Origin of the sequence: Methylobacterium sp. XJLW, from assembly GCF_003254375.1 — a bacterium.
GTDB lineage: Bacteria > Pseudomonadota > Alphaproteobacteria > Rhizobiales > Beijerinckiaceae > Methylobacterium > Methylobacterium fujisawaense.
Genome location: NZ_CP016429.1, coordinates 2,050,001 through 2,106,760, shown reverse-complemented (window position 1 = coordinate 2,106,760; position 56,760 = coordinate 2,050,001). Strand labels below are relative to the sequence as shown.

The 56,760-nt window shown below is 71.0% G+C and carries 46 protein-coding genes, 2 tRNA genes and 2 rRNA genes (2 of these 50 only partly in view); 30 read left to right on the top strand and 20 right to left on the bottom strand.

All coding sequences use genetic code 11. The features are described 5' to 3' along the window. Together A3862_RS09720 and A3862_RS09715 are read right to left on the bottom strand one after the other, a co-directional pair. On the bottom strand, window positions 1-108 hold the beginning of the coding sequence (locus A3862_RS09720) for an ActR/PrrA/RegA family redox response regulator transcription factor (RefSeq protein ID WP_043350065.1). Its footprint begins 492 nt before the window's first position; only the first 108 of its 600 coding nucleotides appear in the window; its start codon is at window positions 106-108; its stop codon lies beyond the left edge, outside the window. Window positions 109-154: 46 nt separating this feature from the next. Beyond that, the gene (locus tag A3862_RS09715) at window positions 155-1,540 is read right to left on the bottom strand and encodes an ActS/PrrB/RegB family redox-sensitive histidine kinase (RefSeq protein ID WP_043350081.1); all 1,386 of its coding nucleotides are present in this window, start codon (window positions 1,538-1,540) and stop codon (window positions 155-157) included. Window positions 1,541-1,797: 257 nt separating this feature from the next. Here A3862_RS09715 and A3862_RS09710 point away from each other — a divergent pair, with 257 nt between their 5' ends. From A3862_RS09710 to A3862_RS09655, 11 genes are all read left to right on the top strand, one after another. After that, window positions 1,798-3,075 carry a polyhydroxyalkanoate depolymerase gene (locus tag A3862_RS09710; RefSeq protein ID WP_043384766.1) on the top strand — a complete coding sequence of 426 codons (1,278 nt, stop codon included), beginning with the start codon at window positions 1,798-1,800 and terminating at the stop codon, window positions 3,073-3,075. Between the two features lie 436 nt (window positions 3,076-3,511). After that, a complete protein-coding gene (locus A3862_RS09705; protein ID WP_043759640.1) occupies window positions 3,512-5,098 on the top strand; it encodes an ABC transporter substrate-binding protein in 1,587 nt (528 codons plus the stop codon). A 263-nt stretch (window positions 5,099-5,361) separates the two neighbouring features. Next, window positions 5,362-6,303: an ABC transporter permease gene (locus A3862_RS09695; RefSeq protein WP_043350057.1), complete on the top strand. Its 942-nt coding sequence runs from the start codon at window positions 5,362-5,364 to the stop codon at window positions 6,301-6,303. Then, window positions 6,300-7,274 (top strand): ABC transporter permease, encoded by a 975-nt coding sequence (locus A3862_RS09690; protein ID WP_442919053.1) that lies wholly within the window; start codon window positions 6,300-6,302, stop codon window positions 7,272-7,274. The genes A3862_RS09695 and A3862_RS09690 overlap by 4 nt, the downstream gene beginning before the upstream one ends. Continuing rightward, a complete protein-coding gene (locus tag A3862_RS09685; RefSeq protein ID WP_043350053.1) occupies window positions 7,274-8,287 on the top strand; it encodes an ABC transporter ATP-binding protein in 1,014 nt (337 codons plus the stop codon). The genes A3862_RS09690 and A3862_RS09685 overlap by 1 nt, the downstream gene beginning before the upstream one ends. Then, entirely contained in the window at window positions 8,284-9,300 is a 1,017-nt protein-coding gene (locus A3862_RS09680; protein WP_043759645.1) for an ABC transporter ATP-binding protein, read from the top strand. Before A3862_RS09685 ends, A3862_RS09680 begins: the two co-directional genes overlap by 4 nt. 133 nt (window positions 9,301-9,433) lie before the next feature. Further along, window positions 9,434-10,573 (top strand): amidohydrolase/deacetylase family metallohydrolase, encoded by a 1,140-nt coding sequence (locus tag A3862_RS09675; protein WP_111474328.1) that lies wholly within the window; start codon window positions 9,434-9,436, stop codon window positions 10,571-10,573. A gap of 157 nt (window positions 10,574-10,730) precedes the next feature. Then, window positions 10,731-11,501, top strand: coding sequence for an ABC transporter ATP-binding protein (locus tag A3862_RS09670; protein ID WP_043350049.1), 771 nt, complete (start codon window positions 10,731-10,733; stop codon window positions 11,499-11,501). Beyond that, a complete protein-coding gene (locus A3862_RS09665) occupies window positions 11,494-12,417 on the top strand; it encodes an ABC transporter permease (RefSeq protein ID WP_051976149.1) in 924 nt (307 codons plus the stop codon). The genes A3862_RS09670 and A3862_RS09665 overlap by 8 nt, the downstream gene beginning before the upstream one ends. Window positions 12,418-12,589: 172 nt before the next feature. Next, window positions 12,590-13,678 carry a YeiH family protein gene (locus tag A3862_RS09660; protein WP_043384759.1) on the top strand — a complete coding sequence of 363 codons (1,089 nt, stop codon included), beginning with the start codon at window positions 12,590-12,592 and terminating at the stop codon, window positions 13,676-13,678. Between the two features lie 251 nt (window positions 13,679-13,929). After that, on the top strand, window positions 13,930-14,379 hold the full coding sequence (locus A3862_RS09655) for a MucR family transcriptional regulator (RefSeq protein ID WP_043384757.1): 450 nt from the start codon (window positions 13,930-13,932) through the stop codon (window positions 14,377-14,379). On the opposite strand, the gene A3862_RS09650 is transcribed toward A3862_RS09655, so the two are convergent. From A3862_RS09650 to A3862_RS09625, 6 genes are all read right to left on the bottom strand, one after another. Beyond that, the gene (locus tag A3862_RS09650) at window positions 14,352-14,702 is read right to left on the bottom strand and encodes a hypothetical protein (RefSeq protein WP_043351624.1); all 351 of its coding nucleotides are present in this window, start codon (window positions 14,700-14,702) and stop codon (window positions 14,352-14,354) included. The two genes, A3862_RS09655 and A3862_RS09650, sit on opposite strands and share 28 nt — an antisense overlap. 189 nt (window positions 14,703-14,891) lie before the next feature. Continuing rightward, window positions 14,892-16,496 carry an ABC transporter ATP-binding protein gene (locus A3862_RS09645; protein WP_111473551.1) on the bottom strand — a complete coding sequence of 535 codons (1,605 nt, stop codon included), beginning with the start codon at window positions 16,494-16,496 and terminating at the stop codon, window positions 14,892-14,894. A 3-nt stretch (window positions 16,497-16,499) separates the two neighbouring features. Beyond that, entirely contained in the window at window positions 16,500-17,921 is a 1,422-nt protein-coding gene (locus tag A3862_RS09640) for a M20 family metallopeptidase (RefSeq protein WP_111473550.1), read from the bottom strand. Window positions 17,922-17,981: 60 nt separating this feature from the next. Next, the gene (locus tag A3862_RS09635; RefSeq protein WP_111473549.1) at window positions 17,982-18,917 is read right to left on the bottom strand and encodes an ABC transporter permease; all 936 of its coding nucleotides are present in this window, start codon (window positions 18,915-18,917) and stop codon (window positions 17,982-17,984) included. A 14-nt stretch (window positions 18,918-18,931) separates the two neighbouring features. Beyond that, the gene (locus A3862_RS09630) at window positions 18,932-19,849 is read right to left on the bottom strand and encodes an ABC transporter permease (RefSeq protein WP_111473548.1); all 918 of its coding nucleotides are present in this window, start codon (window positions 19,847-19,849) and stop codon (window positions 18,932-18,934) included. Window positions 19,850-20,041: 192 nt separating this feature from the next. After that, window positions 20,042-21,574: an ABC transporter substrate-binding protein gene (locus A3862_RS09625; protein WP_075381045.1), complete on the bottom strand. Its 1,533-nt coding sequence runs from the start codon at window positions 21,572-21,574 to the stop codon at window positions 20,042-20,044. Between the two features lie 170 nt (window positions 21,575-21,744). Here A3862_RS09625 and A3862_RS09620 point away from each other — a divergent pair, with 170 nt between their 5' ends. After that, window positions 21,745-22,647 carry a LysR family transcriptional regulator gene (locus A3862_RS09620; protein WP_043351634.1) on the top strand — a complete coding sequence of 301 codons (903 nt, stop codon included), beginning with the start codon at window positions 21,745-21,747 and terminating at the stop codon, window positions 22,645-22,647. Window positions 22,648-22,665: 18 nt separating this feature from the next. Here the strand turns inward: A3862_RS09620 and A3862_RS09615 are convergent, their stop codons facing one another. Beyond that, window positions 22,666-23,433: a CDP-diacylglycerol diphosphatase gene (locus A3862_RS09615; protein WP_111473547.1), complete on the bottom strand. Its 768-nt coding sequence runs from the start codon at window positions 23,431-23,433 to the stop codon at window positions 22,666-22,668. A 166-nt stretch (window positions 23,434-23,599) separates the two neighbouring features. Here A3862_RS09615 and A3862_RS09610 point away from each other — a divergent pair, with 166 nt between their 5' ends. Beyond that, a complete protein-coding gene (locus A3862_RS09610; protein WP_111474327.1) occupies window positions 23,600-24,655 on the top strand; it encodes a DUF2891 domain-containing protein in 1,056 nt (351 codons plus the stop codon). 141 nt (window positions 24,656-24,796) lie between these two features. Here A3862_RS09610 and A3862_RS09605 read toward each other — a convergent pair whose 3' ends face one another. Together A3862_RS09605 and A3862_RS09600 are read right to left on the bottom strand one after the other, a co-directional pair. Then, the gene (locus tag A3862_RS09605) at window positions 24,797-25,102 is read right to left on the bottom strand and encodes a hypothetical protein (RefSeq protein ID WP_043351637.1); all 306 of its coding nucleotides are present in this window, start codon (window positions 25,100-25,102) and stop codon (window positions 24,797-24,799) included. A gap of 101 nt (window positions 25,103-25,203) precedes the next feature. Next, entirely contained in the window at window positions 25,204-28,056 is a 2,853-nt protein-coding gene (locus A3862_RS09600; protein WP_111473546.1) for a PAS domain-containing protein, read from the bottom strand. A gap of 330 nt (window positions 28,057-28,386) precedes the next feature. Here A3862_RS09600 and A3862_RS09595 point away from each other — a divergent pair, with 330 nt between their 5' ends. Further along, window positions 28,387-31,680 (top strand): DEAD/DEAH box helicase, encoded by a 3,294-nt coding sequence (locus A3862_RS09595; RefSeq protein ID WP_205782337.1) that lies wholly within the window; start codon window positions 28,387-28,389, stop codon window positions 31,678-31,680. Window positions 31,681-31,767: 87 nt separating this feature from the next. After that, window positions 31,768-32,202 carry a GlcG/HbpS family heme-binding protein gene (locus tag A3862_RS09590; protein ID WP_111473545.1) on the top strand — a complete coding sequence of 145 codons (435 nt, stop codon included), beginning with the start codon at window positions 31,768-31,770 and terminating at the stop codon, window positions 32,200-32,202. Window positions 32,203-32,215: 13 nt separating this feature from the next. Here the strand turns inward: A3862_RS09590 and A3862_RS09585 are convergent, their stop codons facing one another. Next, complete coding sequence (locus A3862_RS09585; RefSeq protein WP_111473544.1) at window positions 32,216-32,770, bottom strand: PAS domain-containing protein; 555 nt, start codon at window positions 32,768-32,770, stop codon at window positions 32,216-32,218. A 433-nt stretch (window positions 32,771-33,203) separates the two neighbouring features. Here A3862_RS09585 and A3862_RS09580 point away from each other — a divergent pair, with 433 nt between their 5' ends. The 3 genes from A3862_RS09580 (at window position 33,204) to A3862_RS09570 (ending at window position 35,390) form a co-directional block, all read left to right on the top strand. Further along, on the top strand, window positions 33,204-34,490 hold the full coding sequence (locus A3862_RS09580; protein WP_043387079.1) for a Zn-dependent hydrolase: 1,287 nt from the start codon (window positions 33,204-33,206) through the stop codon (window positions 34,488-34,490). A gap of 47 nt (window positions 34,491-34,537) precedes the next feature. After that, window positions 34,538-34,837, top strand: a complete 300-nt coding sequence (locus tag A3862_RS09575; RefSeq protein WP_043348759.1) for a hypothetical protein — start codon at window positions 34,538-34,540, stop codon at window positions 34,835-34,837. A gap of 97 nt (window positions 34,838-34,934) precedes the next feature. Further along, on the top strand, window positions 34,935-35,390 hold the full coding sequence (locus A3862_RS09570) for an SRPBCC domain-containing protein (protein WP_043348757.1): 456 nt from the start codon (window positions 34,935-34,937) through the stop codon (window positions 35,388-35,390). A 9-nt stretch (window positions 35,391-35,399) separates the two neighbouring features. Here the strand turns inward: A3862_RS09570 and A3862_RS09565 are convergent, their stop codons facing one another. Then, the gene (locus A3862_RS09565) at window positions 35,400-35,651 is read right to left on the bottom strand and encodes a hypothetical protein (RefSeq protein WP_043348754.1); all 252 of its coding nucleotides are present in this window, start codon (window positions 35,649-35,651) and stop codon (window positions 35,400-35,402) included. Window positions 35,652-35,807: 156 nt separating this feature from the next. Between A3862_RS09565 and A3862_RS09560 the strand changes: the two genes are divergently transcribed. The 3 genes from A3862_RS09560 to A3862_RS09550 all read left to right on the top strand — a co-directional run bounded on the left by A3862_RS09560 (window position 35,808) and on the right by A3862_RS09550 (window position 37,924). Next, window positions 35,808-36,584 carry a spermidine synthase gene (locus A3862_RS09560; protein ID WP_043348750.1) on the top strand — a complete coding sequence of 259 codons (777 nt, stop codon included), beginning with the start codon at window positions 35,808-35,810 and terminating at the stop codon, window positions 36,582-36,584. Window positions 36,585-36,855: 271 nt separating this feature from the next. Further along, the gene (locus tag A3862_RS09555; protein ID WP_043348747.1) at window positions 36,856-37,062 is read left to right on the top strand and encodes a hypothetical protein; all 207 of its coding nucleotides are present in this window, start codon (window positions 36,856-36,858) and stop codon (window positions 37,060-37,062) included. Window positions 37,063-37,384: 322 nt separating this feature from the next. After that, window positions 37,385-37,924, top strand: coding sequence for a hypothetical protein (locus tag A3862_RS09550; protein ID WP_236961915.1), 540 nt, complete (start codon window positions 37,385-37,387; stop codon window positions 37,922-37,924). A gap of 268 nt (window positions 37,925-38,192) precedes the next feature. Here A3862_RS09550 and A3862_RS09545 read toward each other — a convergent pair whose 3' ends face one another. Next, the gene (locus A3862_RS09545) at window positions 38,193-39,149 is read right to left on the bottom strand and encodes a LysR family transcriptional regulator (RefSeq protein ID WP_053611297.1); all 957 of its coding nucleotides are present in this window, start codon (window positions 39,147-39,149) and stop codon (window positions 38,193-38,195) included. Window positions 39,150-39,250: 101 nt separating this feature from the next. Here A3862_RS09545 and A3862_RS09540 point away from each other — a divergent pair, with 101 nt between their 5' ends. From A3862_RS09540 to A3862_RS09530, 3 genes are read left to right on the top strand one after another with little or no spacing between them, the layout of a single operon-like run. Further along, on the top strand, window positions 39,251-39,871 hold the full coding sequence (locus A3862_RS09540; protein WP_111473542.1) for a YceI family protein: 621 nt from the start codon (window positions 39,251-39,253) through the stop codon (window positions 39,869-39,871). A 16-nt stretch (window positions 39,872-39,887) separates the two neighbouring features. Then, the gene (locus A3862_RS09535; protein ID WP_043387087.1) at window positions 39,888-40,493 is read left to right on the top strand and encodes a cytochrome b; all 606 of its coding nucleotides are present in this window, start codon (window positions 39,888-39,890) and stop codon (window positions 40,491-40,493) included. After that, window positions 40,490-41,086, top strand: a complete 597-nt coding sequence (locus A3862_RS09530; protein ID WP_111473541.1) for a YceI family protein — start codon at window positions 40,490-40,492, stop codon at window positions 41,084-41,086. Before A3862_RS09535 ends, A3862_RS09530 begins: the two co-directional genes overlap by 4 nt. Window positions 41,087-41,253: 167 nt before the next feature. Here A3862_RS09530 and A3862_RS09525 read toward each other — a convergent pair whose 3' ends face one another. The 3 genes from A3862_RS09525 to A3862_RS09515 form a co-directional block, all read right to left on the bottom strand. Continuing rightward, window positions 41,254-41,832, bottom strand: coding sequence for a GNAT family N-acetyltransferase (locus A3862_RS09525; protein WP_043348725.1), 579 nt, complete (start codon window positions 41,830-41,832; stop codon window positions 41,254-41,256). Further along, the gene (locus A3862_RS09520; protein ID WP_043348722.1) at window positions 41,832-44,177 is read right to left on the bottom strand and encodes an Orn/Lys/Arg decarboxylase N-terminal domain-containing protein; all 2,346 of its coding nucleotides are present in this window, start codon (window positions 44,175-44,177) and stop codon (window positions 41,832-41,834) included. Before A3862_RS09520 ends, A3862_RS09525 begins: the two co-directional genes overlap by 1 nt. 218 nt (window positions 44,178-44,395) lie before the next feature. Further along, window positions 44,396-45,376: a hydroxyacid dehydrogenase gene (locus A3862_RS09515; protein WP_043759665.1), complete on the bottom strand. Its 981-nt coding sequence runs from the start codon at window positions 45,374-45,376 to the stop codon at window positions 44,396-44,398. A 512-nt stretch (window positions 45,377-45,888) separates the two neighbouring features. On the opposite strand from A3862_RS09515, the gene A3862_RS09510 reads away from it, so the two are divergent. Both A3862_RS09510 and A3862_RS09505 read left to right on the top strand, forming a co-directional pair. Beyond that, on the top strand, window positions 45,889-48,018 hold the full coding sequence (locus A3862_RS09510; RefSeq protein ID WP_043761536.1) for a TonB-dependent receptor: 2,130 nt from the start codon (window positions 45,889-45,891) through the stop codon (window positions 48,016-48,018). Window positions 48,019-48,171: 153 nt separating this feature from the next. Next, window positions 48,172-48,927, top strand: a complete 756-nt coding sequence (locus A3862_RS09505; protein ID WP_043759667.1) for a hypothetical protein — start codon at window positions 48,172-48,174, stop codon at window positions 48,925-48,927. 9 nt (window positions 48,928-48,936) lie between these two features. Here A3862_RS09505 and metB read toward each other — a convergent pair whose 3' ends face one another. The 3 genes from metB to A3862_RS09485 all read right to left on the bottom strand — a co-directional run bounded on the left by metB (window position 48,937) and on the right by A3862_RS09485 (window position 53,323). After that, window positions 48,937-50,097 (bottom strand): cystathionine gamma-synthase, encoded by a 1,161-nt coding sequence (gene metB / locus A3862_RS09500; RefSeq protein ID WP_043761539.1) that lies wholly within the window; start codon window positions 50,095-50,097, stop codon window positions 48,937-48,939. A 484-nt stretch (window positions 50,098-50,581) separates the two neighbouring features. Then, window positions 50,582-51,562 carry a BLUF domain-containing protein gene (locus tag A3862_RS09490; protein WP_043759669.1) on the bottom strand — a complete coding sequence of 327 codons (981 nt, stop codon included), beginning with the start codon at window positions 51,560-51,562 and terminating at the stop codon, window positions 50,582-50,584. Between the two features lie 27 nt (window positions 51,563-51,589). Further along, entirely contained in the window at window positions 51,590-53,323 is a 1,734-nt protein-coding gene (locus A3862_RS09485) for a putative bifunctional diguanylate cyclase/phosphodiesterase (protein ID WP_111473540.1), read from the bottom strand. Window positions 53,324-54,391: 1,068 nt separating this feature from the next. Here A3862_RS09485 and A3862_RS09480 point away from each other — a divergent pair. The 4 genes from A3862_RS09480 to A3862_RS09465 form a co-directional block, all read left to right on the top strand. Continuing rightward, window positions 54,392-55,872: ribosomal RNA gene (locus tag A3862_RS09480) — 16S ribosomal RNA — on the top strand. A 199-nt stretch (window positions 55,873-56,071) separates the two neighbouring features. Beyond that, window positions 56,072-56,148 (top strand) — tRNA-Ile (locus A3862_RS09475). A gap of 34 nt (window positions 56,149-56,182) precedes the next feature. Further along, a tRNA-Ala gene (locus A3862_RS09470) sits at window positions 56,183-56,258 on the top strand. Between the two features lie 326 nt (window positions 56,259-56,584). After that, window positions 56,585-56,760 (top strand): 23S ribosomal RNA (locus A3862_RS09465) (it continues 2,625 nt past the right edge of the window). Together the 16S and 23S rRNA genes with 2 tRNA genes alongside form the textbook arrangement of a ribosomal RNA operon.

The window sequence follows — 56,760 nt, the reverse complement described above, 5'->3', positions numbered from 1 at the left end:
GTCGTCGTCAACGATCAACAGGCTGCGGTCGGAGAAGGCGGCCAGCGGATCGGCATCGTCGATCACGGCGGGGTTGGTCGCCGCCACAGTCCCGGGCTGCGTGAGCATCCGACACTCCTTTTGGGTTTTCGTCGTCGGGTTCTTGGTCTGTGCCTCATATAGGTACGGCATCGCGCGGTGGCAGGGGGGCGCGGATACTGAGTTCCGGAGAATGTCGCGGCGCCGCCCCCCGCTCGAAGATGTGGCGGGCCCAGGAGACCCGCACGATCGCCCCATGGGCGTCCGGCGCGGCGACGTTCATCAGGGCGAGCTGCGCCCCCGAGCGCTCGATCAGGGTCTTGGCGATGAACAGGCCCAGGCCGAGCCCGGCCCCCACGGTCTCGCCGGATTGCGGCCGGTCGTGGCTGCGGGTCGTGACGTAGGGCTCGCCGGCCCGCAGCAGCACCTCGCTGGAGAAGCCCGGCCCGTCGTCGCGGATCTCGATCCAGACCCGGTCGGGCGTCCAGCGCCCCTCGACGGAGACGCGGGCCTCGGCGAAGTCCACGGCGTTGTCGAGGATGTTGGCGAGGCCGAACATGACGCCCGGGTTGCGGCGGCAGGCCGGCTCCGGGCCGTCGCCGGCGCTGGTGACGTCGAGGGCGGCGCCCAGCGCCCGCTGGGGCGCCACCAGCTCCTCCACGAGGTGGCTGAACGTGACCGTCTCCAGGAAGCCGACCCCGTCCCCGTCGAGGGAGGTCAGCTTGCCGAGGATGCCGCGGCAGCGGTCGACCTGCTCGCGCAGCAGGTTGAGATCCTCCGCGACCGCCGGCGAGGCGGTGGGGCCGAGCTGGCGGATCAGCTCCTTGGTCACCACCATGATGGTGCCCAGCGGCGTGCCCAATTCATGGGCAGCGGCGGCCGCCAGCCCGTCGAGCTGCGACAGGTGCTGCTCGCGGGCGAGCACGAGTTCGGTGGCGGCGAGCGCCTGGGCGAGGAGCCGCGTCTCCTCCGCCACCCGCCACGCGTAGACGCCCGTGAAGGCGGTGCCGAGCAGGATCGCCGTCCAGACGCCGGAGACGTACAGGAACGGCAGCTCGATCCGCCCGTCGGCGAACCAGGGCAGGGGCCGGTGCACCAGGGCGAGCAGGGTCGCGAGCCCCACCGCCAGAAGCCCCAGCGCCAGCGTCCGCTCGGGCGGGAGGGCGGTCGCGGAGATCAGCACGGGGGCGAGGAACAGCAGCGAGAACGGATTCTGGAGCCCGCCGGTGAGGAACAGCAAAGCCGCGAGCTGCACGATGTCGAAGGCGAGCAGCAGCGCGGCCGAATCGTCGCTGAGACGGTAGCTCGCGGGGAATCGGATCCGCAGGGCGAGGTTCAGCCAGGACGAGGTGGCGATCACCAGGAAGCACCAGCCGAAGGGGAGCGGCAGGCCGAGGCCGAACTGCGCCCCGACCACCGCCGCGCTCTGGCCCGTGACGGCGAGCCAGCGGAGGCGGACGAAGGTGTCGAGCCGCAGGTGTCGGGCGTCGCGGCCGAGGCCGCTGAGATCGGTATCGGGCATGCTGTGTTTCGATGCGTCGCCGGACGGACCCGACCGGCCCGGCTTCTCGCGGATCCCCACCGCATGACGCGGTGGCGGGGATCCCGGCAAGCCGACCCGGACAAGTCGTCGCTGGTGAACGTGGTCACAGGCAAGTCGCCGCGGCTCCGGGATGTTCCACCGGCGTTCAGGGTGGAGCATTATCCTACCGATTCGGGTTGCAGGGGACGGGCCGTGCGGCGCAATGCCGGCGGCCGGACCGAGACCGCGAGGTGACGATGCTGCTGGCCTATTCGATGTACGAGGGCGCCCGCGCCCTGATGGCGCCCGCCCGCGTTGCCGCCGATCTGACGCGCTACGGGCTGCAGCTGCCGGGCAACCCCCTGGCCTACGGCCCCTATGCACGCGCGGTGAGCGCTGGCTGCGAGATGTTCGAGCGCGTCACCCGCCAGTACGGCAAGCCCGCCTTCGGCTTCACCGAGACGGTCGTCGACGGCGCGCCGGTCCCGGTCACCGAGCGGGTGGTCTGGGAGCGGCCGTTCTGCCGCCTGATCGCCTTCGACCGCGCCTTCCCGACGCCCCCCGCCGAGGCGCAGCCCAAGCTGCTGATCGTCGCGCCGATGTCGGGCCACTACGCCACGCTCCTGCGCGGCACCGTCGAGGCGATGCTGCCGAACCACCGGGTGTTCGTCACCGACTGGACCGATGCCCGGATGGTGCCGCTGTTCGCGGGCCAGTTCGACCTCGACGATTACATCGACTACCTGCAGGAGATGTTCGCCGTCCTCGGGCCGGACCTGCACGTCATGGCGGTGTGCCAGCCGGCGGTGCCGGTCTTCGCCGCGGTGGCGCTGATGGAGGCGGCCGACGAGCCGGCGGTGCCGACCTCCATGACCCTGATGGGTGGCCCGATCGACACCCGCCGCTCGCCCACCGCGGTGAACTGCCTCGCGCAGGAGCGCGGCCAGGCGTGGTTCGAGCAGAACACGATCAGCCTCGTGCCGCCGATCTACCCGGGGGCGTGGCGCCGGGTCTATCCGGGCTTCCTGCAGCTGTCGGGCTTCATGGCGATGAACCTCGACCGGCACGTCACCGCCCATTCGGACATGTTCGACCACCTGGTGAAGGGCGACGGCGATTCGGCCGAGAAGCACCGCGAATTCTACGACGAGTACCTCGCCGTGATGGACCTGACGGCCGAGTACTACCTCCAGACCGTGCAGACCGTGTTCGTCGACCACGCCCTGCCCACGGGTCGGATGCGCCACCGGGACACGCTGGTCGATCTCGGAGCCATCCGCCGCTGCGCGATCCTCGCGGTCGAGGGCGAGAACGACGACATCTCCGGCGTCGGCCAGACCAAGGCGGCCCTAGACCTCACGCCGAACCTGCCCGACGCCCGCAAGGCCTACCATCTCCAGGCCGGCGTCGGCCATTACGGCGTGTTCAACGGCTCCCGCTACCGGGCGGTGATCGCCCCCCGTATCGCCGCCTTCATCCGCGCCATGCAGGCGGTGCCCGGCACGCGGGGCAGCCACCTGCGGCAGGTGGGCTGAGGCGTTACGTCCAGCCTCCGCCCGCCGCGCCCGGGACAGGCGCGACGGGCCCCGTCCCCTGCGGGCGACGATGCTCACACGGCTCCGACCGCTGCGCGCCGCGCAGTGAGGCCGCACCGGCTCCGGCGAAGTCTCGCCCTGCGCCCGCGCGCGAAAAAATCCCCCGCCGATCCTGAATACATAACGCAGTGATGGCCGGACTGGCGCGGGGCTTGCGAGATGCGCCCCGTGACCTGGATCCGCGCAAGCACCGCCCGCGCACGCACCGCCTGCGCCCAGCCCGACTCCGTCCCCAGACCGGTGGTCGCGCGGGCGCTTGCCAGAGCTCCATTGTCACGCCGGGCCATTGCGCCCCTGCTTAAGAATTGTTCAAACTCGCCCGCAAGGTGTGGGCCGGCGCTTCGGGCCTGAGACCCGCACCGCCAGGGAGAAGACGATGGACCGCAGGACGTTCCTGAAGGGCTCGGCCGCGCTCGGGCTGGCGGCACCGCAGATCGCGCGGCCGGCCCTGGCGCAGGGCGCGAAGGTGCTGCGCTTCGTGCCGCAGGCGAACCTCGCCAATTTCGACCCGATCTGGGGGACCCAGTACGTGGTGCGCAACGCCGGCACCCTCGTCTGGGACATGCTCTACGGCGTCGACGCGCAGCTGAAGCCGCAGCGCCAGATGGTCGAGTCCGAGGAGGTCTCGGGCGACAAGCTGACCTGGACCTTCCGGCTGCGCCCCGGCCTCAAGTGGCACGACGGCGAGCCGGTGCTGGCCAAGGACGTGGTGGCGAGCCTCACCCGCTGGATGGCCCGGGACCCGATCGGCCTGATGATCCGGGGAATCCAGGACGACCTCGCGGCGACCGACGACAAGACCTTCCAGTGGCGCCTGAAGAAGCCCTTCCCGAAGCTGCTCTACGCGCTCGGCAAGACCAACGCGCCGATGGCCCTGATGATGCCGGAGCGGATCGCCAAGACCGACCCGTTCACGCAGATCTCCGAATATGTCGGCTCGGGCCCGATGAAGTTCGTCCGCAACGAGTGGGTGCCGGGCGCCCGGGCGGTGTTCGAGACCTTCACCGACTACAAGCCCCGCGACGAGCCGAATTCCTGGCTCGCGGGCGGCAAGCGCATGCTGGTCGACCGGGTCGAGTGGGTGATCATGCCGGACGCCGCCACCGCCTCGGCGGCCCTGCAGAACGGCGAGGTCGACTGGTGGGAGAACCCGATCTCCGACCTCGTCCCGCTGCTGCGCAAGAACAGCAACCTCAACGTCGATATCGCCGACCCGCTGGGCAATGTCGGCTCGTTCCGGATGAACCACCTGCACCCGCCCTTCGACAATCCGAAGATCCGGCAGGCGGTCATGACCGCGATGAGCCAGGAGGATTACATGCGGGCGATCGTCGGCGACGACGACAGCCTGTGGAAGAAGCTGCCGGGTTTCTTCACGCCGGGGACGCCCCTCTACAGCGAGGCGGGCGGCGGCAACGTCGGCAAGGGCGACATCAAGCTCGGCCAGAAGCTGCTCAAGGAAGCCGGCTACAAGGGCGAGCCGGTGGTCTGCATCGTGGCGCAGGATCAGGGAATCACCAAGGCGCAGGGCGACATCACCGCCGACCTCTTGAAGCAGATGGGCTTCAACGTCGACTTCGTCGCCACCGACTGGGGCACCACCGGCACCCGCCGGGCCTCCAAGGCGCCGCCGTCCCAGGGCGGCTGGAACATGTTCCACACGTGGCACGCGGGCGCCGACTGCATCAACCCGGCGGGCTACCCGGCGGTGCGGGCGAGCGGCGACAAGGCGTGGTTCGGCTGGCCGAACATCCCGCCGGTGGAGACCGCCATCGCCGAATGGTTCGACGCCGCCGACCCGGCCGCCGAGAAGGCCGCCATCGACAAGGTCAACGCCGCCGCCTGCGAGGGCGTGGTCTACGTCCCGACCGGGTTCTTCCTCGGCTACCAGGCGTGGCGGAAGAACGTCTCGGGCATCGTGAAGGGGCCGATCCCGTTCACCTGGGGCGTGTCGAAGGCGTGATGGGGCGGGTGGTGATCATGCCGGCGAACGCGACGCGTTCTCCCTCCCCCCTCTGCGGGGGAGGGTGGCCCTCGCGTCAGCGAGGGTCGGGAGAGGGGAGCGACGATGCAGGATCGGGCTTCGCCCTTCATGCAGGCCGCGCCCCTTCCGGAAGCCGGGTTCCCCTCTCCCGACCCCCTTCGGCGGCCACCCTCCCCCGCAGAGGGGAGAGGGGGTGCGGCGGCGCCCGCCGCGCCCTTCGTCCCACGGCCTAGCGAGGACCCATGCTCGGCTATATCGGCAGGCGCATCCTCGCCACCATCCCGGTCATGGCGGTGGTCGGGCTGTTCGTCTTCAGCCTCCTCTACTTCGCCCCCGGCGATCCGGCGGCGATCATCGCGGGCGACCAGGCGACGCCCGACGACGTCGCCCGGATCCGCGCCACGCTGGGCCTCGACCGGCCGTTCCTGGTGCGGTTCTGGGAATGGTCCTGGCAGATCCTCCACGGGGATCTCGGCACCTCGATCTTCACCAACCTGCCGGTCACCACCATGATCGGCCAGCGCGTGCAGCCCACCGTCTCGCTGATGCTGGTCACCCTGGTCTTCGCCATCGTGGTGGCGGTGCCGCTCGGCGTCGTCGCCGCCTGGAAGGCCGGCAGCCTGATCGACCGCCTCGTGATGGGCCTCGCCGTGACGGGCTTCTCGGTCCCGGTCTTCGTGGTCGGCTATGTGCTCGCCTACGTCTTCGCCCTCGAACTCGGCTGGCTGCCCGTCCAGGGCTACACGCCGATCGAGCAGGGCCTGTGGCCCTGGCTGTCCAACCTGATCCTGCCGGCGGTGACGCTCGGCCTCGTCTACATCGCGCTGATCGCCCGGGTGACCCGGGCGACCATGCTCGACGTGCTCCAGCAGGATTACGTCCGCACCGCCCGGGCGAAGGGGCTGGGGCAGGGGCCGGTCCTGTTCGTCCACGCCCTCAAGAACGCCGCGGTGCCGATCGTCACCGTGATCGGCATCGGCATCGCCCTGCTGATCGGCGGCGCGGTGGTGACCGAGACGGTCTTCGCGATTCCCGGCCTCGGGCGCCTCACCGTCGATGCGATCCTGCGGCGCGACTACCCGGTCATCCAGGGCGTCGTCCTGCTGTTCAGCTTCGTCTACGTGCTGGTGAACCTCGCCATCGACCTCTTCTACACCGTGCTCGACCCGAGGATCCGCTATTGACCGCGACCGTCGCGCCCTTCCCCAGCAGCGCCCCGCAGGCGGGGACCCCGTCCGAGGCGACCGCCCCCAAGGCGCCCCCGCCGCCGGGCCTCGACATCGCGGCGCCGCTGCCCGACGTGTTCCCGGCCCGCAAGCGCCGGGGCCCGGTCTGGACCTATATCCGCCGCAACCCGACCATCGTGGTCGGGGGCGTGCTGCTCCTCGTCGTCTTCCTGATGGCTTTGCTGGCGCCGTATCTCGGCACCGTCGACCCGACCGCCCTGGCGCCCGCCAAGCGCACCCGGGCTCCGTCCGCGCAATACTGGTTCGGCACCGACATGCTCGGCCGCGACGTCTACTCGCGGGTGGTCTACGGCGCCCGGGTCTCGCTGCTGGTCGGCTTCTCGGTGGCGTTCCTCGCCTCGATCGCCGGCCTCGCGGTCGGACTCGTCTCCGGCATGGTGCGCTGGCTCGACGGGATCGTCATGCGGGTCGTCGACGGCATGATGTCGATCCCGCCGATCCTGCTCGCGGTCGCGCTGATGGCGCTGACCCGCGGCTCGGTCCAGAACGTGATCATCGCGATCACCATCGCGGAGATCCCGCGGGTCGCCCGCCTCGTGCGCGGCGTGGTCCTGTCCCTGCGCGAGCAGCCCTATGTCGAGGCGGCGGTGACCACGGGCACCCGGATGCCGGCGATCATCTGGCGCCACATCCTGCCCAACACGCTGGCGCCTATGACCGTGCAGGCGACCTACATCTGCGCCTCCGCGATGATCACCGAGGCGATCCTGTCGTTCATCGGCGCGGGCGTGCCGCCCTCGACGCCGTCCTGGGGCAACATCATGGCCGAGGGCCGGGCCCTCTGGCAGGTGAAGTTCTACATCATCCTGTTCCCGGCGATCTTCCTCTCGATGACGGTGCTGGCCGTGAACCTCGTCGGCGACGGCCTGCGCGACGCCCTCGATCCCCGCATGGCGAAAGACGTCTGATGAGGACCGGCAGCATGAGCGGCGCACCCCTCCTGTCGATCGAGAACCTGCAGGTCCATTTCCGCACCCCCGACGGGGTGAACCGGGCGGTGGACGGGGTCTCGTTCGCGATCCAGTCGGGGGAGACCCTGGCGATCGTCGGCGAATCCGGCTGCGGGAAGTCGGTGACGTCCATGTCGATCCTGCGGCTCCTGCCCGAGCCGCCGGCCCGCATTGCCGGCGCCATCAAGTTCGAGGGGACCAACCTCCTCGACCTGCCCAACAGCGCCATGCGCAAGATCCGCGGCAACGACATCAGCGTGATCTTCCAGGAGCCGATGACCTCGCTGAACCCGGTCCTGACGGTCGGCCGCCAGATCGGCGAGACCCTGCGCCTGCACCAGGGGCTCGGCCGACGCGAGGCCGAGGAGCGGGCAATCGAGATGCTGACGCTGGTCGGCATCCCCGAGCCGCGGCGCCGGGTGCGGGAATACCCGCACCAGCTCTCCGGCGGCATGCGCCAGCGGGTGATGATCGCCATCGCGCTCGCCTGCTCGCCCAAGCTCCTGATCGCCGACGAGCCGACCACGGCGCTCGACGTGACCATCCAGGCCCAGATCCTCGACCTGATGCGCGACCTGAAGGCCCGGGTCGGGGCCGCGATCATGCTGATCACGCACGATCTCGGGGTGGTGGCCGAGGTCGCCGACCGGGTGGTGGTGATGTATGCCGGCCGCAAGGTCGAGGAGGCGCCGGTCCGCGACCTGTTCCGGGCGCCCCGCCATCCCTACACGCGGGGCCTGATGGGGGCGGTGCCGAAGCTCGGCGCCGTCGAGCACGGGGCCGACGCGCGGCTCGCCGAGATCCCCGGCATGGTGCCGAGCCTGAAGGGCCGGATCGAGGGCTGCGTCTTCGCCGGGCGCTGTCCGGACGTGACCGACCTGTGCCGCGCCTACGCGCCGGCCCTGGAGCCGAAGGCGCCGGGCCACCTCGCCGCCTGCCACTACGCGCCGAAGGACGCCCTCGCGGCATGAGCGCCCCGCCCGCACCCCCCGCCCGCACCCTGCTGGAGGTCAACGACCTCAAGAAGCACTTTTCCCTCGGCGGCGGCCTGTTCGGCCGGTCGACCCGCGTGCTGAAGGCCGTGGACGGCCTGTCCTTCACGGTCGCCCGGGGCGAGACCCTGTCGCTCGTCGGCGAATCCGGCTGCGGCAAGTCCACCGTCGCCAAGGCGCTGATGCGCCTCTACGCGCCCACCGCCGGACAGGTGGTGCTCGACGGGCGGCGCATCGACGACCTCTCGGCCGGAGCGCTCCGGCCCCTGCGGCGCCACATCCAGATGGTGTTCCAGGACCCGTTCTCGTCCCTCAACCCGCGGATGCGGGTGCGGGCGATCCTGGCCGAGCCGATCCGCAATTTCGGCCTCGCCCGCAATGCCGCCGACCTCGAGGCGAAGCTCGCCAGCCTGATGGAGCGGGTCGGCCTGCCCCGCGAGGCGCTGGGCCGGTTCCCACACGAGTTCTCGGGGGGCCAGCGCCAGCGCATCGGCATCGCCCGGGCGCTCGCCGCCGAGCCGGACCTGATCATCTGCGACGAGGCGGTCTCGGCGCTCGACGTCTCCGTGAAGGCGCAGATCGTCAACCTGCTGCGGGATCTTCAGCGCGAGCTCGACCTCGCCATGCTGTTCATCAGCCACGACCTCGCCATCGTCGAGCACATGACCCACCGGGTGGCGGTGATGTATCTCGGCAAGATCGTCGAGATCGGGCCCCGCCGCGATCTGTTCTTGGCCCCGAAGCACCCCTACACGCAGGCCCTGCTCTCGGCGGTGCCGATCCCCGAGCCCGGGGCCGGGCGCACCCGCATCGTGCTCAAGGGCGACGTGCCGAGCCCGATCAACCCGCCCTCCGGCTGCCGCTTCCACACCCGCTGCCCGCACGCCTTCGACCGCTGCCGGACCGAGGTGCCCGGCCTCGACGCAGTGGGCACCGGCCATTTCGCCGCCTGCCACCTCAACGACGCGGCCGCGCCGGCCCGGGCGGCCTGACGGAGCCGTCTTTGCGAGCGCAGCGAAGCAACCCGGTGCGGCGCGCGATCCCCGAGCGTGGCGGATCCCTGGGTCGCTTCGCTGCGCGCGCGATGACGGATCGGATCCCTGCAGACGGCTTTTGGAGACAACCGTGCAGCACGACCTCATCCTGAAGGGCGCGCGGGTCATCGACCCGTCGCAGAACCACGACGGGATCTGCGACGTCGCCTTCGCGGACGGACGGGTCTCGGGCTTCGGCCGCGACCTGCCGGCCGGCCCGGGCACGCAGGTCCGCGACATGGAAGGCGCCATCGTCACGCCGGGCCTGATCGACCTGCACACCCATGTCTATTGGGGCGGCACGTCGCTGGGCATCGACGCCGACGAATTCTGCCGCACCTCCGGGGTGACCACCTCGGTGGATACCGGCAGCGCGGGACCCGGCAACTTCGCGGGCTTCCGCAGCCACGTGATCGAGCGGTCGCAGGCGCGGATCCTCGCCTACCTGCACGTCTCCTTCGCGGGCATCTTCGGGTTCTCGAAGACCATCATGGTCGGCGAGAGCGAGGATCCGCGGCTGATGGCGCCCCGGGAGGCCGTGGAGGTCGCCGAGGCCAACCGGGACGTGATCGTCGGCATCAAGGTCCGGGTCGGGCGCCACGCCTCCGGCGACCAGGGTACCGCGCCGCTGGACATTGCCCTGCAGGTCGCCGAGGAGACCGGCCTTCCGCTGATGGCCCATATCGACGAGCCGCCGCCGAGCTACGAGGCCGTGCTCGCCATGCTCCGCCCCGGCGACGTGCTGACCCACGCGTTCCGGCCCTTCCCGAACTCGCCCGTGACCGCGCAGGGCGCTGTGAAGCCGGCGCTGCGCGAGGCCCGGGCGCGGGGGGTGCTGTTCGACATCGGCCACGGCAAGGGCTCCTTCGCCTTCCGGACGGCGCGGGCCATGCTGGCGGGGGGCTTCCTGCCGGACACGATCTCGTCGGACGTGCACCAGCTCTGCATCGAGGGGCCGGCCTTCGACCAAGTCACCACCATGTCGAAGATGCTCTGCCTCGGCATGAGCCTCACCGACGTCATCGCCGCCTCCACGGTGAACGCCGCCGTGGCGCTGAAGCGCATGGAATACGGGACCTTGAAGGTCGGGGCGCTGGGCGACGCCACCGTGCTGGCGGTGCGGGACGGGGCCTTCGACTACGTCGACACGCGGGGGGAGACCATGACCGGCGCCCAGCGGATCACCGCCGAGGGCGTGGTGCTGAAGGGCCGGTGGTGGCATCCGGCCTGACCGCGCCGGGGCCGGACCTGCAGGTCCTCGGTCCGATCGCATACAGAATATCGACCTTTACAGCCTCTTCGGCGGCCCGATACACTTTCCCGTGAGGGGCGGGCCATCGCCGGCCCTCTGCGACACGCGGTCGAAGCTGCGGCGCCAGGGAGGATGGATGGACACGGGTCAGCCTCTGCTGGAGGTCGACGGCGTCACACTCCGCTACAAGACGCCCGAGCACCTCGTCACCGCCACCTACCGGGTGAGCTTCCGGGTCTGGCCCGGGGACCGGTTCGTCCTGCTCGGGCCCTCCGGCTGCGGGAAGTCGACCCTGCTCAAGGCGGTGGGCGGCTACATGGCCCCCACCGAGGGCGAGATCCGCCTGAAGGGCCGCCCGGTCACCGAGCCCGGCCCCGACCGGATGATGGTGTTCCAGGAATTCGACCAGCTCCTGCCCTGGAAGACCGTGCGGCAGAACGTGGTCTTCGCGCTGGAAGCCTCGGGCCGGCTCAAGGGCCGGGAGGCCCTGGACCGGGCCAACCTCTACATCGACAAGGTCAACCTCACGAAGTTCGCCGACAGCTATCCCCACACCCTGTCGGGCGGGATGAAGCAGCGCGTCGCCATCGCCCGCGGCATGGCCATGGAGCCCGACATCCTGCTGATGGACGAGCCCTTCGCGGCGCTCGACGCGCTCACCCGGCGGCGCATGCAGGACGAGCTGCTGATGCTGTGGGAGGGCACGCGCTTCACCGTGCTGTTCGTCACCCACTCGATCCCCGAGGCGATCAAGGTCGGCTCCCGCATCCTGCTGCTCTCGCCCCATCCCGGCGAGGTGAAGGCCGAACTCAACAGCGCCGAATCCCCGGAGGCGGCGCTGCAGCTGGAGAGCCGAATCCAGCACATGCTGTTCTCGGAAGAGATCGAGGAGGCCGAGAATGTCTAGCGCGCAAGCCCTGACCGGCGCCCCGCTGACCGGCGTCGCGCCGCGCCTGACGCCCGTGGAATCCGGCCGCCCTGAGATCGTGCGCGAGACCGGCCACGCCCATGGCGCCACGGTGGTGGAGAAGCCCCTGTCGCTCGCCGAGCGGCTCTACAACCAAGCCTGGCTGCGCAAGATCGTGATCCTCGTCCTCCTGGCCGGGATCTGGGAGGCCTACGGGCGCTACCTCGACAACGACCTGCTGTTCCCGACCTTCTCGGCCACCGTGGAGGCCTTCTTTCGGGGTATCGCGGACGGCACGCTGCCGGCCCGCGCCTGGTCGTCGCTCAAGGTGCTGCTCATGGGTTACGCCGCCGGCATCGCCCTGGCGACCGTGCTCACGGGCCTCGCCATCGCGTCGCGGATCGGGACCGATCTGCTCGAGACCCTGACGTCGATGTTCAACCCGCTGCCGGCCATCGCACTGCTGCCCCTGGCGCTGATCTGGTTCGGCCTGGGCAACGGCAGCCTGATCTTCGTGCTGGTCCACTCGGTGACCTGGGCGATCGCGCTGAACACCCATTCCGGCTTCCTGTCGGTGAGCCGGACGCTGAAGATGGTCGGGCGCAATTACGGGCTGTCGGGACCGCGGCTGATCGGCAAGATCCTGATCCCGGCGGCCTTTCCCGCGATCCTCACCGGGCTGAAGGTCGGCTGGGCCTTCGCGTGGCGCACCCTGATCGCCGCCGAGCTGGTCTTCGGCGTGTCGTCCGGGGCGGGCGGGCTCGGCTGGTTCATCTTCGAGAACAAGAACATGCTCGACATCCCGAACGTGTTCGCCGGTCTGCTCACCGTCATCCTGATCGGCCTCGTGGTCGAGAACCTGATCTTCCAGACGATCGAGCGGCGCACCGTCCAGCGCTGGGGCATGCAGGCCTGAGGCGCCGCGGCGCCCGACGACCGGGAGCGTCCCGGCGCGCGGTCGGGTCCACCGTGTCCTTAGATGCGTCTTCTCGAACGATGCCTGAATAGAGAAGTAACTTCTCTTTTGCGTGGGTGCGACGAACGTTTTCTTCCTATAAGCTCCGTCGACGACCGCGGAGTCCGATCCTGTGAGCCTCGAATCCTCTTCCCAGGCAGCCCCGACGCCGGCGCTTCCCGAGCGGGGCGGCCGGTCGGATACGGCCGCCTCGGTCCTGCCCGGCATCGGCCTGTGCGCGGCGATCACCGCGGTGGCGATGGCCGCGCAGGCGCTGGAGGAGCGGGTCGCCGGCCATCCCTATATCGAGGCCCTGGTCCTGGCGATCCTGGTCGGCATCGCGGTGCGCACCGCCTGGACGCCCCCGGCCCGGTTCCGAACCGGCATCGCCTTCTCGGCCAAGCAGCTCCTCGAAGTCGCCGTCGTGCTGCTCGGCGCCTCCCTGAGCCTCGGGGCGATCCTCGCCTCCGGCCCGGCGCTGCTGGCCGGCATCGTCGGGACCGTGGTCCTCGGCATCGCCGCCAGCGTGGCGATCTGCCGGGTGCTGGGCCTGCCGGCCCGGATGGCGATCCTCGTCGCCTGCGGCAACGCCATCTGCGGCAACTCGGCCATCGCCGCGGTGGCGCCGGTGATCGGAGCGGAGCCGAAGGACATCGCCGCCGCCATCGCCTTCACGGCGGTGCTCGGGGTGCTGATGGTGCTCGGCCTGCCGCTGTTCGTGCCGCTCGCCGGCATGACCGACAACCAGTACGGCGTGCTGGCGGGGCTCACCGTCTACGCGGTGCCGCAGGTGCTGGCCGCGACCGTGCCGGTGAGCCTGCTGTCGACCCAGGTCGGAACCCTGGTGAAGCTCGTCCGCGTGCTGATGCTCGGCCCGGTCGTGGTGGCGTTCTCGCTGATCGCGCCCCGGCTGCCGCAGGCGGCGGGGGCGCCGGGCGCGCCGGCCCGTCCCGGCCTCACCAAGCTCGTGCCCTGGTTCATTGTCGGCTTCCTGGCCCTGGCCACCCTGCGCTCCCTGGGCCTCGTCCCGGATGCCGCGGTGAAGCCGCTGACCCAGCTCGCCGGCGTGCTCACGGTCCTGTCCATGGCCGCCCTGGGGCTCGGGGTCGACGTGCGGGTTCTCGCCCGGGTCGGCGGCCGGGTCACCCTCGCCGTCATCGCCTCCCTCGCCGTCCTGATCGTCCTCAGCCTCACGCTGATCCGCGTCCTCGGGATCGGCTGACGCCGCGCCGTCCTGCGCTCCGGCCGGATGTGGCGCGGTATTTCCCGGCCTGTGCGCGTCCGGCGCCTGTAACCGGGGCAGGATCGGCATCTTTGTGCAGGTGACGGATCCTTTTCGCGGGCGATCGCGCCCGTTCGGATCGAAAAGCCCTTTCGGTGATCGACTGTCTTTCAAGACCGTCTTGACACATCCGCGATTTTTGCTTTGGAACCACGTCCATCGTCGTCGAAAGCTTCGGATGGACTCGCGCAGTGCCTGAACAGAATCCCGAGAGCCGCCTCCGGTTGGTCACGTTGGTCGGCGAGATCGTCGCCGCCTACGTCTCGAACAATTCCGTTCCGCCGACGGCGCTGCCGGAGCTGATGGCGAGCGTGCATGGAGCGCTGGCGGCCCTCGACGGGCAACCGGCTGCCCCGGCGGAACCGGCCGTGGAGCGGCCGACGCCGGCACAGATCCGGAAGTCGGTCCAGGAGGACGGCATCGTCAGCTTCATCGACGGCCGGACCTACAAGACCCTGAAGCGCCATCTCACCGCCCACGGCCTCACGCCGGAGCGGTATCGCGAGCGCTACGGCCTGCCGGAGGATTACCCGATGACCGCGCCCGGCTACGCCGCGCAGCGCTCCGCGCTCGCCAAGGCGATCGGCCTCGGCGTGCCCGGCGGGCGCAGCGATCAGCGCAGGACCGGCACCGGCGGCTGATCGGCGGCGCGGCGGGAGCCCGGTGGCGGCGCGCTCTCGGCCTTGCGGCTCTGGAACGGAAGCACCTGCGCGGGGCCCGGGACGGACCTGCCGAGCGCGGCGCGGTCCGGACGCCCGAACGTGTCGGCCCAGCTCAGCTTGATCACGTGGCAATCCGGAGCCGCGGACGTGGTCTCCTCCGCGGGGGGCGGTGCCTTGCGGTTGCCGGCGCTGATCCAGCGCACGATCCGGTGCTCGCGCCCGCGGCGCAGCGCCGGCGGTCCATCCGGCGCGCTGCGCCGGCGGATCGCTTGCCTGTCGTCGGTCCTGTCTGAGATCGACACGCTGAATCACCCCGTCCGCAGTCGGGGCGGGAGCGAGGACGGATAGCGGGTGCAGCCGTGGATCCGTCGGGGTGCTCCACCCGCGACAACGGCGCTATCCTACTGAACTTGCAGGGGCCGGACAGGGCGGTCCCGTCCAAAAAACTTGTCTCTGCGTCCCAGATTGGCCCGGTCCCGGCCCCGGCGGGCTCAGGAGGCGTGCGCGCCCGGCACCGCCGCGAGGAGGCTGCGGGTGTAGGCGTGCTCCGGCGCGGCGAACAGCTCCGCGGTGCCCCGCATCTCCACGATGGCGCCGCGGTGCATCACGGCGATCCGGTCGCAGATCGTGGCGGCCACCCGCAGGTCGTGGGTGATGAACAGCATCGCCAGGGACAGGCGCTGCTTCAGATCCTCCAGCAGGTCCAGCACCTGCCGCTGGACGGAGACGTCGAGCGCCGAGACCGCCTCGTCGGCCACCAGCACGTCCGGCTCCATGGCGAGCGCCCGGGCGATGCCGATGCGCTGGCGCTGCCCGCCCGAGAAGGCGTTCGGGTAGCGGGCGGCGGCCTTCGGATCGAGGCCGACGAGGTCGAGGAGGTTTCGGGCCCGCTCCCGGGCCTCGGCGGCCGGGACCCCATGGGCGATCGGCCCCGCCGTGATGATCTGCTCCACGGTGCGCCGCGGGTTCAGCGACGCGAACGGGTCCTGGAAGATCATCTGGATGCGGCTGCGCTTGTCGCGCAAGGCCGTCTTGCCGAGGGCCGTGTAGTCGAGGTCCCCCAGCCGGACCGTGCCGCCGTCGGGCTCGATCAGCCGGATCGCGAGCCGCGCCGTGGTCGACTTGCCCGACCCGGATTCGCCCACGATCCCAAGGGTCTCGCCGCGGCGAACGTCGAACGAGACCTCCTTCACGGCGGCCACGACCCGTGGCTTGCCGAACAGGCCGGAGCGCCCGGAATAGGTCTTGGACAGCCCGGTCACCGAGAGGGCGACCGGGGCCGCCGCGAGGGGCGCGCGCGGCGGCGGCGTGAGGCTCGGGACGGCGGCGAGCAACGCCTTGGTGTAGGGTGCCTGCGGATTGCGCAGCACCGCCTCGGCCGTGCCGGATTCCACGAGCCGGCCGCGCTGGAGCACTGCCACGTGGTCGGCGATCTCCGCGACCACGCCGAAATCGTGGGTGATGAACAGGACGCTCATCCCGCGCTTCCGCTGCAGGTCGCGGATCAGCCGGAGGATCTGGGCCTGGGTGGTGACGTCGAGGGCCGTGGTCGGCTCGTCGGCGACCAGCACCGAGGGCTCCAGCGCCAGCGCCATGGCGATCATCGCCCGCTGCCGCTGGCCGCCGGAGAGCTGGTGCGGGTAGGCCCGCACCGCCTCTTCCGGGTTCGGCAGGCCGACCTCGGTGGCGAGCGCCACCGCCCGGGCCCAGCGCTCGCCGCGGGTGAGCAGGTTGTGCGCCTCGAACATCTCGGCGATCTGGTCGCCGACCCGCATCACCGGGTTCAGCGCCGTCATCGGCTCCTGGAACACCATGGCGATGCGCCGGCCGCGCAAACCGCGCCACGCGGGCTCATCGAGGGTCAGGAGATCCCGGCCCTCGAACAGGATCGTGCCGGCCGTCGGCTTCAGCGCCCGGGGCAGGAGGCCGGTCAGCGCGTAGGCGCTCATCGACTTGCCCGAGCCCGATTCCCCGACCACGCACAGGATCTTCCCGGCCTCGAGGTCGAGGTTCAGACCCTCGACCGCGTGCGGGCGGTCGGCGCCCTTGGGGAGCGCGATCGTCAGATCGCGGATGCGGACGACCGGCGCGCTCATGGTTCAGGCCCTCGCTTTGCGGCGACGGAGGATGTCGGGTCCGGCCTCACCGAGATCCCAGAACAGGCCGGCCATGATCGCCAGGCCCTCGCGGGTGCCGGAGGCGAGCATGTGCTCGTCGGGCCCGTGCTGGCGGCAGGCCGGGTAGGAATGCGGCACCCAGAGGGTCGGCAGGCCCAAAATCTCCGAGAAGGCGTCGTTCGGCAACGAGCCGCCGAGATTGGGCAGCAGCGCCGGTTTTTTGCCCGAACTCGCCTCGATCGACTGGAGCGCCCACTCGACCCAGGGGTCCTCGACCGGGAGCCGCGTCGCCTGGAACACCTCCGCGGCGCGGGCCGGCCGGACCTCGATCATCGGGAAGCCGTGCGCGTCGAGATGGGCGCGGACGTTCCGGATCAGGTTCTGCCAGTCGGTGCCGACCACGAAGCGCAGCTGCAGGGTCGCCTTGGCGTGGGGCGGGACGGCGTTGAGCGGGCCGTCCGGATCGCCGGTCTTGAAGGCCAGCACCTCCAGGGTGTTCCAGGCGAAGACCCGCTCGGCCGGACTCAGGCCCGGTTCGCCCCAGTCGGCATCGATCGTGGGCGCGGTCGGGTCCTCGCCGACGCGGATGTCGGCGAGCGCCGCGCGCACGCCCTCGGGGATCGGCGGCGGCCGCAGGGCGTCCACCAGGATGCTGCCCCGCGCGTCGACCATCGAGGCGATCGCCGAGGCCAGCACCGTGCCGGGGTTGCGCAGCAGGCCGCCCCAGTTGCCGGAATGGTGCGGGCCCTCGCGCAGGTTGAGGCTCAGCTCGAAATTGTAGGCGCCGCGGGAGCCCAGGAAGAGGGTCGGGCGCTCGCCGTTGAGGCGCGGCCCGTCCGAGGCGATCAGCACGTCCGAGCGGAGGGAATCGGCCTGTTCCCGGCAGAACGGCCGCAGGCCCGGGGAGCCGGATTCCTCGCCCATCTCGATCAGGAGCTTCACGTTGAAGCCGAGATGGCCCTCGCGGGCCGCGATCACCTGCTCCAGGGCGGCGAGGTTGAGGACGTGCTGGCCCTTGTTGTCGGCGGTGCCGCGCCCGTACCAGCGGTCACCCTCGACCACGATCTCCCAGGGGCCGAGGCCCGCGCGCCACTGCTCGGGATAGCCCCGCACCGTGTCGCCGTGGCCGTAGATCAGCACGGTCGGCAGGTCCGCGCCCTCGCGCCGCTCGGCGATCAGGAACGGGCCGTGCACCCCGTCCGGGTTCGGGAAGATCTTCGGCGTCTCGAAGCCGAGCCGGGCGACGAGCGGCACGATAAAGGCGTCGAGATAGGCGCGGAGCGCCGCCTCCTGGCCGGGGGCCTGGCTCTCGGTGGGCATCGCCACCGCCTCCCGCAGGAGGGCGAGGAACGCGCCCGAATCGAAAGCCTCCGTGGCGCGCGCGATGGCGGCGTCTCGCGTCATGGTGTGTTTCCCGTGAAACATTTTGGTAACCTGTCGACGGGCCCTGGCCCGGCGAAGCCGTCAGTTGCGCGCCTCGGGGGCGGTGATGTCGCGCAGGCCGTCGCCCAGGAGGTTGATCGCCAGCACGAGGAGGAGGAGCGCCACGCCCGGGATGGTGATCACCCAGGGCTGGAAGAACATGTACTGCTTGCCCTCGGCGATCATCAGGCCCCAGGAGGGCAGGGGCGGCTGGACGCCGAGGCCGAGGAACGACAGGGCGGCCTCCAGCAGGATCGCGTGGGCCATCTCCAGGGTCGCCACGACGATCAGGGCGTTCATGATGTTGGGCAGGATCTCCTGGCGGAGGATCCGCAGGTCGGTCAGACCCGCGGCGCGGGCGGCCGAGACGAAATCCTGGTTGCGGATCTGCTGGGTCGCGGCCCGCGTCACGACGGCGAAGCGGTCCCAGAGCAGGAAGCCCAGTACCAGCACCACCACCTTCAGGGAGCCGCCGACCAGGGCCGCCATGGCGAGCGCCACCAGCACTACCGGCATGGCGAGCCGCGTGGTCACCACGTAGCTGACCACGGAGTCGACCCAGCCGCCGAAATAGCCGGCGCACAGGCCGAGCACCGTGCCGATCAGCCCCGAGATCAGCGCCGCCGAGATCCCGATCAGGAGGGAGATCTGGCCGCCGTAGAGCAGGCGGCTCAGGTAGTCGCGGCCGAGCTTGTCGGTGCCGAGCACGTTCTCCCAGGAGCCCTTGGCCTGCCAGACCGGCGGGATCAGGCGGCGGGAAACGTCCTGCGCGTAGGGGTCGTGCGGCGCGATGAGCGGGGCGGCGAGCGCCGCCAGCACGATCAGCCCGAGGATTCCGGCCCCGATCAGGAAGCCGGTGTGGCGCAGGCCCCGCCGCAGGATCAGGCGGGTAGGGGAGGGCACCGCCGCCAGCGCGACCGGCGCGTCCGGGGGCAAAGCGGGGGCGGCGAGCGCCGCCGTGTCGGGGGGGAGGCTCATGGCGATCTCCGTCCTCAGGCCTGGCGCAGGCGCGGATCGAGGAAGGCGTTCAGGAGGTCGGCGGCCAGCGTCAGGCCGATGTAGATCATGGCCAGCACCAGCACGATCGCCTGGACGACCGGGAAGTCGTTGCGGGCGATCGACTCCCAGGCGAGCTGCCCGAGCCCCTGGAGCGAGAACACCGCCTCGATCACGATCGAACCGCCGAGCATGAAGCCGAACTGCACCGCCGACAGGGCGATCACCGGGATCACGGCGTTGCGCAGCGCGTGCCGCACCAGGATTTTTCTGGGCGGCAATCCCTTGGCACGTGCGGTGCGGACGTAGTCGGAGGCCAGCACCTCCAGCATGCCGTTGCGGGTGAGGCGCATCACGGCGGGCATCGCGTAGTAGCCGAGCGCGATTGCCGGCAGGACGAAGTTCTTCCACGTGGCGTTGCCCGAGACCGGCAGCCAGCGGAGGTTGACGGAGAAGATCAGGATCAGCGTCAGGCCGAACCAGAAGCTCGGCATCGCCTGGCCGAGCACCGAGACGGCGAGCGCCGTCCGGTCGATCCAGGTATCCCGCTTCACGGCGGCGACGACGCCCAGCGGGATCGCCACGAACAGGGCCACGGCGAGCGCGATGATGCCGAGATAGAGGGTGATCGGCAGGCGGGCGGCCAGCAGGTCGATCACGCTCTCGCGGAAATAGAAGGAGTTGCCGAAGTCGAGGTGCAAAGCCCGCCAGCCCCAGGTGAGGAACTGGGTCAGCAGCGGCTGGTCCAGTCCGTAATCCTGGCGGATCTGGGCGATCTGCGGCCCGGTGGCCTCCGGGCCGGCGATGGCGGTCGCGAGGTCGCCCGAGAGGTGGAGGAGCAGGAAGCTCGCCACCGAGACCGTGAAGGCCACCGCCAGGGCGACCAGCACGCGCCGGAACGTGAAGGCCAGCATGGGCTCAGGCTCCCTTTCGGCGATGCGGACCGGATCGGCTCCCGCCGTCGGAACCGGGGCGGATCGCGGGTTCCCTCTCCCGTGCGGGAGAGGGACAGGGTGAGGGGTGCGACCTCTCCGGGAAGACCTGATCCCTCACCCCAACCCTCTCCCGCACGGGAGAGGGAGCCGGTCGCGCCACGACCACCATCCTCACTTCCACGACGCCGCGTAGAAGCGCGGCACCTCGTCGGGCTGGGCGGTGAAGTTCAGGTCCGACGTGAAGGCGTAGTTGGTCGAGTAGGAGAACATCGGCAGGGCATAGGCCTCTCCGGCGATCCGCTGCAGCGCCTTGGCGTAGGCGGCCTTGCGGGTCTCCGGATCGGTGGAGCCGTCGCCCTTCTGGAGATCGGCGATCACCTGCGGATCCTTGGTCAGATCCTCCTCGCCGCCGCGGAAATACACCCCGTCGAAGGCCGAGACGTCGTTGACCGAGAACGACCCCCAGGTCTGGTAGCCGATCGAGGTCTTGCCGGCCCGCAGCGCATCCCGGAACGCCGCGTAGCGCAGGTAGTTCAGCCGCGCCTTGATGCCGACGGCGCCGAGATAGCCGATCACCGCCTCGGCGTAGTCGCGCTCGCGATAGGCGCCGAGGTCGATCTCGAAGCCGTTCGGGTAGCCGGCGTCCTTGAGCAGCGCCTTGGCCTTGGCGGGGTCGTAGGCGTAGCGCGGCACGCCCTGGTCGGTGCAGCCGAACTGGTCGACGAAGCACAGCGCGTTCATCACCCGCGAGGCGCCGCGCACGAGGTTGTCGACCATCGCCTTGCGGTCGATGGCGTAGGAGATCGCCTGCCGGACGCGCACGTCCTTGAGCGGCGAGTTCTCCTTGGCGCGGCCCAGCGTGTCGAACTGCAGGAAGCCGACCCGCATCGTCTCGGAGTTGAGCACCGTGATGTTGGGCGCGGCGCGCAGCTGCTCGGCCTGGTCGCTCGGCACCCGCCAGATCCAGTCGACGCCGCCGGTCATCAGCTCGGCCATCCGGCTCTCGCCGTCCGGGATGACGCGGAACTGCAGCTTGCCGATCTTCGGCTTACCCAGCGGACTGCCGGCCCAGTACTTGTCGAACCGCTCCATGGAGACGCCGCGGCCGCTGTCGACCTTGGTGATCCGGTACGGACCGCTGCCGATCGGCGCCTTGGCGAAGCCGTCGAGCCCGACCTTCTTGAAGTAATTGGCCGGGAAGATCGGGGTCGGGCCGGCGAGGTATTCCAGCGCCGCCGGGAACGGCGCCTTGAGGTGGATGCGGACATTATGCGGGCCCGTGACCTCCACCGACTTCATCCAGTCGACGTTCTGGCGGGTGACCGTGCGCGCCTCGGGCGTCAGCACGTAGTTGAACGTGAAGGCCACGTCCTCCGGCCCGAGCGGGTCGCCGTTGTGGAAGACCACGCCCTCGCGGATCGTGAGATCCAGGGTCGTGTCGTCCGCCCAGGTCCAGGCGGTCGCCAGCATCGGCTTGTAGGTGCCGTCCTTCTGGTCGCGGTACAGCAGGGTGTCCCAGCAGTTCCGGGCCAGGATCACGCCCTCGCGGGCGCTGTTGTGATACGGGCTGACATTCTCCGGCTCGCTGTCCGAGGCGTAGACCAGGGTGTCGTCGGCCTTCCCGGCCAGTGCCGGATGCGCGGCGATCAGGGTCGCGAACGAGGCGGCGAGGGTCGCGGCCCGGGTGAGAATCCGTAGCGGCATGCGGTCTCCGACGGCGCGGCGGACAGGTCCGGCGGATCGATCCGCGGCTGCCGCGTTTTTCACCCTGCCATGGTGTTGTGCATCTGGGATCGCAACAAGTAGAATTTGGCGAGTGCTGCGTTGCCGTATTGGCAATGTGCATGGCAGCATACAGCGTATCGAGCACGATAATGCAGACGACGGGCCTGCGCTACTTCCTGGCCGTGGCCCGCACCGGCTCGATTGCTGCGGCCTCGGCCCAGCTCAACGTGGCGGCCTCGGCGATCAGCCGGCAGATCGCCAACCTCGAAGCCGAGCTCGACTGCGTGCTGTTCGAGCGGCGCCCGCGCGGCATGGTGCCGAGCCCGGCCGGGGAGCTGCTGGCGCAGCACGCCCATCAGGTGCTGATCCGCTCCGAGCAGGTGGTCACCGAGATCCGGGAGCTGGAAGGGCTCGCCCGCGGGCTGATCCGGGTCGCCTGCTCCGAGGGCTTCTCCCTCGACATCGTGCCGAACGCGATCGCGGCCTTCCACGCGGCCCATCCCGGCATCCGCTTCGAGGTCACGGTCCAGCCCCCGGCCCAGGTCACCCAGACGGTGGCAGTGGGGGATGCCGATCTCGGGATCACCTTCGCGCTGACACCCACCGCGCAGGTCGAGGTGCTCTACGACGGGCAGGTCGATATGCTGGCGCTGGCCGCGCCCGACCATCCCCTCGCGCGGGCGCCCGCCCTGCGCCTCGCCGACCTGCTGGACTATCCCGTCGCCCTGCCGACCCGGGACACGACCCTGCGGCAGGTCTTCGACGCCGCCTGCGCGCACGAGGGCATCGCGGTGGAGCCGGTGCTGACCTCCAACAATCTCTCGGCGCTGCTGCCCTTCGTGCGGCGCTCCCGCGGCATCGCCCTGATGTCGGCGCTGTCGGTGCAGACGCCCCTGCGGCTCAACGAGCTTGTCAGCCTGCCGATCCAGTCCCGGACGAGCCTCGCCCGGGGCGTGAAGATCCAGGCGATGCGCGACCGGCGGCTGCCGAAGGCGGTGCGGGCATTCCTGCGCCAGCTGCTCGACGCGCTGCCGCCGCCGCGATCGCCGTGACCCTCGGCCCGCGACCGCTCAGGCGCCGCTCCGGTCAGCCGCGAGCCGACAGCTGTGGTCCATGACGTCCTCGGCGCTGGCACTCGGCGCCCGGTAGGCCAGCAGGATGTAGCCCGACTCGGGATCGCCCGGGGGCGTGGCGAGCGCCGCGAAGCTCGTCCGGTGCAGGTCCGGCCGGGCGCCCGGCAGGGTGTGCAGGGCCGCGAACGGGTTGAACTGCGCGGCCTCCGCCTCCAGCACGCGCAGGGCGTAGTAGCGGTCGCCGGCCAGTGGCACCGGGAAGCGGCTCCAGGTGTGGCGCACCTGCCGGCCGTGCGCCCGGACCGCCTTGAGCACGCTCGGCTTCAGGCAGTCGAGATGGATGTGCAGCTGGTCCTGGCTGCGGCCCCGGGCCGAGTTGACCGCCAGCCCGACCTCCGCGGGGGACAGCTTCCCTTTCAGCACGTCCGACACGAGCGGCCGCGCCGCCAGGGCCGCCCGCCAGTAGGCGGCGCCCCGCGGCCCGCGCAGGACCGGTGCCTCCAGGCCCGCCACGGTGTCGGTGGGCATGACGACGCTGTGGGTCGGCTCGCCGGGGGCGCGCAGCACCGCCGAGCCCGGACGATCCGCGTCGCCCAGGTCGACCGAGAGGCACGGGAAGGTCCGGTTGGCGAGCCGCTTGGCGAGCACGCAGGTCTTCAGCGCCGCCCACAGGACGTCGCGGCTCGGATCGGGGGCGGCCGCGGCCGGGACCGCGGCCATCGCGGAGAGCGCCACGAGGAGGGCGGCGAACGGCGCGCGGCGCATGAGGGCTCCCCGATCGAGCCGACGCGGCGCGTCGGCTTGGCCGTCCCGGAATAGCCGATCCGGGGGCCTGCCGGCAAAGGATCCGGAGACGCTGACGCCGCACCGGAAAACCCGCTATGCCGGCCGCTCCGCCGCCCCGGAGGCCCGCGATGACGCCATGCCCGCGATGACGACCGCGCTCACCCCCGACATCGCCGCGCGCTTCGCCGCGGTCGCCCTGGGCCACGTCGCCCGCGAATATCCGAACAAGCCCGGGCACGTCCTGGCCGGTCCAGCGGATGCCCGCACCCCCGCGGCCCTGCACCCGGCCTTCCACGGCAGCTACGACTGGCATTCCTGCGTCCACGGCACCTGGCTGCTGGCGCGCGTGCTGCGCCTGTACCCGGACGGCCCCCAGGCCCCGGCGATCCGCGCCCGGCTCGACGCGCAGCTGACCCCCGAGACGGTGGCGGGGGAATGCGCCTACTTCGCCGCCCCGACCGCCCGGGGCTTCGAGCGGCCCTACGGCTGGGGCTGGCTCCTGAAGCTCGCCGACGAACTCTCCGCGCTCCCCGAGCGCCGCTGGTCCGAGGCCCTGGCGCCGCTGGCCGGGATGATCGCGCAGCGGTTCCGGGACTTCCTGCCGGTCGCCGTCTATCCGGTACGGGTCGGGACCCATTTCAACACCGCCTTCGCGCTGCGCCTGGCGGCCGATTACGCGGAGGGCGCGGGGGATGCCGGGCTGACCGCCCTGCTGCGCGACACCGCCGAGCGCTGGTACGGGGCGGACACGGACTGCCCGGCCTGGGGCGAGCCCGGCGGCGACGACTTCCTGTCCTCCGCGCTGATCGAGGCCGAATGCATGCGCCGGCTGCTGCCCCCCACGCGTTTCGCGCCCTGGTTCGACCGGTTCCTGCCCGATCTCCCGGCGTCCCGGCCCGCGACCCTGTTCCGCCCGGCCCGCGTGACCGACCGCTCGGACGGCAAGATCGCCCATCTCGACGGGCTGAACCTCAGCCGCGCATGGTGCTTCCGCGCGCTGGCCGCGGCCCTCGGTGCGGACGATCCCCGCCGGCCGCTCCTGGGCGCGGCCGCGGAGGATCACCTCGCGGCGGGGCTCCCGCACGTCACCGGCGACTACATGGGCGAGCACTGGCTCGCGACCTTCGCGGTTCTGGCCTTGGAGGCGGGGCCGGACGGCGACCCGGGCGGCGGTCCGGATGATCTTCTAAGAGAAACTTGAGAACTCTTCGCCCCGGGCCGGGCTGGGGAAGGGGACCGACAATAAAAAAAGACCGCCCTCAAGAGAACGGTCCGAAAGTCTAGGGAGGAAACGCCCGAGCGGGGCGGCCGGACAATGCGGTCGGCACCGTCTGGCCCGGCATCAACTCGACACAGGTGGTCTTGTTCCTGGATCCGAAACGCCGCGTCGCAACGGCAATGCGCCCGTCACCGGAGCGATTCCGACCGGCCGGCGCAGGTCTCCGGGTCCAAACTCGGCGCGGTAGGTCCGCTCCAGCGTCATCAGGTTCCGCAGGGGCGCTTCGGCGAGGTCGAGGAGCCGCGCATCGCGCCAGCGCAGCTTGCGGCCGAGGTGGCGACGGAACCAGCGCCCGCGCTCCTCCTCGACGAGCAGGATCAGCTTGCCGGTCCAGGTCCGGCGGAACCAGAAGCGTCCGGTCAGCGGCATGGCGGTCTCGCGCCCCGATTGTCGAGGCGAATACAATACATCCAGTCCGGTGTGGCCCAAAATGCTTAGGTTAGAACGCGGACGAATTCGGGCGAAGGCGGTTAAGGATCGCGCGCCCCGTCAGCGCCGCCCGGCTGCGGCGCCGGGGCGGCCGGCTGCCCGCCGCGCTTCGCCGTCTCGTAGAGGACCTGGGCGAGCTGCTCGGCGGAGTAGGGCTTGCGCACGAGGGTGAAGCCGTGGGCGTCGTCCGTGGCCAGGATGTGGCTGTAGCCCGAGGTCAGCACCACCGGCAGGTCGGGACGGTCGGCCTGGAGCTGCCGGGCGAGGGCGAAGCCGCCCATCCCCGGCATAACCACGTCGGAGAAGACCACGTCGAAGCGGTCGGGCGTCCGCCCGAGTTCGCCCAGCGCCTCCTCGGCGGATTTCGCCCAGACCGGGGCATGGCCCAGATCCTCCAGGATCTGGGTGCAGAACCGGCCGACCCCGAGATTGTCCTCCACGACGAGGATGCACAGGCCCCGCCGCGGTTCCGCCGCCCGGCGGCGGTCGCGGTCGGCCTCGGCGACCTCTGCGGGCGCCTCGACCTGGGGCAGGTAGAGCGAGAAGGTCGTGCCGCGCCCGAGCGTGCTCGCCACGTCGATGTCGCCGCCCGACTGCTTGGCGAAGCCGATGACCTGGCTGAGGCCGAGGCCGGTGCCCTTGCCGATCTCCTTGGTGGTGAAGAACGGCTCGAAGATCCGCCCCAGATCGGCGTCCGGGATACCGCCGCCGGTATCGGAAACCCGCACGGCCACGAAAGGCCCCGGCGCGCCGGCATGCCCGCGGATCGGCGGCATCGGGCACTCGCCCTCCAGGCGCAGGGTCAGGCTGCCTTCCCCACGCATGGCGTCGCGGGCGTTGACCGCCATGTTGATCAGCGCGGTCTCGAACTGGCTCTCGTCGGCGCGCACGAAGCGGGGCGTCTCCGGCAGCTCGATGATGACGCGGATGCGCGCGCCGGTAACCGAGTCGAGCATGTCGGCGATGCTGCGCAGGCGCGCGCCGATGTCGAAGACCTGGGGCTTCAGCGCTTGGCGCCGGGCGAAGGCGAGGAGCTGGCCGGTGAGCTTGGCCGCGCGGTCCACGGTGTCGGAGACCGCGTCGACGTAGCGGCGGCGGCGCTCCTCGGCGAGGTCGGGCCGGCGCAGGAATTCCATGGAGGACCGGATGATGGTCAGGAGGTTGTTGAAGTCGTGGGCCACCCCGCCGGTGAGCTGGCCGATGGCCTCCAGCTTCTGCGATTGCCGCAGGGCCTCCTCGGCCTGCCGCTGCTCGGTGATGTCGCGCCCGAAGCCGTAGAACAGCCCGTCCTCCGGCACGACGGTCCAGAGCACCCGGCGCCGGTCGCCGGCGCGGGTCAGACAGGAAAGTTCGACATCCTCGACCCGGCTCTCGTCGCAGAGGGGCCGCAGCGCCGCCTGCGCGGCCGCCCGCTCCGGGGCGGCCACGAAGTCGAGGGCGGCCCGGCCCAGGGTCTCGGCCTCCGACCAGCCGAGCGCCCGGCTCCAGGACGGGTTCGCCGACTGGACCCGCCCGTCCCGGTCCGCGACGAGCTTCAGCACCGGCGACAGCGTCCAGACCCGGTCGCGGTCGCGGGTCTGGGCGGCGACCTGCGCTTCGAGGCGCTCCGCCCGGGACTGGAGCAGCGCCTCGATCCGCTTCCGCTCCGAGACGTCGTGGGCGAAGACGTAGAATCCGTCGACCCCTCCGTCCGCTCCCCGGCGCGGCAGGTAGCGGGTGTCGGCGACGCGGGTCTCGCCGTTCGGGAGCGTCCAGGTCCATTCCCGGCGGATCTCCTGCCCGGCCAGCACCCGCTCGAAGGCGGCCTGCCGCATCGCGAAGGCCTCGGGACCGATGAGCATCCGCACGGTCTGCCCGACGACCTCGGAGGGCCTGCAGCCGGTCCAGGACTCGTAGGCGGCGTTGGCGAACCGATAGGTGAGGGTGCGGTCGATGAAGGCGATCAGGACCGGCATCGCGTCCGCGACCAGCCGGAGTTCCGCCTCCCGGGCGCGGAGTGCGATCTCGCTCCGGCGGCGCTCGGTGATGTCGTTGAACAGGATCGCGACGCGGTTCCGGCCCGGCCCGTCGACCCGGTAGGCGTGCACGTCGTACCAGCGGCCGAGGGCCTTGGCGGCCTGCTCGACGCGGACCGGCTCGCCGGTCAGGGCGACGCGGCCGTAGAGGTCGAACCAGCATTGCTCGTGATCGGGGGCGATGTCCCGCATCCACCGCCCCACCACGTCCGTCAGGCCGGTCTGCCGCTCGAAGGCGGGATTGGCCTCCAGGAAGCGGTAATCGACCGCCCGGCCGTCTTCGAACGTCAGCTCGACCAGGCAGAAGCCGGCATCGATGAAGGTGAACAGCGAGCGGTAGCGCTCCTCGTTCCGGCGCAGGGCGGCCTCGGCATTCCGGGTATCCAGCTGCGTCATCACCGTCCGGGCGAGCGCCTTGAGGATGAAGATCTGCTGGTCGGTCAGGGTGCGCGGGACGCGGTCGAGGACGCAGAGCGTCCCGATGGCCCAGCCGTCCGGCGTCACCAGGGGCACGCCGGCGTAGAAGCGCAGGTGCGGCTCGCCGGCCACGAGCGGATTGGCGGCGCGGTCCGGCAGCGCGGCCAGATCGGGCAGCACGAGGACGCCGTCCTCGCGCATGGCCTCGGTGCAGAAGCCGAAATCGAGCGGCATCGCCCGCGCGGGGTGGCCGAACGCGGCCTTGATCCACTGCCGGTCGGCATCGACGAAATTGATGTGGGCCATCGGCGTGCCGCAGGCCTGGGCGGCCATCTCGGCGATCTCGTCGAACGCGCGCTCCGGCGGCGTGTCGAGGATGGCGTAGGCGCGCAAGGCGGCGAGCCGCTGGGGATGCTCGGGCTCGAAACCCGACGGGCGGGATATTGTCTCGGTCTGCGACACGGGACCGTCATAGCGTAAGCGCCCGCGCCTCCCTAATGAAACTCTGCCTCACGGGCCCGGCGGCGCGACCAGCCCAAGCATTCCGCGACAGTCCATTAGTCGACATTCGCATCGGATCGTCGGCGACAACATGGTTTCACAGGCGCCGGCCAAGTCTTGTCCGGGCCGACGATCCCGTCCGGGCGCCCGCTGCGGTGTCTTCGTGATCTGTGCCGGCGCGGACCGCACCGGAGGCCGCGCGGTCACGGCTGTGGATCGGATCGCCGCGGCCGGGAGCCCGCGGGGGCGGTGCGGCGTTGCCGGCTCAAGAGGGACGGGTTCGGATCAGGCATGGCCAAGCGCAGGACGAAGGCGGGCGCCCATCAGGGCTTGGAGGACGCGCCGCTGATGCCCACCGGCGCCCTGGCGGTGGCGCTCCTGGCCTATGCCGAGGGCCCGGGTCCGGTGGTGCATGTCGCCCGGGATGCCCGCCGCCTCGAGGACCTCGCCGCGACCCTCCGGGCGCTGGATCCCGACGCGCAGGTCGCGATCTATCCCGAATGGGACTGCCTGCCCTTCGACCACGCCTCGCCGTCGCGGGCCATGATGGGCGCCCGGGCCGCGGTGCTGCGCTGGCTGACCGACCGGGAGGCGCTGCCGGATTTCGTGCTGACGACCGCCCCCGCCCTCGTGCAGCGCGTGCCGCCGCCGGAGACCTGGGCCTCGGCCCGCGTGACCCTGCGGGTCGGCGACCCCCTCGACGTCGCCGCCGCGACCGCCGACCTGAAGCGCCTCGGCTACATCCTCGACGAACGGGTCGACGAGCCCGGCGAGATCGCCGTCCGCGGCCGCACCGTCGAGGTGTTCCCCGCCGCCGCGCCGCGGCCCTGCCGGATCGAGCACGCGGAGGGGCGCGTCACGGCGATCCGCTCCTACGACCCGATCTCGCAGCGCTCGGTGGCCGAGGCGGACGAACTCGTCATCGATCCCGCCACCGAGATCATCCTGGAGCCCGGATCCGGCCAGAGCTTCGAGCCCTTCACCGGCCAGGAGCATCGCCTGGACCGCTATTACCCCCGCCTCGTCACCCTCTTGGACTACGTGCCCGGCGCGCGCCTCGCGGTCGAGGACGGCACGCAGGCCCGGGTCGACGCCTTCTTCGAGCAGATGGACGAGGCGCGGGGCCGGCTGACCGCCCGCGACGCGCAGGGGCAGCCCGGCGCCGCCCTCTATCTGACGCCGGAGGCGTGGCGCGCCATCGTGGCGGCGCACGGCCGGCTTGCCGTCACCGAGGCGGCCGGGGAGCCCCGGGCCATGCCGACCTTCGCCGGCGAGCGCCGGCCGGGAACGGCCTTCGCCAAGGTCCTGCGCGAGCGGCTGAAGGCCGGCGACGTCGTCGTGCTCGCCGGTTCGGTCCGGCCGCTCCGGCGCCTCGTGCGCCAGGCGGGCAAGATCGCCGAGCGCCCGATCCGGCTGATCGACGCCTGGGCCGACGTCGCCGAGGCGGCACCCGGCGACGTCCTCGCCCTGGAGGCGCCGCTGGCGGCCGGCTTCCGGGTGCCCGAGCAGGGCGCGACCGTGATCGCCGCCGCCGACCTGTTCGGCCCGGAGGCCGCCGTCACGGGGGGCGCCCGGGCGATCCTGCCCATGGGCGAGGTCGACCTGCGCCCCGGCGACGTGGCCGTCGACCGGGATCACGGCCTGTGCGTGTTCGAGGGGCTGGAGGCGGTGACGACCCGGGGCGAGGAGCCCTCCGAGGCCCTGCGCCTGCGCTTTTCCGGCGACGCGATCCTGATGGTGCCGGTGACCCAGGCCGACCGGATCTGGCGCTACGGTCCGGAGCCCGACGCCGTCACCCTCGACAAGCTCGACGGCGGCACGTGGCCCCGGCGCCGCCTGGAGGCCGAGGCCACCATGGCGCGGACCGCCCGCCTGATGCTGGAGGCCGCCCGCGCCCGCCGGGAGACGGAGGCGTCGGTCCTGTCGCCCCCGGCCCGGGACATGGAGCGGTTCGCCGCGGGCTTCGGCTTCGCGCCGACGCCCGATCAGGCGGCTGCGGTCGATGCGCTGATGGCCGACCTCGCCTCCGGCCGGCCGATGGACCGGCTGGTCTGCGGCGATGTCGGCTTCGGCAAGACCGAGGTGGCGCTCCGGGCGCTCGCGGCCGCGATCTTCTCCGGCCGGCAGGCGGCGCTGATCGCCCCGACCACCGTGCTGGCCCGCCAGCATGCCGAGACCCTGCGCCGCCGCTTCGGGCGGTTCGGCGTGGAGGTGGCGCAGCTCTCGCGCCTCGTGGCGCCGGCCGAGGCCAAGCGCGTCAAGGCGGGGCTCGCCGACGGCACGATCCGGCTCGTGGTCGGCACCCACGCGCTCGCCGGCAGCGGGGTGTCCTTCGCGGATCTCGGCCTGACCGTGATCGACGAGGAGCAGCGCTTCGGCGCGAAGATGAAGGCCGACCTGCGCCGCCTCGCGGATGGCGGCCACGTCCTGACGCTCACCGCGACCCCGATCCCGCGCACGCTCCAGGCGGCGCTCGTCGGCCTCCAGAGCCTCAGCGTGCTGGCCACGCCGCCGGCGTTGCGCCAGCCGGTCCGGACCGTGGTGGCGCCCTTCGACGCCGAGGCGGTCCGCGAGGCGCTCATCCGCGAGCACCGCCGGGGCGGCCAGAGCTTCGTGGTCTGCCCGCGGATCGAGGATATCGGCCCCATGGCCGAGCGGCTGCGCGCCCTCGTGCCGGGCCTCGACATCCTGGTGGCGCACGGGGATCTCAAGCCCTCCGCCATGGACGAGGTCATGGTCCGCTTCGCGGATGGCGACGGCGACGTCCTGCTCGCCACCGCCATCGTGGAGAGCGGTCTCGACGTGCCCCGGGCCAACACCATGCTGGTCTGGGAGGCCGCCCGGTTCGGGCTGGCGCAGCTCCACCAGCTCCGGGGCCGCGTCGGCCGCGGCCAGCGGCGCGGCACCGTCCATCTGCTGAGCGACCCGGCAGCGCCGCCCCCGGCGGCGGCGCTCCAGCGCCTGCGGGCCCTGGAGGCCCTGGACCGCCTCGGCGCCGGCTTCGCGGTCAGCGCCCGGGACCTCGATCTGCGCGGCGCCGGCGACCTCGTCGGCGAGGATCAGGCGGGTCACGCCAAGCTCGTCGGGCTCGGCCTCTACCAGCACCTGCTGCAGCTGGCGCTCACCGCCGCCAAGGGCGAGCGCGCCGAGGATTGGAGCCCCGAGATCGAACTCGGTCTGCCGAGCCGCATTCCCGAGGATTACGTCCCCGAGCCCGAGATCCGCCTCAGCCTCTACACGCGCCTCCTGCGCTTGCAGGATCCCGAGGCGATCGAAGCGTTGGCCGGCGAGGTCGAGGACCGGTTCGGCGCGGCCCCCGCGCCGGTGCTCGCCCTGTTCGACCTCGCGCGGCTGCGCGCATCCTGCTGCGCGCTGGGCGTCGCCCGGCTCCGGGGCGGCCCGCAGGGCGTCGCGGCCGATCTGCGGCCGGACCGGCCGCTACCCGCGATGGCCGCCGAGGCGGACGTCATCCTGCGCGAGGGACGGGTGGTGTGGAAGCGGCCCTGCCCGGATTCCGCCGGGTGCGCGGCGTTGGCGGCCGACCTCCTGGAGCGCATCCGCGCCGCCCGGGAGCGCGCCGGCTGAGCGCGCCGCCGATCTGCGGTCGATCTTGCGCCGGGCGCTTCAAACCGTCACAGCCTGTCGCGCAGACAACGCGAACGGGAGTGTCCCATGCACGTGACGATCGAGCAGGCCGAGACGGCGATCGCGGCCGCGCGGGCGAAGGCCGTCGAGCCCGGCACCCAGATGTGCATCGCCGTGGTGGATTCCGGCGGCAACCTCAAGGCGTTCCACCGCATGGACGATGCCTGGGTCGGGTCCATCGACATCGCCCAGAAGAAGGCCAAGACGTCGGTGTTCTTCGGCATGATGACCGGCCAGATCGGCCAGCTGTCCCAGCCGGGTGGTCCGCTTTACGGGATCGAGCACTCCAACGACGGGCTGATCACCTTCCCGGGCGGGATCCCGATCGTCGACGCCGACGGCGTGATGTCGGGCGCCATCGGGGTCAGCGGCTCGACGGTGGAGAACGACCACACCGTCGCGGAAGCCGGCGCCAAGGCCATCGGCCAGACCGAACTGCCGGCCCATCCCTGGCGCACCTGAGCCTGCGGATTCCTCAGGGCTCGCGCCGCGCCAGCGCACGGCCGATCCCGAGGAGCAGCATCTCCGAGACCGTCTTCAGATAAGGGTCCCCGTGGCGCTCCAGCGCCGCGTGGACCGCGATGCCGTGGTCGGCCGCGACGTTCAGGTCGGCCCCCTGCGCGGCGCCGCTGCCCTCCGCGTCCCGCACCGACGGCGGATGGAGATCCGTCACGTCGATATAGGCGCCGCGCCCCCGCAGCGCGCCGTCCGCGTCGGGCGTCAGGCAGCCGCGGTTGAGGATCCAGCGGGTCTCGCCCGCCCCGGTCAGGATGCGGAACTCCAGCGAAACCGGGCCCCCGGTCCGACGGACATGGTGGATCCGGCCGAACACCCAGTCCCGGTCCGCCGGGTGGATGCGGCCGAGGGCGGCGTCCAGCGGCAGCGGCGTCCCGGCGAGCCGCGGGTCCCCCGCCAGAAGAGACGCCGCGCCCGTGTCGAGCACCGACCGGCCGACCCGGACGTCCGTATCCCAGAGTCCGATCAGTCCGGCGGCCTGCAGGGCAGAGGCTGCCGTAGAAGCCAGCATCATGGAATCCTCTCCGAACTGGCTAGTATCGATGATTGTACGATGATGGACAGATTGATCCGCGCCACATGCGCGCGGCAAGCCGGATGTCCAGTATCGTCCCGGTCGACAGCTTCATACGCGGCGTCGCGGCCGCCGAGTTTCGGGTCGCATTGCGGCCGAGGAAGACATCGATGCGGCGCAGGGCGAATCTCGGCGTTCCTCGACAGGTCTCGGTCGTCCCATCACGGCACAAAGACCGGATCCACATCGCTGCGGCAGAGAAAGTTCGATCACAAATGATGGGTAGACCGCGCGATCGGAGAGAATTCCGCACTCCGCCCCGGGCTCCGGGACGGCCGCTGCCCGGCCGCCGGAACGCGCGTCGCCCGACCCTGGTGCGGGTTGCCGGTGCGCCGTAACCTGCACCGTCCGGTCGGCATTCGGCAGAGGCACCATGGAGCGCACGGTGGACCGCATCAACCTCCCGCTCTCGCAGGTCCGGCTCTGGGACAGCCTGATGGACCTCGCCCGGATCGGCGCGCTCCCCAACGGCGGCAACGACCGGCAGGCCCTGACTGACCGCGACGCCGAGGGCCGCGCCCTGTTCCAACGCTGGGGCGAGGCGGCGGGGCTGACGCTCACCGTGGACCGGGTCGGCACCATGATCTTCCACCGCCCCGGGCGCGATCCGAGCCGCAAGCCCGTGGCCATCGGCAGCCATCTCGACACCCAGCCCACCGGGGGCAAGTTCGACGGACCCCTCGGCGTGCTGGCCGGGCTCGAGATCATGCGCGCCCTGCACGAGGCCGGGATCGAGACCGAGGCGCCGCTCCTGCTGATCAACTGGTGCAACGAGGAGGGCGCGCGCTTCGCCCCGCCGATGAGCGGCAGCGGCGTCGCCATGGGCATCGTCCCGGAGGCCGACATCCTGGCGACCCGGGACCTCGCGGGCCACGTCTTCGGCGACGCGCTGCGGCGCATCGGCTGGCAGGGCACGGCGGATCCGGCCGCCCTGCGGGAGATCGGCGCCTATTTCGAGCTCCACATCGAGCAGGGCAAGCGCCTGGAGGAGGCCGGCCTCACCATCGGGGTGGTCGACCGGGCGCTCGCCCAGATCTGGTACGAGATCACCGTGCTGGGCGAGGAGGCCCATGCCGGCAGCCCCATGGCGGGCCGGCGGGACGCGATGATGGCCGCGGCGGCGCTGATCGCCTCGCTGGAGGACATCGCCGAGACGGCGGTCGGCGAGGGGGGCGAGCGCGGCCGCGCCACCGTCGGCGTGCTGAAGGCGGAGCCGGCGAGCCGCAACATCACGCCCGGCCGGGTCTGGTTCAGCCTCGACACCCGCCACGGCGACACCGCGCAGCTGGAGGCGATGGGGACGCGGATCCGCGCCCGGGCCGACGCGCTGGCGGCCGGGCGCGGCGTCACGATCCAGGTCTCGGAGTTCTGGCGGGCGCCCCCGACCCCGTTCGATCCGGTTCTGGTGGATCGCGTCCAGGCGGCGGCGGAGGCGCGGGGCCATGCCTGGACGCGGATGCCGACCGCGATCTACCACGACGCCGTCTACTGCGCCCGCGCGGTGCCGGCGGCCCTGGTGTTCTGCCCCTGCCACGGCGGGATCAGCCACAACGAGGCCGAGAGCATCACGCCGGCCTGGGCCGGGGCCGGCCTGGAGGTGCTGGCCGACGCGGTGCTCGCGACGGCGGGTCTCGCCGCCCCCCGGACCGGGCCGGCCTGAGCCCCGCCCGCACCGGCACCCGCGTACGAACGGAGACTGGGTTCCGCATGTCCGACGACAACGTCATCCGCCCCGCCTTCGGCGTCCCCCGCACCCCCGCGCCGGAACCGGAGCCCGATCCCGCCCAGGCGCCCCTGCGCGTCTTCGGCACGGGGGCCGGCCATCGGGTCGGCCTGATCCGGGACCCGTCGGCGGTCGAGGGCGACGTGATCCGGGTCGTGGTCGGTCCGGAGGACGAGCGGGGGGTCGAGACCGTGGCGCTGCTCCCCGCCGACGCGGAGACCGAGGCCGAGCGGATCGGGTTCGCCATCCTGCGGGCGCTGGAAGTGGTCGAGGGCGCGGTCTGAACCGCCGGGTGGGCGGCGCGCGGTCTCGGAGAGCGGGAGCGGCCGGGGCGAACGGGCGCCGGCGGGAGGGCGGCGGGAGGGCGACGGGAGGAAAGGCATGACGGGCGTTCGGATCAGCAGCACGGAGATCGCGATCCCCGCGCGGGCCGGACTCGTCTGGTCCGTGCTGACGGATCTGGATTCCTACCCGGCGTGGAACCCGTATATCCGCAAGGCGGCGGGCCGCCTGCGCGAGGGCGCGCGCTGGCGCCTGGAGCGGACCCTGAACGGCCGCGCCTACCGGACGCGCCAGGTGACGGTGACCGGCTGGGAGCCCGGCCGGCGCCTCGCCTGGCGCGGCGGCCTCACGATGCCGCCCCTGCTCGTCGGCGAGCACGAGGTCCGGATCCTCGAGACCGCCGACGGGGTCCGCCTCGTCCAGGCGGTGGCCGTCGCAGGCCTGCTCGCTCCCGCCCTGGTCCCGTGGCTGCGGACGCGCCTGCAGGCCCGGTTCGCGGCGATGAACGAGGCCCTGCGCGACGAGGTCCTGCGCCGGCTGGCCGAGAGCGCCTGACCGCTCCGGTCAGACGACCGGCTTCGGCTTGACGACGGGCGAGCGCGTCAGGCTCTCGATCGCGCGGCCCGGCCGTCCGGCCTTGCGGGCGATCTCTTCCTCCTGCTCGGCAATGAGCTGCCGGGCCGGCTCGTCGCCGTCCAGGCCGCCGAGGATCTCGGCCGGCACACGCCGGTTCGAGGCCCGTGAACCGTCCGTGAAGACGATATCGAACAGAACGGAGCCCCGCTCCTGGGGTCTCGACTTGATGCGTTTGGCCATAGGTGCTGATACGCCGCCGGAATCGGTCGCGGCAAGGTGCGTCGCCGGGCAGGGGGTTGCGCGACGCGCACTGCCGGGTCCGGGCGCCGCCTTGCTCCTGCCGCGATCCCTCCGCCGCCCGTACGGGACGGGCGCCGGCAAGCCGAGGACGTGTGCGTGATACCCTGGGTTCATCTCGATACCGGATCCGTGCCCGGGGGCGGCACCGACCTGCGCCTGATGCGGCGCGGCGACGAATTCGCCATCATGGCCGACACGATCGAGCTCATGAACAACCGGCGCAGCGGTTCCGAGGTGGCGCTCGCCGCGATGACCTGCGCGCGGCTCCAGGACCGGCCCCGGGCCCGGATCCTGATCGGCGGCCTCGGCATGGGCTTCACCCTGCGGGCGGCGCTCGAAGGCCTCGGGCCGGAGGCGCAGGTGGTGGTGGCCGAACTGGTGCCCGCCGTGGTCGCCTGGGCCCGGGGGCCGCTCGCCCACGTCTTCGCCGGCTGCCTGGACGATCCGCGGGTCGACCTGCAGGAGGCCGACGTCAACCGCCTGATCCAGGCCGGCCCGGCGCGCTACGACGCGATCCTGCTCGACGTCGACAACGGCCCGGAGGGGCTGATGCGCAAGGCGAACGACCGGCTCTACGACAATTGGGGCCTGAAGCGCGCCCGCTGGGCCCTGCGGCCGGGCGGCATCCTGGGCGTCTGGTCGGGCGCGCCGGACCGGAAGTTCAAGAGCCGCCTGCAGCGCTCCGGCTTCGCGGTCGACGAGCAGCGCGTCCACGCGAGCGGCCGGGGCAGCGGCCCGAAGCACGTGGTCTGGCTCGGGACCCGGACCGAGGGGCAGGCCGAGACTCGGGACGAGGGCCGGGGCGAGGGCCGACCGGCGGGCGGCGCCGGACCGCGCGGACCGGCCCAGGGCCGGCGGCGGCCGGCGCGCTAGGGCCGTTCCCGCACGGGGTGCAGCCTGGTTTTGTGATTCCCGACCGCGGGGTGACGGGACCGACGATGCGGCCTCTGCGGCGTTCCGATCCACCCCTCTCCGCCTGAGGGGCTCGCGCTCCGGCCCCTCAGGAGGACGGGGGCGGGTCGGACGGCCGGCCCTGGTCCGGAGCGCGCCATAGCAACGCGGGGAGAACGGCTCTCGCGACCGGGGCTGACGCCCAGGGTCGCACCCCCTGTCCCGATGCGGGACGCTTCCGCACATTCCCAGCATGGGTGCGACGGGCGGGCATCTCTACACGGTCGAGGTCAGGCCGAGCCGGCATGATCCCGGCCGCTTCACCTGGGCGATCCGCGACCGCGGCAAGCTGGTCCGGGGGTCGTTCCGCCCGTACACCTCCGAGCACGCGGCACGCGCCGTCGCGGAGGCGGAGATCGAGCGGCTCATCGGCCAGGATGGTCGGTCCGGGGGGGCCTAGATCCCGTTCGCGTCCACCCATCACCGCCAGATCCGCGTGCAGGGCGCCCTGCACGTCGCGCGGTCCGTCCGCGATCCCGCGCGGTGACATGCTTCAGGCGCATGGCTGAGCGGCCCGACAGGGGAGCATATGCATATCTCCCCGGCGTCCGATCCGTTGCATGCCGCACTGCGGTATCCTATCTTTGCATTGCGGGATGGCGATGGCGTCGCGATCCCGCTGCCCTTCTTGGGCGTTTCCTCCCTAGACTTCGGGCCGCTCCTTCGGGAGTGGCCTTTTTTGTTTGCGCCGACGCACGGTTCGATGGCGCGGAACCGGGAGCTTGGCGGTACGTTTTTCCGCCATGGAACACTACCGCTCCACCCTCGGTACCACTGCCGTTGCCGTATTCGGGCTGGTGGCGGCCGCGCATATTCTGCATCCGGGCAATTACGAGGTGCAGACACGCCCTGCACGTCCGGTCGTGACGGCTGCGGCACCGGTCGCGCCGGCCGCCTGGGTGAATCCCCCGGCCCACGCGTCGGCACCGGAGACCACCGGGGCGCTGGCAGCTGGCCCGACGCCGCGGATCGCCGCCGCGGTTCCCTCCACGGCGATGCCGACCGCGCCGCTTCCGGCCGAGATGGCACGTCCGGCCGAACCGCTGCGGAAGGCCGTGGCGACGCATCGGCCGAAGGGGGCGGAGCGCGGGTCGCGCCGGGCTGCCCGGCTTCGCCACGCCGCACTCGAGCGTACCGCGCAATCCGATCGGCCCGCCGTCGTCGCCGCGGCCCCCCAGACGGCCCCGGTGGCCGCCCCGTCCCCGAAGATCGATCCGATCGGCGACATCATCCGCGGTCTCGGCCTCGGTCGCGACGGCTGAGCCGCGCTCCGAAGCCCGGACTCCGACGCGGCGGAAGGGTGCGTCGCGCACGGGATGGCGAGATCCGCCGGCTGGTCCGGGGGTAGGTGCGCATCGCCGGTGCGCAGAGCGATGCTGTCGCCACGGCGCAGATATAAGTCGGTCGTGATGGACCGGCCCGCCGACGGCAGAACGAACAGGGTGGCGGCGGGTCGCTCGGCTCAGGCGGTCGCCCGGGCGATGCCCATTCCGATCGCAGCCCCTGTCATCTTCGGCGCAAGAGAGGGCGTCATCTGTTTGGGTCGTCGCCGTTCAGGGTGGCGCCGGGGCAGTCGCGCGCCGCCAGGGCGCTGCGGACATGCTCGCGGAAGACCTGGACACGGGCGGGCAATTCGCGCCCCGCGAGGGTGACGGCGCGCAGATGCGCGCCGCGGGTCGCCCAGGGGCTGAGCACCCGCAGGATCTCCCCCGCCTCCACGGCGCGGGCGGCGACGAGGCTCGGGAGATGGCCGATCCCGGCGCCCGCCAGGGTCAGCCGGTGCGCGGTGGCGAAGTCGCTGACCCGGATGGCCGGGCTCAAGGCCAGCGGCTCGGTACGGCCCTGCCCGTCGGTCAGCACCAGTCCCGCCGTGCCGATCCGCTCCCGGGCGAGGATCAGGTCGTGGTCGTGCAGGCCCGCGAGGTCCGTCGGGGCCGGGCGGCGCAGCAGATAGGCGGGGGCGGCGTAGAGGCCCAGAGCCAGGGTCGCGAGGACCATCGCGCGGTAGCCGGTCTCCTCCGCGCCGCCGAGACGCAGGGCGAGGTCGATCCGGTTGGCCGCGAGGTCGAGGCGCGCGTCGGTGTTCAGCATCTCCACGGTGATCTGCGGGTAGGCGGTCCGGAAGCTCGCGACGATCTCGGGCATCACCTCGATCCCGAAATCGATCGAGGTCGTGATCCGCAGGTGCCCGGTCGGCACCGTGCGGGCGTCGCGGGCGGTCTCGGCCGCCTCGTCGAGGAGGGTCAGGCTCTCCTGCGCCTTGGCATAGAAGGCCAGCCCTTCGGCCGTCGGCGAGACCGCCCGTGAGGTGCGCGCCATCAGCCGGGCGCCCAGCGCCTGTTCCAGGCGGGAGATCCGTCGGCTGACGCTGCCCTTGGTCTCCTGCAGGCTCGCGGCCGCGGCCGTCACCGTGCCGAGATCGACGACGGCGCAGAAGGCCCGAACATCCTCGAGTCCGCCCCGGAAGGTTTCCGTTCTCGCAACCATGGGGTTCCGGATAGCAGGCTCAACCGGTGCCGTGAACGGGTCTACAGGGCTGCTGCGGCGCAGCGAATCGCGCTCGACCGTCTGCTCTGCAGGAGACATCCTTGAAGTCGATTCTCGCCTCCGGCCTGCTGGCCCTGTTGGTCGCCACCCCGGTCGCCACCTCGGCGCTGGCCCAGACCCCGCCGACCCGCGATCCGGCGCAGATCCAGGCCGGCACCTACGCGGTCGATCCCGGCCACACCCAGGTCGGCTGGCGCGTGTCCCATATGGGCTTCTCGAACTATGCCGGCGGCTTCTCGGACGTGTCCGGCACGCTGGAGCTGCAGCCGAAGAACCCGTCGGCGGCCAAGCTCTCGGTGAAGATCCCGGTCGCCTCGGTGACGACCACCAGCGCCAAGCTCACCGACGAGCTCAAGGGCGACCAGTGGCTCGACGCCGCCAAGTTCTCCGACATGACCTTCGTGTCCACCAAGGTCACGCCGGCCGGCAAGGACCACGCGAAGGTGACGGGCGACCTGACGCTCCACGGCGTGACCAAGCCGGTGACGCTGGACGTCACCCTGGTCGGCGCCGGCGTGAACCCGCTGAGCAAGAAGTATACGGTCGGCTTCGAGGCCACCGGCACGCTCAAGCGCTCGGAGTTCGGGGTGAAGACCTACGTGCCGCTGATCGGCGACGAGCTGCACCTCACCATCGCGGGCGCCTTCGAGAAGCAGGACTGACACCGGGGGATCGGCCATGGCGAACGGGGTTTCCGCGCGGCGGTACTCCGCCGTGGCGATCCTGCTGCACTGGGCGAGCGCGCTCGCCGTGCTCGTCCTGATCGGCCTCGGGCTGACCATGACGCACGCGGCCCTGGCGCCGCTGCGCCAGTTCCAGCTCTACCAGTGGCACAAGTCGGTCGGCGTCACGGTGCTGGCGCTGACGGTCCTGCGCCTCCTCTGGCGCCTGACCCACCGGCCACCACCGCACCCGGTTGGGATGCCGGCGCGGGAGCGGCGGGCGGCCGCGGCGGCGCATCACCTGCTCTATCTGCTCCTCGTCGGGCTGCCCCTGACCGGCTGGGCCGTGGTCTCGCTGTCGCCGTTCAACATCCCGACGGTGCTCTACGGCCTCGTCCCCTGGCCGCACCTGCCGCTGGCGGCCCACGTCCCCGACCCCGCCGCCGCCGAGGGCCTCCTCAAGCAGGTCCATGCCCTGGGGGCGTGGTTCCTGGCGGCCCTCCTCGCCGTCCACGTGGCGGCCGCCCTGCGCCACCATTTCCTCCTGCGCGACGACGTGCTGCGCCGCATGCTGCCGGGGCGCCGGCCGTCGACCGCCCCGATCGTGGAGCCCACCCGATGAACGCGCGTCACCTCTGCCTGCTCGCGGCGCTGCAGGGCGCGTTCTTGTGCGCGTTCCTGAGCGGGGCCCTGCCGGCCGCCGCCGCCGAGTGGGCGGTGGATCCGGCCCGGAGCGCGATCCGGTTCTCGGGCGTGCAGGTCGGCGTCCCGTTCACCGGGCGGTTCGAGCGGTTCACGGCCAGCGTGGATTTCGACCCCGCCAAGCCCGAGGCGGGGCACGCGCTCGTGCTAGTCGACCTCGCCAGCGCGCGGACCGGGGACGTCCAGCGCGACGAGGCCCTGCCGCAGAAGGACTGGTTCGACGTCAAGGCGGCGAGCCAGGCGCGCTTCGAGGCGACCCGCTTCGTCGACAAGGGGCAGGGCGACTACGCGGCAGTGGGGACGCTGACGATCCGCGGCACGAGCCGGCCGGTGACGCTGCCGTTCCACCTGACCTTCGACGGCGGCGCGGCGCATGCCGTGGGGCGCGTCGGCCTCGTCCGCACCGAGTTCGGCGTCGGCCAGGGGGCCTGGGCCTCGGGCCAATGGGTGGCGCTCGATGTCGGCGTCGAGGTCGACATCGTCGCGACGGCGCAGCCGGCCTCCGGCCACTGATCCCGGCCCCGGTCGACTCCTTCGGCGGGTGTCACGCGCTCCGTCATCGCGAGCGCAGCGAAGCGACCCAGGGTAGCGCGCCCTCCGTAAGTGTGGCGCTCCTGGATCGCTTCGCTGCGCTCGCAATGACGGCGGCCGGGCGTCGGACGCCGCCCCGTCCCGGCCCGCTACCCCGGCCGGTCCTCCGACCCGGTGCCCAGCGCCCGCTGGACCATGACGCTGTCCGACCAGTGGCCGTACTTGAAGCCCACCGCCCGCAGGTAGCCGACCCGCTCGAACCCGCAGGCCTCGTGGAGCCGCAGGGACGCCGCGTTCTCGGCGTCGATGTAGCCGATCATCTGGCGGTAGCCGCCGGCCGCGCAGGCTTCGATCAGGGCCGGCAGCAGCCGGCGGCCGATCCCGGCATGCAGGTGGTCGGGATGCACGTAGATCGAGTGCTTCAGCGTGTAGCGGTAGGCCGGGCGTTTCCGGAACGGCACCGCGTAGGCGTAGCCCGCCACCGCGCCGTCCCGGTCGGCCACGAGGTGGGGCAGGCGCTTCTTGCGCATGGTCTTGCGCCGCCGCTTCAGGTCGTCGGGAAGCAGACGGTCCTCCTCGGCGACGCCGACATCGCTCACGCCCCTGCTGATGTGGTGCTCGTAGATCGCCACCATCGCCTCGACATCCGCATCCGAGGAGGCGCGGATGACGATGTCGGGGCAGGTGCGGGCCGGGACCAGGCCGGGCGTCTCGACCTCGATCTCCATCAGGCCCCCTCGCGTGCCACGTAGGTGTGGAAGCGGATCCGCCCGTCCGGATCGACCTCGCGGTAGACGCCCTGGATCTCGGCCTCGAAGCCCGGGAACAGGTTGGCGGAGGCCTCGAACATCTTGAAATAGTCGAGCATGGGCTTGGCCCGGTCGTCCAGGCGCTCGCCCGGCAGCACCGTGCCGATGCCCGGGGGATAGACCAGCATCAGCGTGGTGGCGATCCGCCCCTCGGCCTCGGCGATCGGCACGTAATCGACCTTGTTGCGGGTCAGCAGCTGGGCGGCCTTCTTGGGCGGCATCACCATCTCGGGCAGGTGCTCCGGGGCGAACTGGCGCCGCTGGAGCGTGGAGGTGCCGGCCTCCCGGTGGAAGGCGTGGAATTCGGCGCAGAGGTCGCGCAGGCGCACACCGCGGTAGCGGTTCGGCCGGCGGTTGACGAATTCCGGCATGGCCTCCTCCAGCGGGACGTTGTCGTCGTGGAGCCGCTTGAAGGCGACGAGGCCCGAGATCAGCGTGCCGGCCTTGGAGGATTCGACCCCCGGGGTCAGCAGGAAGAGCAGCGAGTTCAGGTCGTTCTTCTCGGCGACGATCCGGTTCTCACGCAGGTACTGGGCCACGATCGGCGCCGGCACGCCGTGCTGGGCGTAGGCCCCCGTGTGCCGGTCGAAGCCGGGGGTGAGCACGGTGAGCTTGTTCGGGTCGGTGATCGCGTAGCCCGGCGCCACGTGGGTGAAGCCGTGCCAGCGGGCGCCCGGCTTCAGCTCCCAGTGGCGCGGCGTGGCGGCGAGCTCGTCGGTCGGCACGCTCTCCCACGGCACCTCGGCGCCGTCGGCATTCACCGTCACGTCCGGCACGAAGGGGTCGAAGAACCAGCGCCTTGCGGGATCGCGCTCGTTCTCCTCGAATTCCCGCCGGATCGCCCGGACCTTCTTGCGCCACTCGATCCCGAGCCGGATCGTGTCGTCCCACAGGATCATGCCGGAGCGGCCCTTCATCATCTGGGCGCCGACGTCGAGGGAGGCGAAGAGCGGGTAGAAGGGCGACGTGGAGGCGTGGACGAGGAAGCTCTCGTTGAGCCGCTTGTGCTCGACCCGCCGGGTCTGGCCGCGGATATGCCCGTCGCGGGTGTGGATCTGCGAGGCCTGGGAGAAGCTCGCGAGCTGCTTGTGGGTCGATTGCGTGGCGACGATGCCGGGCGAGGTCTCGTCGAGGCCGGTCAGCCCCATGGCGAAGCGGCGGGCGTAGAGCGGGTGGAACTTCATGAAGCCCGCCCAGGCCTCGTCGAACAGGATGTAGTCGCAGAGGTGGCCGATCTTCTCCAGGATCTCCTGGGCGTCGTAGATCGTGCCGTCGTAGGTGCACTGCTCGATCACCGCGACGCGGAACGGCCGCTCCCGGCGCCACGCCTCGGGATCGGTCACCAGCGGGTTCCGGCGGATCTTCTCCCGGATCCGGGTCTCGTCGAGGGCCTCATGATACATGGGGCCGATCAGGCCGTAGGCGTTCCGGTCCGTTTCCAGAAAGATCGGGATGCCGCCGCCCAGGAACAGGGCGCCGTGATGCGCCGCCTTGTGGTTGTTGCGGTCGAACAGGACGAGGTCGTCCTCCGCGATCAGCGAGGACAGGACGATCTTGTTGGAGGCCGAGGTGCCGTTGAGGACGAAGTAGGTCTTCTCGGCCCCGAAGATCTTCGCGGCCTCCTTCTGGGCCTTCAGCGCCGGGCCCTCGTGGGTCAGCAGGTCGCCGAGGTCGAGGACCGAGTTGTCGAGGTCGTCGCGGAAGATCGCTTCCCCCAGGTGCTCCACGAAGATCCGGCCGATCGGCGACCGGTTGTAGAAGATGCCGCCGTTGTGGCCCGGGCAGGTCCAGAGCTGGTTGCCCTTCTCGGCGTAGTCGACGAGCGCGCCGAAGAACGGCGTCTTGAGGGTCTGGGCGTATTGCGTGACCCGGCTGACGAGGCCGCGGGCGATGAATTCCGGCGTCTCCTCCGCCAGGAAGATGTAGCCGTCGATGAAATCGAGCAGTTCGACCGGGATGTCCTCCAGCCGCTTGCGGCGGACCATAATGACGATCGGCATCTCCAGGCCGCGCTTGCGCATCATGTCGATGAGGGCGGCGGCCTTGCCGTCGAGGCCGCGCTTGCCCCAATCGACCACGAGGCAGCCCACCGCGGCGTCGGTCTGCACCGCGATGGCCGCGTCCTCGACCCGCCGGGCGCGCACCACCTCGAAGCCGCGCTGCTCCACGGCTGCCACGATCTGATTGACGCGCGCCCCTTCGAGATCGTCCGGATCGAAGGCGGGGGCGCACATCAGGACCGTGAAGCGACGGTGGAAGTCCATGGAGCCCTCTCTGGCCTCGGATGCAGCGCGTGGCTTTCCGGCCCGTCTGCGACGATTGCATGACAACGTGCGCGGCGGGCGGTCGTGGTGCGGACGAAAGGGCTTGATCCGGGCGCGGTCGGAGCCGTTGGACCGCGGCCTTCCCACCCGCGCCCTCATCCTGAGGTGCCGGTCGGAGATCGGTCGCGCGGCCCGCGGCGGCAACCCGTCTCAGGGTATCACAGGGCGCGCCGCCGCGCCCAGACATCCGGATTGACCAGTCCGCCCGGCCGCCGGCCTGCCAGCACGTCGACCACGCGGCCGGCGGCGGTTTCGGCGGTGCGGATCAGGGCCGACCCGGTGGAACCGCCGACATGGGGCGTCAGGATCGCCCGCGCCTGACGGGCGAGGGGGTGGTCGGCCGGCAGGGGCTCCTGCGCGAAGACGTCCAGCCCGGCGCCCGCGATCGTGCCGGATTCCAGCGCCTCCACCAGGGCCGCCTCGTCGATCAGACCACCGCGGCTGGTGTTGATCAGGAAGGCGTCCCGCTTCATCCGGGCGAGCTGGTCCCGGCCGATCAGGCCGCGGGTGGCAGGGGTCAGGGGCACGTGCAGGGAGACGATGTCGGCCTCCGCGAGGAGCGCGTCCACCGAAGGAGCCCGCAGGGCGCCGGCATTGGCGAAGTCGGCGTCCGGCCGGCTCGGGCCGTAGGCCAGCACCCGCAGGCCGAGGGCCGTGCCGAGCCGGGCCGTCGCCTGCCCGATCGCCCCGAAGCCGACGAGGCCCAGCGTCAGGCCGGCCAGCTCGATCAGGCGGGCGGTGAACTTGAAGCTGTCGTCCCCGCGCCGGACCGAGCGGTCGGCCTCCGGCAGGGCCTTGGCCAGGGCGAAGATCAGCGCCAGCGTCTGCTCGGCCACCGAGACGGCGTTGGCGCCGGGCGTGTTGACCACCACGATCCCGGCCTCGGTCGCCTCGGCGGTGGCGACGTGGTCGGTGCCGGTGCCGTGCACGCCGATCACCCGCAGGGCCGGGGCCGCCGCGATGGCGCGGGCCGGGAAGCCGGTGTTGCGGGTGATGACGGCGACGCACGGGGCGGCCTCGCGGGCCAGGGTCTCGGGATCCGTGCCGCTCGCCGGACGCGGCTCCAATCCGGCCGCCCGCAGCCGGTCGAGGCCCGCCGCGTGGATCGGCTGGACGATGAGGCACGGACCGGTGATCACGGGAAAACCTCTGCACTAGAGGAGGGGTGACAGGCACGTTTCGCGCCGGGCCCGTCTAGGCGGGGTGGGCAACCCTGGCAACCGGGCGCCCCGGTCTCCGCCGCGGCAACCCGATCGGACGCGCGCGATCCACACCCGATCGCGGCCGTGTCGGGCCCCGCACGCCCCGCCCGGCCCGACGATCCCGGCCGCGCGCCTCGGCCGAGCTCTGGCCCGGCCTTCCGCGAAATCGCCGGCTCGACCGTGCGATGATGAGTGAGGCACTGATAATGATGTCGTTCGGCAATGGAATTCAGTATAGAACGCACTCAATATCGATCACGTAGATCGACCCTGCGTGCGCTGAATATAATTATAATTAATCCAAATGTATTTTTGACACACGTAGAGATATTTGCTGCCTTGCTCCGTGATTCGGAGCTTTCGTCACGACAATGCGGTCTCAAGATTTCTCGGTGTCGGTTTCCGCGCGGAACCGGCGCCGGCGGCGCGCGGCCCGGCCGGTTCTCCCGATGGCTGTCCTGCTGGGCTTCGTCGGTTCCGGGCTGCACGCGGCCCGCGCGGAGGAGGCCGGGGCCGGCCGGGAGGTCCAGCTCGACGAAATCTCGGTCGCGAGCGCGGCCGCGCCGCGCGGACCGGTCCCGGCCTATGCCGGCGGTCAGGTGGCGCGGGGCGGTCGCCTCGGCCTGCTGGGCGATACCGAGATCCAGAAGGCGCCCTTCAGCATCGCCAGCTACACCGACACGCTCATCCGGGACCGGCAGGCGCGGACGGTGTCCGAGACCCTGGTCCTCGACCCGTCGGTGCGCGCCACCCAGACCACGGGGGCGCCGTTCGACTCCTTCTCCATCCGGGGCTTCCCGTCCAACGAGAACACCAGCGGCGAGGTCGCCTTCGACGGGCTCTACGGCATTGCCCCGAGCTTCCGCATCTTCACCGACTACGTGGAGCGCATCGAGGTCCTAAAGGGGCCGTCCGCCGCCCTCACGGGGGTGTCGCCGAACGGCGCGGTCGGCGGCGTGGTCAATATCGTCCCGAAGCGCGCCGGCGCGGACCTGACCCGCGTCACCCTGGATTACGGCTCGACCGCCTGGGGCGGCAGCCAGGTCGACGTCGCCCGCCGCTGGGGGCCGGGACGGGAATGGGGCGCCCGCGTCGTCGGCAGCCTGCACGGCGGCGCCACGCCCTTCGACCGCCAGACTGAGACGACCGGCGTCGGGGCCCTGGCCCTCGACTACCAGGGTGACCGGTTCCGCGCGTGGCTCTACCTGCTGGCGCAGACGGACCGCTTCAACGCGCCGCTGCGCCCGTTCCTCCTGCGGGCCGGCGTGCCCGTACCGCGGGCGCCCGACGGTCGCCTGAACCTGACCCAGCCCTGGGAATACTCGGACGTCGACGATCGCGGCGGCCTGCTGCGCACCGAGTACGACCTGACCGATCAGGTCACGCTGTTCGCGGATGTCGGCGGCGGGCAGACCGGAGTGGAGCGGTACTTCCAATCGGCACCGACGATCCTCAACGGCCGCGGCGACACGACCAGCACGCCGCAATTCTACGCCCTCGGCGTCGACCGGCTCACCTACGACGCCGGCGTCCGGGCCCGGTTCGAGACCGGATTCATCCGCCACGCCCTCACGCTTCAGGGCTCCGTGTACGACGAGGCGACGGGACGGCGGTTCTCGCCCGGCCGGGGCGCCTACCTGTCGAACCTCTACGTGCCGGCCCTCGTCCCGTACATCGCGCCGATCTACGGCATCGGCCGGCCCCGCCTGTCCGACAGCACCCTGTCGGGGATCGCGGTGGCCGACACGCTGTCGGCCCTCGACGAGCGCGTCCTGCTGACCCTGGGTGTGCGCCGCCAGCGCGTGGAGGCGCACAATTACCTGTCGAATGTCGGCACGCTGGCCTCGTCGTACGACAAGAGCGCCACGACCCCGATGGTCGGTCTCGTGGTGCGGCCCTGGGACTCGGTCTCGCTCTACGGCAACTACATCGAGGGCCTGAGCCGCGGCGACGTGGCCCCGGCGGTGGCGACCAATTCCGGCACGATCCTCGCTCCCTACGTGGCCCGACAGGTCGAGGCGGGTGTGAAGCTCGATCTCGGCCGGTTCGGCGCCACGCTTGGCGCCTTCCGGATCACGAAGCCCGCGGGCGAACTCGGCCCGCAGGGGCGCTTCGCGGCGACCGGCGAGCAGCGCGTCAGCGGCCTCGAGCTGAGCCTGTTTGGCGAGATCACGCCGCAGGTGCGCGTGGTCGGCGGCGTGACCCTGCTGGACGGACGCCTCGTCCGGACGGCGCTCGCCGCCAATCGCGGGCACCGGCCGATCGGCGTGCCGGAGGCCCAGGCGAGCCTGGGCGCCGAGTGGGACCTGCCCGGGCTGCCCGGCCTGACGCTCAACGGCGCCGTCATCTCCACCGGGCGGCAGTTCGTCGACCTCGCGAACACCCAGGCCCTGCCGGCCTGGGCCCGCCTCGACCTTGGCCTGCGCTACACGACCCTCGTCGCCGAGCGGCCGACGACCTTCCGGGCCAGCGTCCTCAACGTGACCGACGCGCGGTACTGGACCGGGGTCGCGTCGTTCGGCACCTTCTTTCAGGGCGCGCCGCGCACCTACCTCCTGTCGATGGGGGTGGATCTCTGAGCCGGACCGGAGCGGCCATGCTGCTTCTGACGAGCCGCGCGATGTTTCACGGGAAACATTTTCTTAACCCTGAAGGTCGGGCGTGCGGGGGCCGCCCGCTGTTGCAGCGGCGCCGTCGCGGCGCGGCGCCGGCCGGGTTACCACCGGTCCACCATGACCACATCGAGCTGGCGCACCCTCCGCAACGAGCAGGCCCGGGCGCGGCTGGAACGGGCCCTGCCGTCGGTCTTCCCGGCACCGGTCCTTCAGCACGCCTTGGCGCGCCCGCTGATCCCGCCGACACCGCGGCTCGCCGTCGAGAGCTACTGGCGCAACCACATCCTCCGCGCCGACCGGCTGGCCCGGGCGCTGGCGGCCCGCTCCGGGACGCCGGAGGGCTGGACCTGGCAGCTCGGGGCCGAGGGCCGGGCCGGAAGCTTCCGCATGCCGCCGGCACCCTACCGCGATCCGGCCTTCGCCCGCGGCCGGGGCGCCTGCTGCATTTGCGGTCAGCCGGTCTACCGGTTCGGCTGGCACCGGGATCTCTGGGCGCGCGGCGCCCCCAACACCAATGCCGGCTGGCACGCGGCCTGTGTCGCGGCCTGGAAGTTCTGGATCGCGCCGCATGCCCAGGTCCGGGCGCTGAAGCTCCGCCAGCGGCATCGCTGCACCACCACCGGCAAGCGCCTGCTGAAGACGGCCGAGGTCGACCACACCCTGCCGCTCTACCGGGTCTGGCGGGAACACCGCGACGCGCCCTGGCCGGTGCTGCTCGGCTATTGGGGGGCGCCGAACCTGCAGGTGGTCAACCGCGCCGCCCATGTCGACAAGTGCCGCGACGAGGCGGTCGAGCGCTCCCGGACCGTGCAGCGTGCCCGTTTCCGGGTGGTCGAGGACGAGTCCGGGTTCAGCGTGGTCGAGGAGGAGTGACCGGCCGGCTCAGCCGTCCAGGGCCTCGAAGGCCCGCGACAGGTCGGCCAGCAGGTCGGCTTCCGCCTCCAGGCCGACGGAGAGACGCAGCAGCCCGTCGGTGATGCCCGCGATGGCGCGCGCCTCCGGGTCCATGGCCGCATGCGTCATGGTCGGCGGATGGGCGATCAGGCTCTCGACGCCGCCCAGGGATTCGGCCAGCGTGAACACCCGCAGGGCCTCCACGAAGGTCTTCACCGCCGCACGGCCCCCGACGAGCTCGAAGCTCAGCATGGCGCCGAAGCCCGCCTGCTGCGTCTTCGCCAGGGCGTGTCCCGGATCGGTGGGCAGTCCCGGGTAATGCACGCGAGCCACCGCCGGATGCGCCTCCAGGAAGGCCGCCAGGACGGCGGCGTTGCGCTGCTGCTGCTCCACCCGCACGAACAGGGTGCGCAGGCCCCGGAGCGTCAGATAAGCGTCGAGGGGCGAGCCCGTGACCCCGATCGTGTTCGCCCAGGCGGCGAGTTCCTCCCCAACGGCCTTGTCGGCGGCGACCACGACCCCGCCGATGACGTCGGAATGGCCGTTCAGGAACTTGGTGGTGGAATGGACGACCAGATCCGCCCCGAGGGCGATCGGCTGCTGCAAGGCGGGCGACAGGAAGGTGTTGTCCACCACGGCCAGCGCGCCGGCCGCCTTCGCGTCCGCGGTGATGCGTCGGATATCCACCACGCGCATCAGTGGGTTGCTGGGCGTTTCGATCAGCACGACCTTCGGCCCCTCGGCCAGGGCCGCCGCCCGCGCGTCCGGATCGGTCTGGTCGACGAAGGCCACGCGGTAATGCCCGCGGGCGGCGCGGAAGCTCAACAGCCGGTGAGTCCCGCCGTAGCAATCGTGCGGCGCGACCAGGAGATCGCCCGGCCGCAGGCTCGACAGCGCGAGATCGAGGGCCGCCATGCCGCTCGCCACCATGACGGCGCGGGCGCCGCCCTCGAGCTTGGCGATCGTGTCGGCGAGGGCGTCCCGCGTGGGGTTGCCGAGACGCGAGTAGTCATAGGGTCCGGCCTGCTCGAAGGCCGGGAACTTGAAGGTCGTCGACAGGTGGATCGGCGCGATCACCGCGCCGAAGGCCGCGTCCTGGGCCACGCCGTTGGCCGCCGCAACGGTACGGGCCGCAAATCCCTCTGACATCGCCTCGTCCTCCACGCAGAGATCGTCCGCACCGTCCAACCGGAGCGAACGGGCGTTCTTTATGCAGAACGTATCAGACTTTCAAGAGAACGGTCGCGCGTTCATGCTGGGACGGTCAGCGCCCGGCGACGCCACGGCCAGGGCGCCAAGCCGGCGAAGACCTGTCCCGTCGGATCCGCGCGCGGAGCAGGGCCGCCGCCCGATAGCCGAGCATCACGGTGGACAGTCCGTAGCGCAGGACTGTGTCGCCCCGGCGGTCGGGTCGCCACCTTGGCCGGGCATGACGACCGCGTGCCAGTGCCGCAGGCCTTGTGCGCGCGGCGGGGTGAACGCGTCGAACAGGGTGGTCCTGTCGATGGCGGACAGGCGCAGGCCCAGGGCGCCACCGGTCATGCCCGGGGGCTCCGGAGGTCGTGCGGCCGCGTCATCGGGTCCTTCGAGATCGGCCACGATGACACCCTTTCGCCCGCCCGCCGCGGCGGAGTCAGGCGGTGCGGGTGTCGCGCACCGCCGCCGGTGGCGTCTCGTCCGCCACGGCCGGTGCGGCGGCCCGCACGCCCTCGGCCGCCTGCGCCAGGGTGCGGGCCAGGAGACCGGCCCGTCCGGCCCACAGGTCCCGTTCGTCGCGCAGGACCTCAAGCCGGTCCGCGGAGGCGGCCAGTGCGACGCGCAGGCCGTCGATCTCCGCCCGCAGGTCGGTCGTACGCTGCCGCTCGCTCGCCAGGGCCGCCTTGAGCACGCTGAGGGCGGCTTCGGTCGCGCCGCGCGTCCCGGCGGGGCGACGCAGGACCGGTGCGGCCCGCGGCGCCCGATCCGACCCGGCAGGAGCCGGTCCCGGGGCCTGGGATGCGGGCTCCGGACGCAGCCGCGCGATCTCGGCCCGCACCTGCGCGACGTCGAGCCCGGCAGCCGCACGCGGCTCGGGCCCGGCCGCCAAGGGCGCGCGCTCCACGGGAGCGCTCTCCAAGGGGGCGGCCTCCACGGGGGCAGCCTCCAAGAAGGCTGTCGCCACGGGATCGGCCCCCACGACCGGAAATCCCTCTTCCTCGAGAACGAGCCCGTGCAGCATGGCGAAGACCCGGTCGCCGTCGAGGCGCGCGAGGTCGAAGCCGCTCTCGGCCGAGAGGCTGCTGAAGCGGGCCTGCCCGCTGGACGACTGGCCCACGAACGCCATCGACCAGTTGGCGAAGGCGCGGCTCTCCGCCGGGCCGCATTGCAGGACCGTGACGTCGTCGTGCCGCAGGTCGCGCTGGATCCGCTCGAAGGTCGTCTCGACCCCCCGACGCGGACCTTCGAGCACCTGCGCGAAGGCGCCCGCGTTGAACATCAGGGCGCCGGTTACCCCGAGGGCCGCGTTGTTCCGCTGGGACGCGTCCAGGATCTGGCGGACCGCGGCCATCACCTCCGGCTCCGAGCCCTGCAGCAGGTTCTTGCTGGCATAGACGAGACGGTAGAGGTCGCTCATGGCAAGGCATTCCGAAGGGGAGAGTGATCAGGTCTGCGGAAAGCCGGCGAAGACCTGGCGCAGGTCCTCGGCGGGTACGGGCTTGCTGATGAGGTAGCCCTGCACGTCGGTGCAGCCCTCCAGGCGGATGCGCTGCATCTGCTCGGCCGTCTCGACGCCCTCGGCGACGGTGGTCATGCCCAGGCTCTTGCCCAGGCCGGCGATCGCCCGGATGATCGCCTCGCCGTCGGGCTTGCTGGTCAGATCCTTCACGAAGGAACGGTCGATCTTGATCTTGTCGAAGGGGAACGAGCGCAGGTAGCTCAGCGACGAGTAGCCGGTGCCGAAATCGTCCATGGAGACGCGCACGCCGAGTTCCCGCAGCCGGTGCAGGGTCTGGAGCGTCCTGTCGTTCTCCTGCAGTAGCACGCCCTCGGTGATCTCCACCTCCAGCCGCCGGGCGGGCAGCCCCGAGCCGGCCAGGGCCGAGATGATCGTCTCCACCAGCCGGTCGCTCTTGAACTGCGCCGGCGAGACGTTGACCGCCACCGACATGTGCTCCGGCCAGGTCATGGCGTCGCGGCAGGCCTGGCGAACGACCCACTCGCCGATCGGGACGATGAGGCCGATCTCCTCGGCGAGCGGGATGAAATCGAGGGGCGAGACCAACCCGCGTTCGGGATGGCGCCACCGGATCAGGGCCTCGCAGCCGATCAGCGTGCCGCTCGCGAGCTGCAATTGCGGCTGGAAGTGCAACTGGAATTCCCGCCGGGCGAGCGCCTGACGCAGGTCGAGTTCGAGCTTGCGGCGCGCCTGCATGCGCGCATCCATCTCCGGCTCGAAGAACCGGTAGGTGCCGCGGCCGTCGAGCTTGGCCCGGTAGAGGGCGAGGTCGGCGTTCTTCAGGAGCCGGTCGGCGTCGGTCCCGTCCTCGGGGGCGAGCGCCACGCCGACGCTGGCGCCGATCGTCAGGAGATGGCCCTCCACCATGTAGGTGCGGCCGATCAGGTCGACGACGCGGCGGGCAAGGGCCTGCGTGCCCGCCGCGTCGCGGATCCCGGCCTGGAGGATGACGAACTCGTCGCCGCCGATCCGCGCCACCGTGTCGGTGGGCCGCACCGTCGAGCGCAGGCGGTCGGCGACCGTCTCCAGCAGCGCGTCGCCGATCGGATGACCGAGCGTGTCGTTGACCGGCTTGAACCGATCGAGGTCGATCAGCAGCAAGGCACAGCACTCGCCCGTGCGCGCGAGACGCGCGAGCGCCTCGGCGAGACGCTCGCGCAGGAGCAGACGGTTCGGCAGACCGGTGAGGGGATCGCGCCGCGCCATCGCGTCGGCCCGGGCTTCCGTGGCCTTCCGGATGCTGACATCCTCCAGCGAGACGACCCAGCCGCCCGTCGCGAGGGGATGGAGTTCCACCTGGACCGTGTGGTCCCGGTGCCGCAACTCGAACACGACCGGCTGCCGCCGGGCCAGCGCGCGGCGGAGGCTGCGCAGCAGGGCGCCCCGCGGCGGGGCGGTCCCGGCCCGCAGGGCCCGCAGGGCCCGCAGCAGCGGGATCGCCGAAGCCTGCACCCGCAGCGTGACATTGAGGCCGGCCAGGAGCTGCCGGGCCGGGGCGTTCGCCGCGATGACCGTCCCGGTGGGGTCGATCATCAGCAGACCCTGCCGGACCGCGTCGAGAAAAGGGAGCAGGGGATCGCGCCCGACGCCCCGCTCCGGCAGGGGCGGACGCGCCGCCTCCCGGCGCGACAGGTCGGCAGGCTGGGGATCCGCGCGCATGCCTAAGGGGCCTCGGAGTGAGCCGCCGGGCAAGCTGCGGCTGGAAACAGGGACTCCATAGATGCGAAGATGCTAATTCCATCTTTAAGGACCAGAAGATCGCGGGCTTGATCTGCGTTCAAGACTGCGAATGCGATCGTGTCGCTCGCCGCCGCCCGGTCCGCTGCGCTCACGCCATGAGCCCGGTACTCTTCAGGGAGCCGCAGGCGGGGGCGGGCGTCGGCGATCGCGGCGATCCGCAGGTTCCCGGCCGGCGCGCCCGGCCTGTCGGCCGCGCGAGGGGGATCGGTTCGGGCACCCCGACAGGACGCTTGCCAGAGCGCCGGTCCGCGGAGGACCCAGGCGATGCGGCGGCGGCGGTCGGTCGGGCGCGGATGCGGAGGTGTGCATCCCGGGCTTGGCCGGCCTGCGCCCGGCCCCTTGCGTCGCGCGGCGAGCCCCACTACATCCGCTTCACCGGACGCGACGGCACGCCGTCCTCCGGTCCTTCCAGCAGCATCGCCGGCCAGCGACGACCCTCAGGGTCGGATGGTCGTCGGACTTGAGCCTAGGCTCAACCCGCACGCGGCGACTGAGGGAGCGTCCATCGTCCAGCGCTTCACCGAAGGGCCCCCGGGCCGTTCCGCGTTGCGCTTTGTCGACGGAGGCACCGGAGACCGGCTCGACCGGTTCGGTTCTTTCGCCGGGAAAAAGGGCGGTTGACACGGAAGTCTGGGGCGGCTTATACGGCGCCTCCCGACGCGGTCCGGAAGAAAAACGGAGCGGGTCGGACGGACTTCCCGAGGTTTAGAAAAGTAGATCTGGCGAGAGCCAAGGTACTTGACTTCTCCTCGAAAGGTAATTACGAGAGTGATTACTGATCTTTGACAAGTTGGAATTGAGGAAGGGAGACGCGGGCGGCGTTTGTCCTTGCGGCCAGGCCTTAGGGTCTGGCGTGAGAGACTTGTGCCGATCTGTTGTTCTTCTTTCTGAGCTCACCGACGGGTGTTTGGCGCTGTGAAGCGTTGGATGCTTGGTCGATGTGAGGCTCCGTCTGAGAATATACGTGATCGGCCAGATCAATCTCTTCAACGTGAGAGTTTGATCCTGGCTCAGAGCGAACGCTGGCGGCAGGCTTAACACATGCAAGTCGAGCGGACCTTTCGGGGTCAGCGGCGGACGGGTGAGTAACGCGTGGGAACGTGCCTTCCGGTTCGGAATAACCCTGGGAAACTAGGGCTAATACCGGATACGCCCTTATGGGGAAAGGTTTACTGCCGGAAGATCGGCCCGCGTCTGATTAGCTAGTTGGTGGGGTAACGGCCTACCAAGGCGACGATCAGTAGCTGGTCTGAGAGGATGATCAGCCACACTGGGACTGAGACACGGCCCAGACTCCTACGGGAGGCAGCAGTGGGGAATATTGGACAATGGGCGCAAGCCTGATCCAGCCATGCCGCGTGAGTGATGAAGGCCTTAGGGTTGTAAAGCTCTTTTATCCGGGACGATAATGACGGTACCGGAGGAATAAGCCCCGGCTAACTTCGTGCCAGCAGCCGCGGTAATACGAAGGGGGCTAGCGTTGCTCGGAATCACTGGGCGTAAAGGGCGCGTAGGCGGCGTTTTAAGTCGGGGTGAAAGCCTGTGGCTCAACCACAGAATGGCCTTCGATACTGGGACGCTTGAGTATGGTAGAGGTTGGTGGAACTGCGAGTGTAGAGGTGAAATTCGTAGATATTCGCAAGAACACCGGTGGCGAAGGCGGCCAACTGGACCATTACTGACGCTGAGGCGCGAAAGCGTGGGGAGCAAACAGGATTAGATACCCTGGTAGTCCACGCCGTAAACGATGAATGCCAGCTGTTGGGGTGCTTGCACCGCAGTAGCGCAGCTAACGCTTTGAGCATTCCGCCTGGGGAGTACGGTCGCAAGATTAAAACTCAAAGGAATTGACGGGGCCCGCACAAGCGGTGGAGCATGTGGTTTAATTCGAAGCAACGCGCAGAACCTTACCATCCTTTGACATGGCGTGTTACCCAGAGAGATTTGGGGTCCACTTCGGTGGCGCGCACACAGGTGCTGCATGGCTGTCGTCAGCTCGTGTCGTGAGATGTTGGGTTAAGTCCCGCAACGAGCGCAACCCACGTCCTTAGTTGCCATCATTCAGTTGGGCACTCTAGGGAGACTGCCGGTGATAAGCCGCGAGGAAGGTGTGGATGACGTCAAGTCCTCATGGCCCTTACGGGATGGGCTACACACGTGCTACAATGGCGGTGACAGTGGGACGCGAAGGAGCGATCTGGAGCAAATCCCCAAAAGCCGTCTCAGTTCGGATTGCACTCTGCAACTCGAGTGCATGAAGGCGGAATCGCTAGTAATCGTGGATCAGCATGCCACGGTGAATACGTTCCCGGGCCTTGTACACACCGCCCGTCACACCATGGGAGTTGGTCTTACCCGACGGCGCTGCGCCAACCGCAAGGAGGCAGGCGACCACGGTAGGGTCAGCGACTGGGGTGAAGTCGTAACAAGGTAGCCGTAGGGGAACCTGCGGCTGGATCACCTCCTTTCTAAGGATGCTGACAGCAGGATGACCGGTTCTCCGGTCCGCTCCTCGGACGGCGTCATTAGGATATCAGGGCTCAGTCAGAGCCCATTGGCGGGACAGATGCCGCCCTCGTTTCTCTTCCTCACCAGATAGCGCGATCGCTCAAGCGATCCGACTGCGGCTGATGCTGCGGTTTGGTCTCGCGACAGCTTGATCGTACTGGGCCTGTAGCTCAGGTGGTTAGAGCGCACCCCTGATAAGGGTGAGGTCGGACGTTCGAGTCGTCCCAGGCCCACCATGGACGGGACGTTCGACCTGCTGGCATGCCCCTTGGGGACATAGCTCAGTTGGGAGAGCGCGTGCTTTGCAAGCATGAGGTCGTCGGTTCGATCCCGTCTGTCTCCACCATCTTTTTGGGACTTGGCGTCGTGCAAACGGCCGCCGCCCGAAGGTGTGTGTCGAGGCCGCTATCTGGAGACTGCGTTTGCCGCGGCAATGATCAGCGAGGACCGACAGGTTCGGTTGATGCTGCCGTGTGCGAAAACAATCAGTGACATCGTGAAGAGGGAATGTGGCCGTCAGGCGCGCGAAAGCGTCTGCCCGGCGGTCATGTTCGGCAAGCATACGGTGATCGGGTCGGAAACGATCTGATCACTGGTCTTTTTGTGACCGTGTCGCGCTGATCGGCCAGCCTTACGGCTGTCGGATCAGCGACGGACATCGATCACGAGAGCGATCAAGTGCCTTAAGAGCATTCGGTGGATGCCTTGGCGCTGAGAGGCGATGAAGGACGTGGTACGCTGCGATAAGCCTTGGGGAGCTGCGAACGAGCTTTGATCCAGGGATTTCCGAATGGGGAAACCCACCTTCGACCTTCCGTATTGCGGGACCAGGCGCGAGCCTGGTTCCT

Excerpts from the sequence above, each read along its gene's own strand:
- A3862_RS09715 (WP_043350081.1), bottom strand. The coding sequence starts at position 1,540 with ATGCCCGATACCGATCTCAGCGGCCTCGGCCGCGACGCCCGACACCTG.
- A3862_RS09710 (WP_043384766.1), top strand. The coding sequence starts at position 1,798 with ATGCTGCTGGCCTATTCGATGTACGAGGGCGCCCGCGCCCTGATGGCG.
- A3862_RS09705 (WP_043759640.1), top strand. The coding sequence starts at position 3,512 with ATGGACCGCAGGACGTTCCTGAAGGGCTCGGCCGCGCTCGGGCTGGCG.
- A3862_RS09695 (WP_043350057.1), top strand. The coding sequence starts at position 5,362 with ATGCTCGGCTATATCGGCAGGCGCATCCTCGCCACCATCCCGGTCATG.
- A3862_RS09685 (WP_043350053.1), top strand. The coding sequence starts at position 7,274 with ATGAGGACCGGCAGCATGAGCGGCGCACCCCTCCTGTCGATCGAGAAC.
- A3862_RS09680 (WP_043759645.1), top strand. The coding sequence starts at position 8,284 with ATGAGCGCCCCGCCCGCACCCCCCGCCCGCACCCTGCTGGAGGTCAAC.
- A3862_RS09670 (WP_043350049.1), top strand. The coding sequence starts at position 10,731 with ATGGACACGGGTCAGCCTCTGCTGGAGGTCGACGGCGTCACACTCCGC.
- A3862_RS09665 (WP_051976149.1), top strand. The coding sequence starts at position 11,494 with ATGTCTAGCGCGCAAGCCCTGACCGGCGCCCCGCTGACCGGCGTCGCG.
- A3862_RS09645 (WP_111473551.1), bottom strand. The coding sequence starts at position 16,496 with ATGAGCGCGCCGGTCGTCCGCATCCGCGATCTGACGATCGCGCTCCCC.
- A3862_RS09640 (WP_111473550.1), bottom strand. The coding sequence starts at position 17,921 with ATGACGCGAGACGCCGCCATCGCGCGCGCCACGGAGGCTTTCGATTCG.
- A3862_RS09635 (WP_111473549.1), bottom strand. The coding sequence starts at position 18,917 with ATGAGCCTCCCCCCCGACACGGCGGCGCTCGCCGCCCCCGCTTTGCCC.
- A3862_RS09630 (WP_111473548.1), bottom strand. The coding sequence starts at position 19,849 with ATGCTGGCCTTCACGTTCCGGCGCGTGCTGGTCGCCCTGGCGGTGGCC.
- A3862_RS09625 (WP_075381045.1), bottom strand. The coding sequence starts at position 21,574 with ATGCCGCTACGGATTCTCACCCGGGCCGCGACCCTCGCCGCCTCGTTC.
- A3862_RS09620 (WP_043351634.1), top strand. The coding sequence starts at position 21,745 with ATGCAGACGACGGGCCTGCGCTACTTCCTGGCCGTGGCCCGCACCGGC.
- A3862_RS09615 (WP_111473547.1), bottom strand. The coding sequence starts at position 23,433 with ATGCGCCGCGCGCCGTTCGCCGCCCTCCTCGTGGCGCTCTCCGCGATG.
- A3862_RS09610 (WP_111474327.1), top strand. The coding sequence starts at position 23,600 with ATGACGACCGCGCTCACCCCCGACATCGCCGCGCGCTTCGCCGCGGTC.
- A3862_RS09605 (WP_043351637.1), bottom strand. The coding sequence starts at position 25,102 with ATGCCGCTGACCGGACGCTTCTGGTTCCGCCGGACCTGGACCGGCAAG.
- A3862_RS09595 (WP_205782337.1), top strand. The coding sequence starts at position 28,387 with ATGGCCAAGCGCAGGACGAAGGCGGGCGCCCATCAGGGCTTGGAGGAC.
- A3862_RS09590 (WP_111473545.1), top strand. The coding sequence starts at position 31,768 with ATGCACGTGACGATCGAGCAGGCCGAGACGGCGATCGCGGCCGCGCGG.
- A3862_RS09585 (WP_111473544.1), bottom strand. The coding sequence starts at position 32,770 with ATGATGCTGGCTTCTACGGCAGCCTCTGCCCTGCAGGCCGCCGGACTG.
- A3862_RS09580 (WP_043387079.1), top strand. The coding sequence starts at position 33,204 with ATGGAGCGCACGGTGGACCGCATCAACCTCCCGCTCTCGCAGGTCCGG.
- A3862_RS09575 (WP_043348759.1), top strand. The coding sequence starts at position 34,538 with ATGTCCGACGACAACGTCATCCGCCCCGCCTTCGGCGTCCCCCGCACC.
- A3862_RS09570 (WP_043348757.1), top strand. The coding sequence starts at position 34,935 with ATGACGGGCGTTCGGATCAGCAGCACGGAGATCGCGATCCCCGCGCGG.
- A3862_RS09565 (WP_043348754.1), bottom strand. The coding sequence starts at position 35,651 with ATGGCCAAACGCATCAAGTCGAGACCCCAGGAGCGGGGCTCCGTTCTG.
- A3862_RS09555 (WP_043348747.1), top strand. The coding sequence starts at position 36,856 with ATGGGTGCGACGGGCGGGCATCTCTACACGGTCGAGGTCAGGCCGAGC.
- A3862_RS09545 (WP_053611297.1), bottom strand. The coding sequence starts at position 39,149 with ATGGTTGCGAGAACGGAAACCTTCCGGGGCGGACTCGAGGATGTTCGG.
- A3862_RS09535 (WP_043387087.1), top strand. The coding sequence starts at position 39,888 with ATGGCGAACGGGGTTTCCGCGCGGCGGTACTCCGCCGTGGCGATCCTG.
- A3862_RS09530 (WP_111473541.1), top strand. The coding sequence starts at position 40,490 with ATGAACGCGCGTCACCTCTGCCTGCTCGCGGCGCTGCAGGGCGCGTTC.
- A3862_RS09525 (WP_043348725.1), bottom strand. The coding sequence starts at position 41,832 with ATGGAGATCGAGGTCGAGACGCCCGGCCTGGTCCCGGCCCGCACCTGC.
- A3862_RS09520 (WP_043348722.1), bottom strand. The coding sequence starts at position 44,177 with ATGGACTTCCACCGTCGCTTCACGGTCCTGATGTGCGCCCCCGCCTTC.
- A3862_RS09510 (WP_043761536.1), top strand. The coding sequence starts at position 45,889 with ATGGCTGTCCTGCTGGGCTTCGTCGGTTCCGGGCTGCACGCGGCCCGC.
- A3862_RS09505 (WP_043759667.1), top strand. The coding sequence starts at position 48,172 with ATGACCACATCGAGCTGGCGCACCCTCCGCAACGAGCAGGCCCGGGCG.
- metB (WP_043761539.1), bottom strand. The coding sequence starts at position 50,097 with ATGTCAGAGGGATTTGCGGCCCGTACCGTTGCGGCGGCCAACGGCGTG.
- A3862_RS09490 (WP_043759669.1), bottom strand. The coding sequence starts at position 51,562 with ATGAGCGACCTCTACCGTCTCGTCTATGCCAGCAAGAACCTGCTGCAG.
- A3862_RS09485 (WP_111473540.1), bottom strand. The coding sequence starts at position 53,323 with ATGCGCGCGGATCCCCAGCCTGCCGACCTGTCGCGCCGGGAGGCGGCG.